The sequence below is a fragment of the Synechococcus sp. B60.1 genome (genome assembly GCF_047462555.1).
In the GTDB taxonomy this organism is placed as follows: Bacteria; Cyanobacteriota; Cyanobacteriia; order Thermostichales; family Thermostichaceae; genus Thermostichus.
In genome coordinates this window covers 1-44,281 of the sequence record NZ_JANSJN010000008.1, presented here as the reverse complement: position 1 = coordinate 44,281, position 44,281 = coordinate 1, and the positions used below count along the sequence as shown (strand labels likewise).

Sequence of the window (44,281 nt, the reverse complement as noted above, 5' to 3'; positions counted from 1 at the left end):
GGCAGAAGAAGAGACAAAAGCTCTGCTGTCAAGCGGGTGAGGAAACCCCACCCGCCTACGCGGTGGGGTAGTTCATTTCTGAGGTGTTGGGCCTTGTGGGGTGGGGCGATGCGCTTGGCCAGAACCGCTAAGGTAGGAATCCCGTTGACGAAGAGATACTGGCCTGCCCTGCTCCCCCTAGGCCGAAACCACCCGTGTCCGGCTCTGGGTAGCCGCGAGCACTATGGGTAATACACTCCTCCTGGCTTTTTTGCTTCTCCTCTCAGGGGCCTGCTCCGGGGCGGAAACCGCCATCACGGCCATGGACAACTTGCGCTTGGAGTCCCTGATCGAAGAACAAGGGGATCCACAAGGCCTCTATCGGCTGGCGCAACAACAGCGATCCCGGCTGATCACCACCTTGCTGCTGGTGAACAACTTCGTCAACATTGGCATCGCCGCCCTGGCCACCACCATCTCTATTGAGCTACTGGGATCCCAGTTTGGAGCTTTGGCCGCCACCGTGCCCACCACGATCCTGGTGCTCCTGTTTGGAGAAGTAGCCCCAAAGTCCCTGGCGGTGAGTCATCCCCTGGGGGTGTTCCGCTGGGTGGTGCGGCCTGTTCATGTCCTCTCGGTGCTGCTGCGCCCTTTTACCGACGCCTTTGAATGGATTGTCAGCAGACTCTTTAACCTGTTAGAGCTCTCGCCGCTGACGGCCACCGCTTCCCTCAAGGATTTGGAGCTGCTGATCGACGTGCTGGGGCAGCGGGGGCTGCTGGATTGGCAAAAGCGGCGCCTGTTCCGAGGCGCCTTGGCTTTGGATTTGCTCCAGGCGGGAGATGTGGCCAAACCTAGGGTAAAAATGGAGACCATCTCCCACGATAAAACCCTGCAGGATGTGGTGAAGCTCTGCCTGGAAACAGGCTACTCCCGCATCCCTGTGCAAGGAGAATCCAAAGACGAGATCGTCGGCGTCATTCACCTCAAGCAGGCTCTGCGCTACCTGGAGCAAAAGGGCAACGCTGAGGTCACCAAGGCCATGTCTCCGCCTTTTTTTGTGCCCGATACCAAGCGTGTCAGCCTGCTGCTCAAGGAAATGCTGCGCTCCCGCCAACACCTGGGGATCGTGGTGGATGAGTTTGGCGGCACCACCGGCTTGATCACGCTGGAGGACATTTTGGAAGAGCTGGTGGGAGATATCTACGACGAAAGTGATCTCTCCCCCCTGCTGCTGCAGCGACAACGGCGACAGCGCCCCTCCTCTTCTGGATCCCCCTAAGGGAGGCTGCTAGCCAGCTTCTGCAGAGTCTTGGTTGGCTTCGGGGGAGGGGCCCGGATCGGCGGGGTAACGGGCAACAAAAAAGATCCAGAAGCTGTGGATCCCTACGCCCAGACCCCACCCGCCCAATAGAGGCAGCAGCCACGGCCAATCGGCTCGGTACAACTGCTGGAAAAACACCAGTCCCGAGGCACTGCAGAGAAAAACCGCCAGATGGGCCGCGTAGGTGTAACGGTCATCCAGCTTGCGAAACTCAGGATCCCGACGGGAGGGCTTGCGGGGCCAGCGAGGTGGCATGGCAAAACTGGGCAGTTAAAACCTTCTTTACTGTAGAACAACCCTGGACAGGGATCCCTGCGGCTCGGGGCCTAACCCCAGTGGGTTGCCCGGCGTCTGCTTTCCAAGTTTAGGAGGTTGGGTGGGGCCGCTCCCGCCAGCGGCAACTGGGGGGATCCGTTTCGCCGGGCTGGGTGGCAAACTCCAGCGGCCCGTTTTCGGTGTATAGGTGCAGGTCGAACCAGAAGGTGGATCCCTGTTCCAGCTTGCTTTCCAGGCAGATGCGGGTGTAGTGCTTCTCCAGAATGTTGCGCACAATGGCCAGGCCCAGGCCGGTGCCCTCCAAAGTGTGGACGCGGTTCTCGACGCGGAAAAAGCGGTCGAAGATCCGCTCTTGATCCTCCGGGGCGATGCCGATGCCCGTATCGGCCACCGCCACCCGCACCGCCTGCGGGGATCCATCCGCCTGCACCACCAGGTGGGCATGCACCGTCACCAGACCTCCCGACGGCGTGAACTTGAGAGCGTTGCCCAAAAGATTGGTCATCACCTGCAGCAGCAGATCGTAGTTGCCCCACACCAGGGGCAGATCCGGATCGACAAACTTGCGCAACTGGATCCCTTTGTCGCGGGCTTGCAGGTGGTGGGTGCGCAGGGTCTGCTCGATCACCGCCGCGATATCGACGGCCTCGAAGTGGTACTGCTTGCCCGACTCCAGACGCGACAAATCCAACACATCGTTGACCAAGCGGGTGAGGCGATCGGTTTCGCGGTTGGCAATTTCCAGATAGTCCAGCCGCTCCTCTGGCGACATCTGCTCGCCGTACTCGTAGAGGGTCTCGATAAAAGACTTAATACTAAAGAGGGGGGTACGCAGCTCGTGGCTGATGTTGCTGATGAACTGGGCCTTGGCCTCGTTGAGCTCCACCTCGCGGGTGATGTCCTGTACCGTCATTACAATCCCCTTGAGGTTTTGCCGCCGCGGGTCGGATACCGGCGACAGCAGGATGCGAACGACGCGCTTGATGGGGCCGCTGAGGTTGACGCGAATTTCCTCTGCCTCTTGATCCCCGCGGGCAATTTGCATCAGGGGGCGGGCCAACTGCTGCCGCAGATCCTCCGGCAACAGCTCCGGCAAAGGCTTGCCCAAGACGGGATCCCCTTCCCAGCCGAACATGCGAGAGGCCGCCGGGTTGAGCAGCAGCACCCGAAACTCGGCATCCAACAAAATGGCGGCATCGACGATAGAGAAAACCAACGTCTCCAACTTGGCTTTGGCGGCGGCCAGTTCTTCGATGTTCTGCTCTTCGTAGCTCTGCAGCCGCTCCGCCATCTCGTTAAAGCTGTCGATGAGCTGGGCCAGCTCTCCCCCAAAGGGCAGGTCGATGCGCTGCTTGAAGTTGCCCTTGGTGATCTCCTGGACGCCCTTGACCAGTTCTTTGATGGGGTAGGTGATGGTGAGGGCATTGACCACGGATCCCAGGATGGCCAGAACCCACACTGCCAAAAACACCCCAATCGAGACCTCCCGCGCCAGTTGCGTGGAGCGCACGAGGGCGGGGTTGGGGTTGATGCCGAGGCCAAGGGTGCCCAAAAAGCGGCCCTGATGATAGATGCCGACAAAAATGTCCGTCACCCGCCCGGCGGGGGTGAGGTGGGTGCGCACCAGCGGCTGGCCCTCGGCAGGCGGGCGGTTGTCCGGCAGTTGGATGCGGCGGGTAAGGCTGAGGGAGGTTTTCACCTCCTGGTTGGAAAACGGGATCCCGTAGTAGATGTTCCCTTCCGGGTCGGCGTAGAGCAAATAGCGGATGCTGCTGGTGCTCTCAAAATATTGCCGCGACAGTTGGGCCACTTCGCCGATGCGATCTTCGGCAATCAGGGGAGCGACATTGGCTGCCAACAGCAATCCCAGATCCCGGCCAAAGCGGGCCTCGTTGAAGCGGGCATCCTGCTGCACAGTGCTGATGGCCCAGAAGGTGAAGCTGCTCACCACCAGCGAGACCACCAGCGTGGCCACAAAGAGCAACTGGGTCTCCAGGCGCAGCTTGTGTTTCCAGCGCGCCCACCAGCGCCGCAGGGATCCCCAAAAGCCCCCTCCCCTTGTCGGCTCCGCAGTCTCCCCAGGTGAGGGCTCTGGAGGAGAAGAAGCTGACTCAGGCGATTGGACGTTGACAAGGGGCTCGACAGTGCTGACAGGAGACATGAACCCGACGTAACAACCCTGGAGAACGCTGTCGCCACCATTTTGACATGGCTGCCGACAGGGTTAAGAAAGGGTTAGATTTTCTGAAAAGATTGTTACAACAGAAGGGACACGCCTAGATCTCCAACTAGGGATCCTAAAGGCGCAAAAGGAAATGCTTCTAGAGGGGTTGCAGGCCTAGCTTCTCAAGCAAAGCCGCATCGGCGGCCGAGCCTGGGTTAGGCGTGGTCAACAACTTTTCGCCGGTGAAGATGGAATTGGCGCCTGCTAAGAAGCACAGCGCCTGGTCGCTCTCGGACAGGTTTTTCCGCCCTGCCGAGAGCCGGATCTGGGCTCTGGGCAGCAGCAGCCGAGCCGTGGCGATGGTGCGCACCAACAGCAGCGGATCGGGAGGGGGAAGCTGGCCCAGGGGCGTGCCAGCCACCGGCACCAGCGCGTTGATAGGTACCGAAGTCGGCGGGGGCGTCAGGTTGGCCAAAACATGCAGTAGGGCGATGCGGTCTTCGTCGGTCTCCCCAAGGCCGACAATGCCGCCACAGCAGATCTGCAGGCCGGCTGCCCCCACATGGGCCAGAGTCTCCAGGCGATCCTGGTAGGTGCGCGTCGTGATGATGCGGGGGTAGAACTCCGGCGAGGTGTCCAGATTGTGGTTGTAGGCCGTCAGCCCAGCCGCCGCCAACTGCTGCGCCTGAGCAGCCGACACCATCCCCAAAGTGACACAGGCTTCCATCCCCAGCTCGCGCACCGTGCGCACCATCTCCAGCACCCGCTCAAACGCCTCCCCTTCCGGGGCTGACCGCCAAGCAGCGCCCATACATAGCCGGGTGGCACCGGCTTTTTGAGCAGCCATGGCCTGCTCGCGCAGCGAATCCAGGGAGATCAAGGGGTAGGTCTCGATCCCTGTCGAGTAGCGGGCGCTTTGGGGGCAATAGGCGCAGTCTTCCGGGCAGCCGCCCGACTTGATGTTGACAAGGGCGCAGAGTTGAACCCGGTTGGGAGGGTGGTGCTGTCGGTGCACCGCTTGCGCCTCGAACACCAACTGCAGCAGCGGCCGATGGTAGATTTCGCGAACGTACTCCAGAGCAATGGCCATGCCGGCAATGTCCAAAACTCCCTAAAAGCTTGCCAGCGCTCTTAGGCTTGGTTAGGATGTAAAATCCGTGCTTTGGGAAGGCGAACCCGTCTCGCTTAGGAACTCAACAATGATAACCCCAGAAGCAGTGGCCAAAGGCCCTATCAGCCAATTTGTTGAGCATCACTTTCGCCACTTTAACGCCGCCGCCCTGGTGGATGCGGCCAAGGGCTACTGTGCTCACCTGGAAAAAGGCGGCAAGATGATGGTGACCTTAGCCGGTGCCATGAGCACGGCAGAGCTGGGGCTCTCCCTGGCCGAGATGATCCGCCAGGACAAGGTGCACGCCATCTCCTGCACCGGCGCCAACCTGGAGGAAGACATCTTCAACCTCATCGCCCACGACTTCTACGAGCGGGTGCCCAACTACCGCGACCTCAGCCCGCAGCAGGAGCAGGAGCTGCTGGAGCGGCACATGAACCGGGTAACGGATACCTGCATCCCGGAAGAAGAGGCAATGCGGCGCCTGGAAAAAGCTCTGCTGGAAGAGTGGATCGCTGCCGACCAGGCCGGGGAGCGCTACTTCCCGCACGAGTTCATCTACCGCATCCTGCGCAGCGGCCGGCTGGAGCCCTACTACCAGATCAATCCGCGGGATTCCTGGGTTTACGCGGCCATGGAGGCCAACTTGCCCATCTACGTGCCGGGCTGGGAGGACTCCACCACCGGCAACATGTACGCTGCCCACTGCATTACTGGTGAGATCCGCCATGTCCACACCGTCCGCACGGGCATTGAGTACATGATCCACCTGGCGGACTGGTACACACGTACCTCGGCAGAGTGCTCCATCGGCTTCTTCCAGATTGGCGGCGGCATTGCTGGCGATTTTCCCATCTGCGTGGTCCCCATGCTGCACCAAGACCTGGGCCGCAAAGGGATCCCCCTGTGGGGCTATTTCTGCCAGATCAGCGACTCCACCACCAGCTACGGCTCCTACTCGGGGGCAGTGCCCAATGAGAAGATCACCTGGGGCAAGCTGGGGGTTGACACACCTAAGTTCGTCATCGAGTCGGATGCTACCATCGTGGCGCCTTTGATTTTTGCCTGGGTGCTGGGGTGGTAGAATCCCGCTTCAGGATAGACGATCAGCGAGGCTGGGGCTGACCTGAGGTAGGACGGGGCCATTGGGAGAGCAGAATCGCAGCTTCCCAGCGCCTCATGTCCTGGGCAATGCGCAGGGGGGTGAGGCCGTAGCCGTCCGGCTCGTCAATCTCGGAGCCATGCTCCAGCAGCAGCCGCACCACCTCGGGGTTGCCCGACCAAGCGGCAAAATGTAGGGGCAGGCCGCCGGCCCCGAAGCGGGCATTGACGTTAGCACCTCCCTCGAGCAAAGCCTTGGTCACTTCAGGATTGCCCAGGCGGGCAGCTTGGTGGAGGGGGCTGGCTCCGCCGCGATCTAACCGGTTGGGATCCGCCCCAGCGGCCAGCAAAAGGCGGGTGTTGAGGCCACTTTCGACGAAGAACAGAGCCGTCTTGCCCCGCTCCTCGACGACATTGGCGTCTTTCCCCAGCCAGAGAGCCAGTTGCAGCCGCAGCGGGTTGGCGGTGGCCAGGACTTGCGGATCTTCTGGCAGGGAGTAGCCGTAGAACCCCAGCCCCCCTACCAGCAGGGATCCCAGCCCGGCACCCACAGCCCACCACCTACGCTCCATGGCCCTACTCCTCAAAGAACAGGATGGCGATCCCTTGGCTGGGCAGGGCCTGGGCCGAAAGCAGCAAGGGATTACTGAGGGCAGGTTGCACAGCAGCAGCGGGAAAGAGGCGCAAAAACGCTGCTAAAGGTTGCAGCTCGCATTGGGACGCCTCGGCGGCGGCGGTGCGATACATAGTCGGGATGACCAACTTGGGCTGCAGCGCTTCGATGGCCGCTTTGGCCGCCTCGGGATCGTAGTTTTTCGGCCCACCCCCCACCGGCACCAGCAAGAGGTCAGGGCGAGCCAGCAGGATGGACTGTTCCCGGCCAATGGGCTGCAGGGCCCCTCCCAAATGAACAATGTCGATCCCGGCCATGCGCCAGCGCCAGCCCACGTTGAGGCCAAAGCGAGGGCCCCGCGGCATGCGCACCCCCTGCACGCGGATCCCATCGATGACGTAGTCCCCGGGCTGAAACAGCACTTTAGGGTTGCCGGGCACCACGTCCAGGGCCCCTTCGTCCAGGAGGCGGCTGCTGAGCAGCACCAGGTCGGCAGCAACCCTGGGCGCAGGATAGCCAGCCGTGCAGCCCCCTGGCCGAAAGGGGTTGACCAGAAAGCGCTTCCCCTCCCCCTCGAACAAAACGCAACTGTGGTGCAGCCAGGTCAGTTGCAAGCTCTGGGAGGTGAACTCCAGGGATCCTCCTGGGGAAGGGGCCGTTTGAGCACCTACTCGCTGACCCCCTACGGCAAGGGATCCCAGCAGGCTAGCGCTGGCTTGCAAAAGCTGGCGACGCTTCATGGGGTGGGGATCCCTGACGCAACCACGGCAGCCGCTGGCTGAGGCGCTCCTAAGGCATGGAGTTGCGCCAAGCGCAGGAAGTTGCTCAACAGGCGCTTGCCCTCAGCGGTCAAGATGCTCTCCGGGTGGAACTGCACGCCCTGCACGTGGAGATAGCGGCGGTGGCGCACCCCCATGATAGTGCCATCGCAGGTTTGGGCCGTCACCTCTAGCTCGTCAGGACAGGTGGAAGCCTCGATGACCAAACTGTGGTAGCGGGTGGCCGCAAACGGCTGGCTCAGCCCCTCAAACACCCCCACCCCCTGGTGGTAGATGAGCGAGGTTTTACCGTGCATCAGCTCAGGGGCGGGCACGATGCGCCCCCCGTAGACCTGGCCAATGCACTGGTGCCCCAGGCAGACGCCCAAGATTGGCAGCTCGGAGCCCAGCTCCCGAATCAGCTCCAGCGAGATGCCGGCATCCTCAGGCCGCCCTGGCCCCGGCGAGATGACCACCGCCTCCGGCTGCATCTGGCGCAGCTCGGCCACTGAGATCTCGTCATTGCGAAAAACCCGTACCTGGGCCCCCAGCTCCCCCAGGTATTGCACCAGGTTATAGGTAAAGCTGTCGTAGTTGTCGATTACAACCAGCACGATGGCACCCGGCGATGGCACCTCATTTTAGCATTGCCGAGGCTTGGCTCTTCCCCAGCGGCAAGACTCGCAACCCAGAGCCAACACCCGGATCAAGCTTGTATCCTGGAGGATATAGCACACAAGCGGCAGCGAGGTGGCTCGCTTTTAGGTTGTTTTCCCATGATTTTTCGGATCCCATGAACCCGCTCCTCTCCCCGGCAACCGATTTGCTGGACGAGTTGCGGCAGCTTTTCCCCTTCGAGCTGGACGAGTTTCAGATCCGGGCCATTCAGGTTCTGGCGGCAGGGGAATCGGTGGTGGTCTGTGCTCCCACCGGATCTGGCAAGACCCTGATCGGAGAATATGCCATCTATCGGGCTTTGTCCCAGGGCAAGCGGGTTTTTTATACAACCCCGCTGAAGGCTCTTTCCAACCAAAAGTTTCGCGATTTCGGCCAGCAATTCGGCCCAGAGCAGGTTGGCCTCCTCACTGGCGACATCTCCCTTAACCGGGAGGCGCCGATCTTGGTGATGACCACTGAGATCTTCCGCAACATGCTCTACGGCACGCCGCTCTCTCTCGCCGTCCAGCAGGGGGCTTACGGCAGCGAGATGGATGCGTGGGAAGCGGCGGAGGCCCTGAGCCGGGATCCCTTGCGGGATGTGCAGGCGGTGATCCTGGACGAATGCCACTACATGAACGACCAGCAGCGGGGCACTGTCTGGGAAGAAGCCATCATCTACTGCCCTGCCCACATCCAGCTGGTTGCCCTCTCGGCCACCCTGGCCAACAGCGACCAGCTCACCGACTGGATGAACCAGGTGCATGGTCCCACCCGACTGATCGACTCCAGCCATCGCCCGGTGCCACTGCAATTTCACTTTGCCAATCGCAAAGGACTGTTCCCCCTGCTGGAGCAAACCGAGTCAGGCCAGTGGGTGTGCAATCGCCGCCTGAAAAGCAAACTCCCCAAGTCCGGCCAGTCCTCCTACGGGGGGGTACCGGATATGGTGCAGGTGGTAGAAAACTTGCGCCAGCGGGACATGTTGCCGGCCATCTATTTCATCTTCAGCCGCAAAGGCTGCGACCTGGCGGTGGCCGGTGTGGGGAACTTGGATTTGATCGCCAGCGAGGCAGAACGGCAGCAGTTGGCCGAGCAGATCGACCGCTTTTGCCGGGAAACGCCGGAAGCCGTGCGTCGGGATCAACTGGATGCCCTCTACCGGGGTATTGCCGCCCACCATGCCGGCATGTTGCCCGCCTGGAAGGGCCTGGTGGAGCATCTGTTTCAGCAGGGGCTGGTGAAGCTGGTTTTTGCCACCGAGACGCTGGCCGCCGGGATCAACATGCCCGCCCGCACGACGGTGATTTCCTCCCTCTCCAAGCGCACCGACAACGGCCATCGTCTCTTGACTGCCTCTGAGTTTATGCAAATGTCGGGCCGGGCCGGACGACGGGGCAAAGATGTGATCGGGCATGTGGTGACGTTGCAATCCCCCTTTGAAGGGGCGCAGGAGGCGGCGCGGCTGGCTACGGCGGGGGCAGATCCCTTGGTGAGCCAGTTTACCCCCACCTATGGCATGGTGCTGAATTTGCTGCAAAAGCACTCTTTGGAGGCGGCGCGGGATCTCATTAACCGTAGCTTTGGCCAGTATTTGCTCTCACTGCAAAAGTTACCCGAACAACAGGAGCTCCAGCGCACGCGCGCCGAGCTGGAAGCGATCGATCGCCTCTTGGGAGATATTTCTGCTGAAGATATTGCCCGCTATGAAAAAATGCAGGCGCAACGGCGGGAAGAACGACGCATCTTGCGCTACCTGCTCAATCAGCGAGAAGCCGAGCCGGATCCCACCCTGCGCCTGTTGGCTTTTCCCCACATCCAAGCCCAAGAGGAAAAGATCCGCGCCCTGGAAGCCCGCATCCGCGAAAACCCTGCCCACAAAGTTGGGAAAAAGCTACTGGGTTTACAGGAAAAGCGCCAGCGCCTGCTCAAGCGTCTGCAGCACCTGGAGCGGCAAAGCGACTCGGTACAAGAGTTGCGCTGGCAGCAGTTTATGGCCCTGGTGGGTGTGTTGCAGGAGTTCGACTGTCTGCAGGGGTACCAACCTACCGCCAGTGGAGAGGTGGTGGCCGCTCTGCGGGGAGATAACGAGCTCTGGTTGGCGCTGGCCCTGCTCTCTGGCGAATGTCTAGGCTGCGCTCCCCATCACTTGGCTGGGGTGATCGCTGCCCTGGTGGCCGAGCCTCCCCGTTCAGGAACCTACAGCCGGCTGCGGACTTCCGGGCTAGTCGAGGATGTGCTGCAGGGCTTGCGAGGCCTGCGGCGGCAACTCTTCCGCAGCCAGCGGCAACACCAAGTGTTTCATGTGCCGATTGGGTTCGAGCCCGGTCTGGCCGGGATCGTGGAACACTGGGCCCAAGGGATCCCCTGGGAAAAGCTAGAGGCCAGCACCAACCTGGATGCTGGAGATATCGTGCGCCTCATCCGCCGCACGCTGGATTTGCTCTCCCAGATTCCCTACCTACCCCATCTGCCGGTGGAGTTGCGGGAAAACGCTCGCGAAGCCCAAAAAATGCTGGATCGCTTCCCGGTCAGCGAGCTTATCTGAGCGTAGACTGAAGGAATCTGCCAGGATTCGGTTGCCCCTGGGGATCTTCTCTTTGAGGAACTGGGAGTGGACAGACAGGTTTTGTCCGTCCAGCCAACTGCCTAGGGCCCACAGTCCGCCGGCGCAAACGCGATGCCGCTAACGGCGGGAAATGCCGCTGGGCCGAAAAGTGTTTCGTTGCCAGTAAAGATCGCTTAATTATCCCACTCGCGCAGCGCTCGCCCTGGAGAAAGTTACCCTTGTGGAGATTTCTCTAGCCGGTTGCGGGCTCTGGAAGCAGGAACAAGCAGCAAGGCTGGACGGTGCTCAGCTATGTTCAGCATTCGGTGCTTGTAGGCCCTTCGGAGTGGGTTATGCTGCCGCCTGCCTACTCAGCCTTGCCCAAGCGAAACCCGCTGAGCCTGCCGAATCAGGCGCGGGTGGCTGTCTATGTGGTGGTCAACATCGAGCACTTCACCTTTGGCAAGTTGGGTACTGCCATCCAGCCCCATCTCACCACCTCGCCCGAGATCGCCAACTATGGCTGGCGGGATTACGGCAATCGGGTGGGGATTTGGCGCCTGTTTGAGTTGTTCGCAGAGCTGGGGATCCCAGGAACTGCTGCCTTGAACGCCGAAATGGTGGAGCTATATCCCCCCATCCTTGAGGGGATCCGCCACCACTCCTGGTCGGTGATGGCTCATGGCTGGAACAACTCCACTGGCCACAGCGGCCTGACCCGCCAGGCAGAAGAGGAGCTGATTGAACGCAGCTTGTCCCTTTTGGAGAAGACAGTGGGATTTCGTCCCTGGGGCTGGCTAACGCCGGGGTTTTCCGTTAGCGAGAATACTTTTGACTTGCTCAGAGCTGCCGGGATCCGCTACACCGCCGACTGGGTGAACGATGATCAGCCCTACTGGCTACAAACTGCCGCTGGCCCTCTCCTGGCGATCCCCTACACCTTGGAAGCCAACGACATCACTCTCTGTCTCAGTGCCCGCCTAGCAGCAGAAGCTTTTGCCCAAGCCCTCATCGCTCAGTTCGATCAACTCTGGCAAGAGGGAGAACGCTTCCCTCGCATTATGGCCATTGGCCTGCACCCTTTCATCGTCGGGCAACCGCTGCCGGTGGGATCCCTGAAAAAAGCGTTCCAGCACATCCGATCCCGTCCCCAAACTTGGCTCACCACGGCAGAGGGTCTCTACGAATGGTATGCCCAAGCCTGCCCTGCCCCCGAGATGACCTGACCCCCCTCCGACTCCCCCTGTCGTTGCCACCGCACGCCCGTGGGGGGAGGCCATAACTCCAGCCCCTGGGCCTAAGCCCAGATACTTGCACTGGATGTTGATGTCGGCTCATAACACAGCAGAGTAGCTTGGTAGCCCTCCGTCCCGCGAGCGCGATTAGTGCGGGGCGGAAAAGCCTTAGAGCGGCTTTAGCTGCTGTTCAATGCCATAACTGCTGCTAAGCAAGCACCTACCCCGGTGAAAGGCCCGGACAGTGCTGTAAGTCAACAAGTCAGCGGAACCTTGAGACTGGGTTCCAGGGAGCCGTCTAGGAGCGTCTTGACAGCGCCTTTGCGAGTCCGTCTGTGGACTGCGTAAGAATCCCCCGACTTTAGTCGGTGGGAGTGTCGATGTTGCTGTTGCACTACTCCAGGCTATGCAGCGCCAGGATTAGGCGACTTATCCCCAGGACTAAAGACCGGGGCCTGCACCGCCTGACCCGCTGGTCAAGACCGGCTGGTGGGGGGCCGAGGCTTTTGTTATCCTGTCGCTTAAGTTCTCCCCTCGGCAGGGGAAAAGCGGCAAGCTAAGTCTGATCCCGGATGCAAGCGCGAGTCCGTAGATTTGCTGGGTCAGAGGGATTTGGCTCCATTGGCAGGCTCGAAGAGAGGATGGAACCTGATGTTTACTTGGCTCTGGACGAAACACTTTTCTCGCCTAAACCAGAGGCTGCAAAACTTGGAGGTGGCCCGCGAGGAAAACCTTCTGTCTCCTGATCTGAGCGCCCAAACTCTGCAGGTGGCCCCTGACTTTTGGGAGCGGCAGCACCAAGCTTTCGTCTACGTGGATAAGCAGATGCGAAAGCTCAGCCGTCGCAGCAAGATTTGGGGCGGGATGGCGCTGCTGGCTGTTTTGGCCGATGCTGCTTTGGTGGTTGCCGGCCTGGCGATGCTCCAGTCTTGGCAACAGATGCAGGCCGACCAAAACCTCACTCGCATTGTCCAACAGGCTGCGGCTGCTGACCCTGTGCAGCAAGCCTTTGACGACCTGGTGGCCCAATTGCCGCATATGAATGAGGCAGAGCGGTATCATGCCCTAGAGGCGTTGCAGGCCCTTTCGGCCATCGCCATGGCAAGCCGAGGCTACTACGGCTACTCTCCTGGCATCTCTGTGTACAGCTCTGTTCCTACAACTGCGACAACCCCTCTTGAGGCCCAACTGCAAACCATCTATCAGTTGGGTCAAATGCGTGCAGTTGAGGCGGTGCCGGCTTTGCTGACCAAGCTTTCTGACGGCGAACCGGCGGTGCGGGAGGCGGCAGCCCGCGCCCTCGGCCAAATCGGGGATCCGCGCGCCCTGGATCCCTTGCACGATCTCCTGGCTCACGAGACCAATGAGTTGGTTCAGGACGCAGCCATTGCTGCGATTGCGCAAATGCTGCGCTGAAGAGCAGGTCAAGTGCGCGCCGATTCGCTAAAAGTTCGTAGTGGGTGTTGAGGCCAGGGGATGAGAAGCGACAAGTTCGGCAGGTGGGCCAAGCTCGTGGGGATCCTGTGCTGGGTATGGGGATCCGCCTTGCCGGTTTGGGCGCAGGATCCGTTTCGCAGCGGGGCCAATGCCCGCCCCATCAGCCCTGAGGTGGCCGCGGCATTTGAGGAGTTTTTCTGCGCAGGTCGCTACACCCAGAGCCGAGAGAAGCTGGAAATAGCCAAGAAAGCTTCCCCCGACGAGCCAATGGTCTATGCCTTGCTGGCGGCGCTGGCCTACCAAGAGGGGGATCTGGATGCTTTTGCCCAGTTGGCCACCCAAACCCGCCAGGTGGCTGCCGAGCTGAAAAAGACGGATCCTCTGCGCGGCAACCTGTATGAGGGCGTGGGCTATGGGCTGGAGGCGGCCAACATCGTGGTGCGGGAGGGGGTGGTGATCGGGCTGCCCAAGGCATTGCCCACCCTCAACCAATTGTTTGCGTCCATCCGGGCTGCCCAGGCCGTGGACAGCAGCGACCCTGAGTTGAATCTTCTCAACGGCTATATGGATTTGCTGCTGACCTACCGGGAGAAGGCTTTGAATCAGTTTCGCCTGGCAGCGCCTGAGTATTTGTCCTACCGCGGCCAAGCCCTGGCCTATCGGGATATGCAACGCTTTGACGAGGCGCTGGAGGCGGTGGATCGGGCTATTGCTGCTTCCTGTAACAACCCTGAGCTTTACTACCTCAAGGCGCAAATTTTGGTTGCCAAGGGTCAAGACCGGGAGGCTGTCCCCCTTTTCGATCAAGCTCTGCAGGCTTCTGCCCAGTTGCCTGAAGCTTTGGTGTCGCAAATCCAGATGGAACGGGATCGCGCCGCCCAGCGCAGCGGGTTGACCGGCCAGTTGCCTGCCACACCTACCCCTTGATAGATGCCTATGGGCTTGCGCATCAGCGGCAAACGAGCGCTGCAGACCCCTGCCGGCCTGGGTACTCGACCCACCCCTGGCCGGGTGAGGCAAGCCCTGTTCAACATCTTGCGAGGGCAGGTGGAAGGCTGTCGCTGGCTGGATCTCTGCTGTGGGGCCGGTACGGTGGGGGCAGAGGCCCTGTGCCAGGGGGCGGCTTTTGTGGCCGGGATCGAAATTGCTGCTTCTGCCTGTCGCCTTATCCAGGCCAACTGGACCAAGGTGGCCCAGCCGGGGCAAGCTTTTCAGGTGATCCAGGGAGATGCCCGCAAGCTGCTCAGCCGAGGACTGGGTTTGGATCCCTTTGATTACGTCTACTTTGCTCCCCCCTACGCGGCGGGTCTGTATGACCCCCTACTGCCGCTGATCCCGCCCCTCCTCAAGCCAGGCGGAACTTTGATCGTCGAGCATCGCAGCGGCCAGAAGCTACCCGACCAGGTGGGATCCCTGCTGCGCTTTGACCAGCGGGCCTATGGGCAAACGGCGCTGGCTTTCTATCGCAAGCTGGAAGAGCAGCGCTAGGGGAAGGGAGTGCTGACAAAGCCAATCTCCAGAAGCTGCTGGTAGGCCTGGGTGCCCAGCTCCCGGGTTGGAGTCTGGCTCTTGATGACCTGGATCAGCCAGCCCACGGCCTCCTCAGGACGTCCGGCAGCCCGATAGACCACGGCCAAATCGTAGGCAGCCTGATCCCGAGCTTGGGCAGCAACGCGGGCCAGCTCCCGCTGCTCTTCGGAGATGCGGTTTTGGATCCCGGCAAAAGCGCGGGAGAGATCCTGGTGGTAGTTGGAGCGCTGGTTGTAGGCGTCGAACACCTGTTGCAGAAGCTGGATAGCCTGGTCGTAGTTTTGCGCCTGGATGGCAGCATCGGCCTCGGCGGCCAGTTGTTCAGCTCGCAACACACTAAGGGCGTTGCTGGGTTGTTCGAGAGCGCGAAACTGCTGCGGGTTGGGAATGAGCTGCTGTCCGGCGGGTAGCTCTTGAGCTGTAGCCCAGAGAGTCGAGCCGACGCCCAGGACAAGGCCAAGCAACACCGCCACAACCAGCCGCGCCCAAGAACGGCGTAGAAAGTTGAACCCTTGGACAGTGGCGTCTTGGCCCCGACCTTGGCCAACAACAGCAGGACGTCGTCCGAACATTGGCAGGCAATCCTTAAAACCTCGTTAACCCGTTCTACTTTATCTCACTCTGGGTACCTCCGCCGCAGCTCAGGGATCCCCTCAGCCAGGGGTTACCGAGGAGGTGGCTGCGCAGCCTTGGCGGGAGTGGAACTAACTGGGCAGGGATGGGGCGGGTTGAGTCTGAGAGGAGGTCTTTTCCGGCAACAGCGGCAAGTTCATAATCAGCTCGTACATGTGCAGGTATTCCAGCGCCGAGCGATGCCAACTGAAATCGGTGGCCATGCCCCGCTTTTGCAGCGCCTGCCAGGTGTCTTTGTGCTGGAAAGCCTCCCAAGCCCGCGCCAAGCAGGTGTAGAAGTCCAGGGCTTCGTAGCGGTCAAAGCAGTAGCCCGTACCGATCCCCTTGCTGGGAATGTGATGGCTGACCGTATCCACCAGCCCTCCTGTGCGGCGGGCAATGGGCACACACCCGTAGCGCATGGCGATCATCTGGCTGATGCCACAGGGTTCAAAGCGGCTGGGCATCAAAAAGGCGTCTGCTCCTCCGTAGATCAACTGGGCCAGTTGCGGCTGGTAACCCTGTTGATAGGCTATTCTGCCCGGGTGCCGCTCGGCCATCTCCCGGAGCCGCCCCTCGTAGTAGGCTTCGCCGCTGCCCAGCAAGACAAATTGTGAATCGCTATAGGCCAAAAAGCGATCCAAGGTTTGGATGAGCAGATCGATCCCTTTCTGTTCCACCAAACGGGCCACCATGCCCATCAGGAACACGTCGGGGTTGACGGTCAAGCCCAGGCGGGCCTGTAACGCGGCTTTGTTCACCGCCCGACCGCTTAGGTCGTCGATACTGAAATTAGCCTCAAGAGCGGGATCGGTGCGGGGATCGAACTTCTCGGTGTCGATCCCATTCAGGATCCCGCGCAGGCGCTCTCCCTTCCAGGCCAGCAGATCCTGTAGGCCCTCTCCATGGAGGCTGGTGCGGATCTCCATGGCGTAGGTGGGCGAAACCGTATTCACCTGGTCGGCATAGAGGATCCCGGCAGCCATGGTGTTGTGGGCGGAAAAATACCAGGGCAGCCAGGTCATGCGTTCCAGTTGCCAACGCCAGGGCCCTTGATAGGCCAGGTTGTGGATGGTAAAGACGGTGCCGATGTCAGGAGCCTGGTGCATCCAGGCCGGGATCATGCCGGTGTGCCAGTCGTGGCAGTGGATGATGTTGGGCCTCCAGGGGTAGTAGGTCCAGGCAAACTCGGCCACGGCATTGGCGAAGAAGGTAAAGCGCCAGAACTCGTCCTCGCCGTAGTAGATGCGATGGGGGGCAAAACAGTAGTGGCTGACCAGGTAAAGGGGCACATCGGTGCCGGGCAAAACGCTTTCGTAAATATCGGCCACCTGGCCCATGACCTGTTTGGACCAGATGGGATCCTTGGAGCGGGGATATTGCTCCGGTTCCGGGCCGAACTTGTCCCAGAGAAACCCGTACAGGGGCATGATGATGCGCACATCCTGACCCAGCTTGCGCAAAACGACGGGCAGGGATCCCACCACATCCGCCATGCCCCCCACCTTTGCCAGGGGTGCTGCTTCCGCCGCTGCAAACAAAATCCTGGCTTGCACCACAATGCCCTCCCTATCGCGATGACCTTTGTTTTGCTGAGGCGGACGGCTCCCGGCCCAGTTCCCTCGGCCAAAACCCTCCCCATCCTAAAACACAAGGGATCCCTATGCCGGCCAAGCTGGGGCAGAGCCCTATCGTAGACCTTGTTGGACTGCTGGCAGAGGTACTCCAGTAGGGCTACTAGCTTTCTGTCCTGAATCAGAACCTGCTGACAGCCGTAGTCTATGGTTGCTGAGTGGTGAGCCAAAGCTATAGTAACGACCCGCATCATTGGTGAGCAGCTAAAGCTGCTCGAAGGCTTTTCTACCCGGCACTACTTGCGCTAGCAGGACGGAGGGCTACTAAGCTACTCTGCCGTGTTGAATTTGATTTTCGTAAGATAGAAGAACAGAGGCGCTTAGAAATACTGTGGGCGCCGCTGCATTGCACTTTATGGGCTTCATGGGTTGCAAGGCGGCTGGGCTCGCAAGCGGGCGCAAATGGCCTGCCAAACCTGTTCGGCTAACTGGGACGGGCTGGTTTCTGACCGGATGGGCACCCGCACATCGGCCTGGGCGTAGAAAGGTTCTCGCTCCTGCATTAGCCTTTGCAAAGCGGCCTGGGGATCGCGGGTTTGCAACAGGGGCCGTTGGCCGGGATCCCGGCTCAGCCGTTGCCAAATGAGCTCAGGGGCCGCATCCAGCCAAACGGTGAGGCCGTGGTGCAAATAGCTCCAATTCTTGGGCCTCAACACGATGCCGCCCCCCGTGGCAACTACCAGGCGGGTGTAGCTGCTCAACTGGGCCAACACCTGGGTTTCCAGCTCCCGGAAGTGGGTCTCCCCCTGCTCGGCAAAGATCTGGGTGATGGAACAACCTGCCACCTGCTCCACCAGCACGTCAGTGTCAAAAAATGGGCAGCGCAGTTGGGCTGCCAGCTCAGCTCCCAGTGTGGACTTGCCGCTGGCCATCATCCCAACTAAGTAGACATTGGCGCCGCGAAGGCGCTTGACTTCTTCTGGGCGGATCATGAGGTGGGAGAGAGGCTAGCAGGATCTAAACATAGCCATGCTCGGCTAGAAACTCCAGGGAGACGTTGCTCTCCGGCGGAGCCAGCCCCAATAATTTTTCCACATACTTGCCCAGTATGTCCGCCTCCACGTTCACCGGATCCCCCACCTGCAGCAAGGAGAGGTTGGTCTCGCGGTAGGTCTGCGGGATTACCGCCACTTTGAACCAGCAGCCTCCCTGCCGCACCTCGGCGATAGTCAGGCTCACCCCGTTCACTGCCACGCTGCCTTTGGGCACGATGTAGCGACCGATCTCCGCCGGCACCTTGAAGCTCAGCTCCCAGGCGTTGCCAGTGGCAGCTTGATCCCACAGTTGTCCCACCCCATCGATATGGCCGCTGACGAAATGCCCCCCTAACTTGTCCCCCACCCGTAGGGACGGCTCGAGGTTAACGGTGCGCGGGCCGGATCCCTGGCCCCAAACCGAGCGGCGCAGCGTTTCCGGCGAGACATCGGCCAAAAAGCCATCGGGCAGGATCTCCACTACCGTCAGGCAGAGGCCATCCACCGCCACACTATCGCCATAGGCCAACTGCGGCTGTAGCTCTGGGCAGGTAACCCGTACCTGTGAAGAGGAGATCAACTGAGCTGTACCCAAACTGCGCACCAGACCTGTAAACATGGCTTTGGCCTCCTTGGCTCTCCTTCTAGGCCTTGGCCTGATCCCCAAAGGGGAAAAGGTATCCCAGCCCTGGGCTGGGCGGATTGGTTTTGGCTCCTCGGGGAGAGCGGGGGGAGGGGTGATCTTGCTGCTGGGCCAAGAGTCGCTCCACCTCGGCATTGAGCTGGCTTTCGCTAAAAGGCTTGGTCAGGTAGCCGGTTGCTCCCGACCACTTGCCGCGGATGCGATCCAGCAAACTATCCCGCGAGGTAACCATCAGGATAGGAAGGGACTTGAACTCTTCCAGGCTGCGCACAACGCGGCAGAGTTCTATGCCGTCGATCCCGGGCATGGCGATGTCCATTAGTAGCAGGTGAGGCCGGTGCTGAAACAAGAGGGGGAGCACCTCGGCAGGGTTGCCCGTTGTAATCACGTGATATTTGGAGAGGGACTGCCGCAGGATTTCTTGCATCACGACACTGTCGTCCACCGCCAAGAGGGTTGTGGAAGCGTGGCGCTTGGCCTGCAACAGTTCTGGGGGCGTTTGCAGGCTCACCAGACCTTTTTTGGCCCAGGCAGCGAAGAGGCTGGCCACCTCCAGCCGATCCCGACACAGCTTCTTGGCAATGGCCTCCAGTGACTGGCCATCCTTGGTGAGGGCGTGCAGCTTTTGCCGCTGTTCGTCGGTGAGGCGATAGCGGTTGACCCGATCCCAGTTGACCACTGGCACCGCCAGCAGCGTGGGGATCACCGCCTTCAACTCCGCCCAGCGGTCGTGGCGGCGAGCCGCTTCTTGCAGCAGCGGTTCCAACTCAAACCCGCCAATGGGGGCTTCTTGGGCAACCCGTCCCTCCACTTCAAAGGAACAGGTGCCTGCCCGCTCAAAGAGATAGCGATCGAAATCGGTGAGCAGGTTAAGCCAGAGAGCGTCTTCCAGCTCACCTGGCTTGATCAGGCCCAACTGGGCGATGGCCTCTAGCAGTTCCGGCAGGGAGTTGTCTTTTATCAGCCGCTCCTGTAGCACTCGGATAGCCCGCTGTGACCATTCCAAGTTGAGGCGGGGAATAAAGCGGGATAGGCGCTTTAGCAGGATCTGGGGGTTGAGGGGTTGATCGGCGGAAAAGAGCAGCCTGCCGTAGTAGTAGGTCAGCACCCAAGGCTCCGTGCCCTCGGCGGGATCTCCCCCTTTGAGGTGGAGGTGCAGATAGCCGGTGGTAAACCGTCGCGCTTGCTGCCTGAGCAGGGGCGCCAGTTCCGCCGATGCAAACACAAAATGGGACATGTGCTGTCCTCCGGGCCCACCTCTCGAGGCCAAATGAGTATGAATTCACCTCGGCCACACACCCAAGCTTGCAGAGGAAGCCGTGATTCAGGGCTGCTTCATCTCATTATGGTTTCTTCACCAAAGAGAAACACAAGCAGAATAAGCAGAACTCTGGGAACCCTTTTCTTCTCTCGAGGCCAGCAGCCACCCGACCGGAACCGCTTCAAGGCTCAGGCTGGGCTCCCGGCTGCAACAAGGCCCGTCGGCTACGAGTTTAGAGTCTCTCGCTGGGCCTGGAGCAATTCCTGGATGCCGGCCTGGGCCATATCCAACATCTGCAACAGTTGCGAGCGGTCGAAGCAGCCGGCTTCGGCGGTGCCCTGAATCTCGATCAAGGCTCCCTGCTCGTTCATGACAATGGTCATGTCCACTTCTGCTTGGCTGTCCTCCTCGTAGCACAAATCCACCAGCACCTCGCCTCGCACGATCCCCACCGAAAGGGCCGCCACCTGCTGCCGCAAGGGGGATCCCTGCGCCGGATCCAGCAGCCCCTGTTTGTAAAGCCAAGTGATGGCGTCGTGCAGGGCCACATAGCCACCGGTGATCGCGGCGGTGCGCGTGCTGCCATCGGCTTGCAGGACGTCTGCATCGACGGTGATGGTGCGGGATCCCAGCCTGTGGAAATCCAAGGCGGCGCGCAGGCTACGCCCGATAAGCCGTTGGATCTCGGCGGTGCGGCCTGAGACTTTTAGCGTCTCTCGCGGCTGGCGCTGTTGGGTGGCGGTGGGCAGCATGCGGTACTCCGCCGTCAGCCAGCCTTGGCCGGTGTTCTGCAAAAAGGGGGGAACCTCTTCGGCCACACTGGCGGTGCAGAGGACATGGGTATCGCCAAACTTCACCAGCACTGAGCCCGGAGCGTAGCGGGTGAAGTGACGCTGAAAGGAAATCGGGCGCAATTGGGCAGCCGTGCGACCATCGGGGCGTTGCCAGCTCATGAGCAGTTCAAAATAAGGATCCCTCGCATTGTCAGTCATGTCTACCAGAGGCAGCTCACGGCTTGGAATCTCTACAGAAGTGCCGCCGGCGCCTTGACAGGCGGGGGTTTGGAGGATCGCAGCCGTGGGCCGGTTGGGCAGGTTCCAGTTGAGCAGGTTACAGTGTAAAGAAGTTCTTAACTCTCACCTCCTGCTGTTGCTATTGTTGCGGCAAGACGATGCTGCAAGAGCAGTCCTGCGGGACAACGGCAGAGACAGGAAGCGACAAGGACAAGATTGCCCATGCTCCACCCCCTGCTGCAACAGCTGCGCCGATCCACTCTGGAGCCCCTGCAGGACATCCACTGGACGCCGGAACTGTTCGGGATCCTGCTGGTGTACTTTGTGCAAGGGGCGGTGGGGCTGGCGCGGCTGGCTACCAGTTTTTACTTGAAGGATAGCCTGGGCCTCGGCCCAGCGCAGGTGGCGGCGTTGATGGGCTTTGCTGTGATCCCCTGGACCCTCAAGCCGCTCTATGGGCTCCTGTCGGATATGCTGCCGCTGGCAGGCTACCGCCGCCGTTCCTACCTCTTGCTCTCTGGGCTGCTGGGATGTGGGGCTTGGCTGGGGATGGCCCTGTGGGCGCCAACGGCTGAGTGGGCGATGCTGTGGATGGTTTTGGGATCCCTGGCGGTGGCGGTGGGGGATGTGATCGTGGATTCGCTGGTGGTGGAGCGGGTTCACGGCAGCGACTGGGCGGGGACAGGCACGCTGCAGTCTTTGTCTTGGGGGGCGACGGCTTTCGGATCCCTGCTCACTGCCTATACCGGGGGGGCGCTCCTGGCCCACTACCCGCCGCAGGTGGTGTTCGGGCTGACGGCCTTGTTGCCGCTGCTGATTGCCCTGGCGGCTTGGGTAATTGTGGATCAGCCGGTGGCCTGCTCCTTTGGCTGGGATCCCTTGCGGCAGCAGGTGGGACAGGTGTGGCGGGCGCTGCGGCAACCCAGCATTCTCTTGCCGGTGTTGTTTGTCTTTCTCTGGCAGGCAACCCCCAGCGCCGATGTAGCCCTATTTTACTTTGTAACCACCGATCTCGGCTTTGGGCCGGAGTTTTTGGGACAGGTGCGGTTGGTTACCAGCATCGCCAGCTTGGTGGGGGTGGCAATCTTTCAGGTGTATCTGCGGCGGATCCCGCTGCGGCCTCTATTTGGGTGGATGACGGTTCTTTCGGCCGGGCTGGGCCTAACCAGCCTCATCTTGGTCTATCACCTCAATCGGGCTTGGGGCATCGACGATCACTGGTTTAGTCTGGGGGATAGCTTGGTGCTGACGGTGGCAGGGCAGATTGCCTTTATGCCCGTGCTGGTCTTGGCTGCCCGCCTCTGCCCGCCAGGGATCGAAGCTACCCTCTTCGCCTTGCTGATGTCGGCTTTTAACCTGGCGGGGTTTCTCTCTCAAGAGTTGGGATCCCTGCTCATGCACGCGCTGGGGGTAACCGAGAGCGATTTCAGCCATCTGGGGCTGCTGCTGCTGCTAACTAACCTTTCCACCCTCTTGCCGCTGCCGCTTTTGGGCTGGCTGCCGGAGGGGGGCACAACCCTTGCGGGAGCAGATCTGGAGGCGGAGGCCCACGCTTCTCTCGAAGCCTTTTTACGGGAGGTGCGCGCGGAAGAGGACGAGGCAGGGATGGAGGCAATCCCTTTGGGAGAGACGGACATAACCTATTCCTGAGGGGCTGGCTGCCAATCAGACGCATTCCTAAAAGCACCCCTCACCCCCAGCCCTTCTCCTAGAGGGAGAGGGGAGCTAGGGATGGAGGCAGCCTTCGGCATGCTTAAGTGCGAGCCATCAGGTGTACTGGCTGATGTCTTCCCCGGCCTCTGCCAGGAAGGAGAGGGCGCGGCAGCGCAAGGCCACCACCTGGTCGTAGAGGGGGTTGAGCTTGCACAGGGGGGGGATGTGTATCACCTTGCGGCCAAACAGCACCACCTCCCGCTCAAAGGGGCACTGGCCGGGGATCATACGGCACAAGAAGCGGGCTACCTTCGCGTCGCGGACTTGGATGCCGTCCAGCCACTTGCGCAAGGGAGCCAAAAGGTCGGTATAGCCGCTCTCGGCCTGAGCCTCTGCCGGCAATGGCGAGGTGGCGCCCTTATTGACCAGCGTGGCCCGGAGCAGGTGGAGCTGGGGAAGCTCCAGTCCAAAGGCAGCGACCAACTGGTGCAACAGGCGGTCTTCTGGCTCGGAATATACCCCGTCGGCAACGGCTGTCATCACCGCCGTGCGCAGGAAATCTTGCCGCAACTCCGGCTGTAGCTGGGCCGCCAGCTCCTCAGGAGAGAGGGGAGCGAGATCTTTCCCCTGGTCTTCTGGCCAGTCGGAGCGGATGAGATCTTCGATAAGTCGCTGCTCTTCGGGGCTATATTCTCCATCGGCCCAAGCAATGCTGAGCAGCCCTCGTAACCAAAGCTGCGCCTGTTGCGGCGAGCACTCCCTGGCAGAAGCAGGCGTGGCACCGATAGACATAGGGATCCCCCGATCTGGCTTACCACCATTTTAGGGGGCTGCAAGGCGGATCCCGAGGGCTGAAAACCCGCCTCGCGCGGGGATCCCCGACCAAACCCTGGGAGGCTGCGGCAAAAGCTAGCGAATGTACTGGGCCAAAGCCCGCGAAGGATGGCCTAGACGCAGCTTGCGCAGAGCATCCCGCTCAATCTGGCGAATCCGCTCCCGCGTCAAGTTAAAGTGATCCCCCACTTCTCGCAGGGTTCTCGCCTTTTGCCCATCCAGCCCATAGCGCAGTTCCAACACCTTCCTCTCAATTGGCTTTAGGGCTTGCATGGCAGAACGCACATCTTGCCGCAGGGATTGCACCAGGATCCCTTCGAAGGGTTGCTCCTGCCGCTCATCTGGCAGCAAATCGCCAAGGCGGCTTTCCCCCTCCTGGCCGACTGGCACATCCAGCGACAGGGGCAAAGCAGCAGCCTGCTGGATCATGCGCAACTTTTTAACCTTGATACCCAGCGCCTCGGCCAGCTCAGCTTCTGTGGGCCGTCGCCCTCGGGCTTTCATCAGCTCGCGGTTGGTGCGCTTGAGCAGACGCACTTTGTCCACCATATGCACCGGCAGGCGAATCGTCCGGGCTTGGTTGGCAATGCAGCGGGTAATGCCCTGGCGAATCCACCAGTGGGCATAGGTGCTGAAGCGAAAACCTCGCTCGGCATTGAATTTCTCAGTGGCCCGAATGAGACCCATGTTGCCCTCTTGGATCAAGTCCAAAAAGGGCACCCCTCGGTTGAGGTACTTCTTGGCCACACTGACCACCAGGCGCAGGTTGGCGTTGATCAGCTTACGCTGAGCCTGCTCCCCCTGGCGGATGCGGGAGCGCAGGGTAGCCACAGGGATCTGCAGGGCTGCCGCCAGTTCCTCATCGCTGGGATCCTGCCCCCGCTGTTGCCGCCATTCCCTGCGGGCCTGATCGATGAGCAGCTTCTGCTGAATTTTGCGCGACAGCTCGATCTCCTCCGCGTGATCGATGCGGGGCACCCGACCAATTGTATTCAAGTAGTGATCGACGGCGTCTTCATTCAGCCGCAACCCGCTGGCGCTCGGCTCTAGGTCGGCCTCTGTAGCTGGATCCTGAGAGGCAGACTCAGCATCAAGCCACAGATCGTCGAGCTCCTGACGGGATGAGGCAATGTCTTCTTCAGGATGAGGACGAGAGAAAACCACGGCCCAGTGAGGAGAAAACGTCACCTCCTAGTCTAGAAAAGTTTCTCCCCCTGCCGAGAGCGAAAATCGATCATGGCCCTCTTTTTTGCCCGGAAATTTTTCCGGCTGGGTGCGGGAGTGGTAGGGATCCCATCTGCCAAGTTCTCGCCAGCAGAGCATCCTGCGCGAAAACATCCATAAGCGATTTTCGATCTAGACCTTGTGTAAGATATCCAGGGGACAGCTAGCTTGCCTGCTGCCGAGCAGGATCCCACAGGTTCTATAACAGGTTCTATAAAGTAGTAAAGAAGGGAAGGGGTAGCCTTGCCAGCATAGGCTACCATGGGCCGCCGGGGGAGCCATCGGGTTCCTCAGCCTGGACAAGAATATTCACAATCTCTTGCTCCTATGGAGTCTAACCTCAACCAGCACCCTCCATCGGCCAACTTGATCGGAGAGCGGGTGCGCTGGGTAAGGGAGAAGCTGCAACTGACCCAAGATCAACTGGCGGGTCGTCTGGCCAAATACGGTGTGCAGTTGGACTACGTCAAGATCGGCCAGGTGGAAAAGGGCAAACGGCGCGTCATCGACAAAGAGCTGGTGGCTTTTGCCAAGGCGCTGGGGGTCTCGGTTACCTGGCTGCTGAGCGGCGACGAATCTCACCTGTAGCGCCTCCGGGGAAGCACCATGTACCGTTATTCAAGATCCCTGTCGTTATGCGTGAAAGCACGCAAGCCTTTTTGCGCTTTGCCCCTGTCTTCGTCCAAGTATCCATGTAAATACTGAAGCATAGCTATAAGTCCGCCTGTCCAGGCCAAGCCCTGTCTCTGCCTCAGCTCTCCTGTGACCCAGGAGAAGTCCAGTCCTCGCCCTGGAGAAGGTGCAGGTTCTCCCAAAAGGGATCCAGATCACGGGCGGCTTCACAGCTTCATCTAAACTTGATATTGTTAATTTGGTGTAAGACAACCTCCTTCTCTCTGCTTGTGGGAGGTTAAGGGATGCTCTCTTTCTTTTTCGACCGTTTCAACGGCGCCAGCAGTCGGCAAAGCGGAGCCCATCGGGTTCTCCCTAGCAAAGCCACCAGCGCGCAGCGGATCCCGAATCGCATGTCTGCTCCCCACGAGGTGCTCAAGCGGGAAAAGCAAGTGCAGCGGGAGCGGGAGTTCGCCGAGATGGAGCAAAACATCAGCCGCATCCACTACTTTTACCGGAAGGCAGACATGCCCCTGGAGATGCGGCAGCTCCTCACCTACCGCAAGCTGATGGCGCTGGACTACTTTACTCCCCAGGCAGCGAAAGAGCTGATCAGGCAGTGGCAGCAACAAGAAGAGCGAGAACAAGAACGCCGCAAGGTCTAGAGGCCGTTTCCGCGCCAGACCCGTCGCAGGGGTAGCAATTGCTACAGGTATAGTTCGTCCAGAAGCTGCAGCAGGACAAAGCAGAGCCCGGCGCTGCCCAAAGGCACGGTCAGGTTATCCAGCCCCCACCAAGAGAAGACCTCTAGGCCCATGGCTATGCCTCCCGCCAAAAGGCTGATGGCGAGCAAGGAGGGAGAAAAGCCGAAGTACCCCAGCAGTAGCGCCGCAATCACCAAGCTGCTCACTGCCCACATGGTCAGGGATCCCTCCCAACTTTTTTGAATGGATCCCAGTTGATAGGGGTGCTTGCCCCAAGTTTTGCCCACCAAGCCCGCTAGCGCGTCGGCCCAGGTCATCACCAAAATGCCGATCACCGCAAATACCTGTCGCTGCGGCAGCCAAAACCAATACAGCAACAGGCCAATGCTGACAGCATAGAAAAAAGTGCCGAAGCTACGCCGCCCGACCCCATTCAAGCTAGGCAAAATAGCCACCCGGTAGGAGAGCAGCGCCAAGCCAGCAAACACCAAGGAAAATCCCACCCCGAGCCAGCGGGGCACCTGCAAAGCCCAGGCCAGCAGAATGATGTTGCCCACACCGATATGGATGACTTTGCGCACCCATTCCCCATCCACCTGTCGGGAGCGCAGCCATTCCGCCAAGGCAAATACAGAGGCCAGCCAGAGAGTGTAGTAAGCAAGCTGCTGGGTCAGACCCATGAGCTGGCCTCAGAGGGTTTTCAAGTAGCTGAGCAAATCTGCCATCTCCTGGGGATCCGGCTGAAACTGGGGCATGGGCGGAGTTTTGCCACTGGTTACCTGATGAATGATAAACCGGTCAGAGCGGCGGCTGCTAACTCCCCGCAGGCTGGGGCCCACTCGGCCATCGGCTTCTTCTCCATGACAGGCAGCACAGTTGAGGGCAAACAACGAAGCACCATGGCTGGGCTGACCCTCTAGGCTGAGGACGGCTTCAGTGTAAGGATCCAGCCCAGCTCCTGCAGCCAGCCAAATCCAGGTGAGGATTGTCAGACCCACAACAGCCAAGCCCAATCCAAGCTTTGTCGCCCAGCGCCCTGCCAGCAGCGCTTGCAAAGCGTGGAGGAACGGTTGTGGACGCTGCGGGGAGGGAGAGCGAAGCGAGGTTCGCTCAAGCCCACACTCACCGTCACCAGAGGGGCGAGAACTGTCCGATCCAGCGATGTCTGAGAGGAAGGAAGGCACAGACAACCCTGAGAGAAACCGTTTCAATAGTTTACATTTCCATCAATACGATAGCTCAGGGGCCTCTTTCTGCCAACAATCTGTAACGGTATTTACTTTTTCTTAATTATTTGCTGAAGCTGTCTGAGGTTTAGGTTTCTCTGGGATGAGCCGGTGGGGAAACAGGCGCTGCATGGCTTCTGCCTGGGCCCAGGGATCGGTGTTGAGGCTGTGGATGACGTTGGCCCCTTGCAAGTAACTGCGGAGGCGATAGCCAACCTGCAGGTTTCCATAAATAACAACGGCTGCTACCTGCTCCCGCCGCCGCCCTAGCCAATCCACCACATAGTTGGGCAGAGGATCGCGAACAAAGGCTTGGAAAATCCACTGGCCGCTGCTGTTGTTTAGAGCTGCCTCCAGCAAGCCCAAGGGGGTAAGGGAATGGCTAAGCAGAGGAGGAAGACCCAAGCTGGCGGGAATGCTCAGGGCAGGAGATTCGGCTAAAAGCACTGCTTCAGGACCCAGGGAGAGATCCTGCCAGATCCAGTTCCAACTGCCGGGCGGCAAGGGCAAAGGCAGGGGTTGGCCGCCTGTCACTCCACCGCGGGCCATGGCCGCCTGACAGGGGGCAATGTCGCTCTCGGCTAGAAGGGATCCCAACTGGGCGACTCTGGGCAGATGCGGACGTGTGCCGAACAGCTTGGCCAAAGGCGAGTCCTTGGCCAGGGGATCCCCCAGCAGCAGGGGCTTTAGTTGCTCGTCGGAAAAGCCGCGGTTGAGGGCCGGGTCAGTGGGATCCTTAGCCCCCATCCAGCCGGGTACCAGGCTGAAATCTGTTTCCGCCAGGGCCGGCCACACTTGCTTGAGCAGGGCGGAGGTGGAGGGAAAAAGCCGCTGTTTGGCCCGCAGCACCCGCGTCACCGATTGGGCAATGGCCTGGGCGTCTAGGGATCCCTGCTGCACGGCTTCCACAATGGTCGCCACAGCCGCCACCGGCTCAGGAGGGGCCAAAAGGAGGTCAGCCCCGGCCTGGAGGGCCCGCACTGCTAGTGGGCAGGGAGAGGACTCCGTCTCACTGACGCGAACAGCCAGCTCGGCCAAGAAGCCCTGATCGAGGCCCTCGACCACAATCAGCCCACTGAACCCCCATTCTTGGCGCAGCAGTTGCGTTAGCCGCCCCGGCAAAAAAGAGATTGGCCAGCGCTCATCCCACTCTGGCAGCACCACTGGCGCAACCGAGATGGCCCCCACCTGCTCCACCAAGCCGCGGAAGGGCAGCCAAGGCCCCTCCTGCAGCTCACTCAGGGCCAGCCTCAGGCGAGGACACCAGGGGACATCGGTTGACTTTGGCTGCAGCGCTGCGCCTGCTGGTAGAGACTCCACCCAATCCCGGCCGGGGAAGGATCTGGCAGTGGTCAGGATCCCGCCGGGGACGGCTTGCTCACATCCGCGCACAAAGGCCCGCGCCAGTTGCAACGCCAGGTGCGGCTCCTCCGCCAGCGCCAGCTCTGCTGGGCCTTGCCCCAGGGGCTCAGCCACCGGGCCAAGCAGCCAGTTAATGCCGATGGCCGCCGCCTCCCGCGCCGTGATCCTTCCCCACTGTTCTGCCCAGCGCTCGGCTTCGGATCCCAGGCGGCTTAGGCCCAGGGGGTGGGGGAAAGAAGTAGCCCCCGCCAGCGCCAGGCCGCGACTGGCCTCGGCTGCCACCAAAAGGGGCAGGGCAGCCCAAGACTGCGCCTCCTCGATCAGCAGCAGGGCCTCTGCCACATGGCCCTCAGTAATCCAGAGGCCCCCGATCCCCACCTCTTGGATCAGTCGCTTGAGGACCTCTCGGGGAGGAGACTGGGATCCCAGGCGGGCCGAAACCGGCACCACCAGCAGTTGGGCCACCTGCCGTGCTAAGGACAAGGGCTGCTCAAGGGCAGCGACCGGGGATCCCGAACCACTCATGGACACCATCAGCAAGGGGAAAGCGAGGGGATCCTATCCTTTGCGAAAACGCCGGGCAAGCGCAAAGATCCTAACCCCTCTGCCGGCTGCCGAAACCCTCAACGCCTTTGGGAAGCCCGGCAGCGGTCGCAGGTGCCGCAGGGCAGGCCGGACTGGTTCTCAGGGTAGCCAAAATGTTGCAAAATTGCCTGCCAGCGACAGCCGCGGCTGTGGATGAAGTCCTCCATCCCCCGCCAGGGATCCTCCCGCCGTGGCGGTTGCCAGCGGCGGTGCAGCACCTGGAAGTGAAAGGGATCTGGCCAGTGCAGACAGCCCATTTCCTGTAACAGGCCCAGGGCCACCCGCGTCTCCCCTGGGGGCAAGTCGGCATAGGATCCCTGGGAGGGCAGAGTTTGGAGCAAACGCCGTGCTTGGGCCAGCAGGCGCTCCTGCTGGGAATAGAAATAGGCTTGGCGCTGGCGATCGGTGGGATCCAGCAGGCCCGTCGGCTCCGAGACAAGCATGAGGGCCCGGCAAGGGCCACCATCCCGCCCGCCCCGCCCCACCTCCTGCAGATAGTCCATCAAGTTAGGGGGCGGGTGAAAGTGCAGCACCCAACGCACGTCCGGCTTGTTGATGCCCATGCCAAAGGCGTTGGTACAGACCAAAAAGCGCAGCTTGCCCTCTAGCCAAGCCCGTTCCAGCTGGCGGCGGGATCCCGCTTCCAGCCCGCCGTGGTAGGTGGCGGTTTTCTGGTTTTGTCGGCCCAGCCACTCGGCCAGCTCCTCCCCATCCCGCCGGGTGCGCACATACACCAGGCCCGAGCCGGGGTTTTCGGCCAGGAAGCGCAGCAGGCGGCGACGGCGATCCGCTGGGCTCCAGGCCACCTCCACATGGAGGGAGATATTGGCCCGCAGGGGATCGGCGCGGATGCACTCCGGCTGCTGTAGCCCTAGGATGTGGCGCAGGCGGTTGAGGGTATCGGGATCGGCGGTGGCAGTAAAGGCAGCGATGGGAAAGGCAGGCTGGCCCAAGGCAGGACGCACCAACCCCAGGCGGCGGTAGTCGGGCCGGAAGGATCCTCCCCAGTGCACCAAGGTGTGCGCCTCGTCCACCATGAGGCCGTTGATAGGCACCTGTTGCAGCCGCTCCCAGACCGGCGGGCTAAAGAGGGTTTCCGGCCCTAGATAGAGTAGACGCAGCCGATTCTCCGCCAACGCCCGCAACACTCGCTTGCGCAGAGCCGGTTCTAGCTCGCTGTGCAGACAGGCTGCCGGCAGACGGCGCCTCCAGAGATCCTGAACTTGGTCCTCCATCAGGGCAATCAGGGGTGAGACCACCAAGGTCAGGCCTGTCTGCAGCAAAGCCGGCAGTTGAAAACACAAGGACTTGCCAAAGCCCGTCGGCAGCACCACGAGGGCATCCCGCTTCTCCAGCAAGGCGCGGATTACCCGATCCTGGGGCGGCCGCAGCGCCTCGTAGCCCCAGTACCGCTTGAGGGCAGAGTAAACCTGCTGCCAATCCTGCAAACGGCAATCCCCTTTGCCGCGATCTCTCTACCTACAGCAATCTACAGCGACTTCCTCGAGGGAAGTTCCAGGCCACTTCAGATCCTCCCAAAGGAAGAGGGGGCAGGGGTGAGGGAAACCCCCTGCCAGATCCACTCCCTAGGCTGGACGGCTGGGATCGGGGCTAGCGGGGAAGCGATGATGCCTGCTCAGGCTGGCAAGGTGGGGTTGCAGTAGCCATAGGGCAGCAGGCTTGTGCGATGCTAGAGGTGGGGTGTTCCTGCTGCTTTGGTTCCCATGACTGCCCTAGATTCCACGTGCTCGCTCCAGCCCAGAGTGGCTTTTGTTCACCGTCGCACAGCAGAGACGGACGTGCAGGTTCGCCTCAACCTCGATGGCAAGGGGCAGCACGAGATCGACACGGGGATCCCCTTTTTGGACCACATGCTGGCCCAGCTCAGCACCCATGGGCTGATTGATCTCCAGATCAAAGCGGTGGGGGATCTGCACATCGACGATCACCACACCAACGAAGATGTGGGCATCGCGTTGGGACAAGCCCTAGCCCAGGCGCTGCAGGATCGGCGCGGCATTTACCGTTTTGGCCACTTCTGGGCGCCTTTGGATGAGGCCTTGGTGCAGGTGGTACTGGATGTTTCCGGACGCCCCCACCTCAGCTACGGCCTGGAGCTAACTGTGGAGCGCATTGGCCGCTACGAAACCCAGTTGGTGCGGGAGTTTTACCAGGCAGTGGTCAACCACGCCCAGCTGACCCTGCACATCCGCCAGGCAGCCGGCCTCAATGCCCACCACATTGTTGAAGCCAGTTTCAAAGCCTTTGCCCGCGCTCTGCGCATGGCCGTAGAGCGGGATCCGCGCCGACAGGATGGGATCCCCAGCTCAAAAGGGGTGCTGTAAACTTAGCTCCCGCTTCAGCTGGGGACGGCGTGGCTGGCCAAAACAACACTGCCGCAGGCGGGCCAACTCCGCCTCACTGAGATCCTGCCACTGGCCGGGAGCTAGTCCCTCCAGCGAGAGAGGGCCCAGCCGCACTCGCACCAATCGCAGAGTTGGGATGCCGACAGCGGCGGTCATGCGGCGCACCTGGCGATTGCGACCTTCCTGCAGCGTCAGCTCCAGCCAAGTGGTGGGGATGGAGCGGCGAAAGCGAATGGGCGGATCCCGCGGTGGCAAGGGTGGCTCTTCGGTGAGAACCCTCACCTGGGCAGGGCGGGTTTTCCGCCCCTGGATGATCACCCCTTTTTCCAACTGTTGCAGAGCCTGCGGCGTGGGGATCCCTTCCACCTGCACCCAGTAGGTGCGCTCGTGGCCAAACTTGGGATCGATGAGGCAGGCGTTGAGGCGGCCATCGTCGGTCAGCAGAAGCAGACCTTCGCTATCTCGATCCAACCGCCCCACCGGATAGACCCTGGGCACCGGGATGAAAGACTTGAGAGTTGGCCGCCCCTGCCGGTCGGTAAATTGGGTGAGCACGCCGTAGGGTTTGTAAAACTTGAGGTAGCGCATGGCAAAAGGGTGGATCCCGTCTTTTAAGGTTGGGCAGAGCAGCTTCAACGGTAAGATCAAGCCTTGAGGGCAGCGTTTCCCCCTGGCGGCAGAGTTTGACGGATCTCACCTCATGACGATAGACAACAATCTACTCTGGGTTTTAATTGGAACGGCAGGGCTCTCCCTTCTCAGTCTGGTGTACGTGTGGGTGGATGAGGGGATCAAACGGCGCCGCTACGAGCGGCAAAAGCAGGAAGAGGCTGCCCAAGCTGCTGCTGCTGCCCCCGAGCCCACCGCCACAGAGCCAAAAGCCGAGCTCGAACCCTCCGCCTCTCTCCAGGAGGCAGAGGTAGCGCCTAATACACCCAATGCCCCAGCCGCTACCTCCGAGCCGCTTGCCGATACCGCCGCTAGAACAGAGGAGACGCCGGAGGCCACCCCTTGAAGCTGCTCTTCCCCCGTTCTGCCTAAGTCGGCAGGTGGGCTAACCTGAGACAGGACGGCCAACGGGATCCCTATGTTGCGCCTGTTGCGGATCGAGAACTTCGCCCTCATCGAGCACTTGGAGATCCCCTTTCGGGCGGGGCTGAATGTACTCACGGGAGAAACAGGGGCAGGCAAATCTATCATTCTCGAGGCTCTCGATGCCGCGCTAGGGGGGCCAGCTCGCACTCTGCGCAGCGGCAGCGAGCGAGGCCTAGTGGAAGCCGTTTTCCAGCCCACGGCCGCCCTGGAGGCCTGGCTAGAGCAGGAGCAAATTGAGCCTTTGGAAGAAGGCCTGGTCTGCAGCCGCGAGCTGGGGGTGCGCAACGGCAAGCTCAGCAGCCGCCTGCGAGTCAACGGGGTGCTGGTGAACAAGGCTCAGATGCTCAGCCTGCGCTCCCACCTGATGGAGATCACCGCCCAGGGTCAGACAATCCAGCTCCAGTTGCCCCAAACTCAGCGCCGCTGGCTGGATGCCTTTGGCGGCGAAGAGCTGTTGCGCCTGCGCCTAGAGGTGGCAGCTTGCTACCAAACCTGGAGCCAGCTCAAAGCAGAGATAGCATCCCGCCAACAAAACCAACAACTGCGGCTGCAGCGGCTGGATCTCCTGGAGTTGCAAGCCCAAGAACTGGCTGCCCTGCGCCTAGAGGATCCCGACGAGCTGACCAAATTGGAGCGGGAGCGGGAGCGCCTAGCCCACTGCGTGGAACTGCAGCAGCAGAGCTATGCCGTCCACCAACTGCTCTACCAAAACGACAGCGGCTCGCCGGCTATTGCTGACTTGTTGGCCCAAGCCGAGCGGTTGCTGCAGAGCATGGCTCAACGGGATCCCGACCTAACTCCCCTCCTCGAACTGGTTAGCAGCGCCCTCGTTCAGGTGGAGGAGGCCGGACGGGAGCTGCTGCGCTACGGCGAGACCCTGGAAGCAGATCCCAGTCGGCTAAACAAAGTTGAACGGCGCCTTGCCCAACTGCGCCAGGCCTGCCGCAAATACGGCCCCACCCTGGCCGAGGTGATGGCCCACGCGCAGCGGGTGCAGGCAGAGTTGGCCCAACTGCGGCACGAGAACACCGACTTGGAGGAACTAGAGGCGCGGCTAGACCAGGCAGCCCAGGAGCTGGAGCGCCACTGCCAGGCGCTTTCCCACCTGCGGCAGCAGGCGGCCCGGAAACTGGAAAAGGCCCTCATTGAGGAGCTCAGGCCCCTGGGGATGAGCGGCGTGCAATTCCAGGTGCAAATCCAGCCAGGATCCCCCACCGCCGAAGGGGTGGATCAGGTGAGCTTTTGGTTTAGCCCCAACCCCGGCGAGCCCCTGCAACCCCTGGCGGAGATTGCCTCCGGCGGCGAGATGAGCCGTTTTCTACTGGCCTTAAAGGCGGTGTTCAGCCGCGTCGATCCGGTGGCTACCCTGGTTTTTGACGAGATCGACGTTGGCGTATCCGGCAAGGTGGCGCAGGCCATCGCCGCCAAATTGCACCAGCTTGCCCGGAACCACCAAGTTCTCTGCGTTACCCACCAACCCCTGATTGCTGCCCTAGCCGATCACCACCTGCGGGTTTACAAAGTGGTGCAAGAAGGGCGGACCTGCGTGGGGGTGGATCCTCTGGGAGAGAGGGAGCGCCGGGAAGAATTGGCCCAACTGGCCGCTGGCCACTCCGCCCAGGAGGCAATGGGCTTTGTGGAAGCCCTTCTCAGGCAGGCAGTCCAACTGGCCAGCTCCGCCTAGCTCCCCTCCCCCTCGAAAGAGGGGCTGGGGGTGAGGGCCTCAACCTCCCAAAAACAGCTCCAGCACTTGGGGATTGCGCAACAGGTTGGGGCCAGTATCCTCAAAGCGGTTTTCTCCCATGGACAAGACGTAGCCCCAGTCCGCTATAGCCAGAGCCTGCTTGGCATTTTGCTCCACCATCAGGATGCTGACGCCAAGGCGGTTGATCTCCTGCAGGAGAGCAAAGGTCTGCTCAACGTACAGGGGCGACAGGCCAGCAGTGGGCTCGTCCAGTAACAACAGCCGGGGCTCTGTCATCAACGCCCGCCCCATGGCCAGCATCTGCCGCTGCCCACCGGAGAGGGATCCCGCCGCTTGCTTTCGCTTCTCTTTTAGGGGCGGAAACAGCTCATAAACCCGCTCCAGTTGAGCAGTGTAGTTATCGCGCCGGATAAAGGCCCCCATCTCCAGGTTTTCCTCCACCGTGAGGGAGGGAAAGACATTGTTGGTTTGGGGCACAAAGCCAATCCCCCGCCGCACCAGTTGCTCGGCAGGGAGATGGGTGATGTCAGAGCCTTGGAACAGCACCCGGCCAGAGTGGATGGTGGCCAGCCCAAAGAGGGACTTGAGCACCGTGGATTTGCCCGCGCCGTTGGGGCCGATGATGACCACAATTTGGCCCGGATTGACCTTGAGGCGGATCCCTTTGAGGATGTCCACGCCGCGGTAGCCGCTGTAGAGATCTTGAATCTCTAGCAAAGGGGTCATGGGGGGGATCCCTCCGGCGAGACGGTGGAGGCCGGCCCGGAGCTGAGAGCATCCGCCAGGGCAATGGATCCGAGATAGGCCTCACGCACGGCTGGGTTTTGCTTGATTTCCTGCATGGATCCCTGCGTCAGCACCCTCCCCCCCGCCATGACCACCACATGGTGGCAAAGGCGAGTCACCAGATCCAGGTCGTGTTCGATGATGCAGAAGGTGCAGCCGCGCTCACGGTTGAGGTACTCGATAAAGCACATCAAGTCCGCCAGCAGCGTGCGGTTGACACCAGCCCCTGGCTCGTCCAAGAGGATGACCCGCGCGTTCGCCATTAGAGTACGTCCCAGTTCCAGCAGCTTCTTTTGTCCGCCGGAAAGGTTGACCGCCAGTTGATCGCGTAGGTGGATGAGGTTGAGCCGTTCCAAAACTTCTTCAGCCCGAGCCTGAAGCTGGCGCTCTTGCCGTTGCACGCGTCGCCAGCGGAACCAGGTGTTGAACAGGTTCTCCCCCGCCTGCTCAGGAGGGACGACCATCAAGTTTTCTAGAACGGTCATGCGGCCAAACTCCCGCGGGATCTGGAAGGTGCGCACCAGCCCGCGGTGGAACAAGCGGTGGGGAGGCAGGCCGGTGACATCTTCCCCATCCAGCCAAATGCGGCCGCTGCTGGGTCGAATAAACCCGGCAATGATGTTAAAAAGAGTTGTTTTCCCCGCCCCGTTGGGGCCGATCAAGCCCGTGATCCGGCCAGCTTCGATGCGGAAGGAACAGCGATCCAGGGCATTGACGCCGCCAAACTGTTTGGAGATGTTGTCGATAACAATCACGCTGCTGCTCTGGGAAAACTCGATTACCCAATGGATCCGCCATTGTATGAACTTTTATCGTAGGATAGCGAGCCCTATTTAACCAAACTCGGGAATAGGTTTGCCAAAAAGCTACTCCTTGGGGGTTGGGCTGACTCTAGGAGGGAACTCTCCGAGGTAAGCCAACGTCTGCTTCTGTACCATCAACTTTTGGGAATCGCAGTTTTATTCCCTCATTGGAGGTTCTTGGTTATGTCCTCTGTGCACAAACTGACCCGGCGGGCCTTCGCAACGGCGGCAGCTCTGACGGCAGCGGCGCTGGCCACCACCCTGCTGCCGAGCACAGCTCAGCAAGCAGCCCAAACCCCGATCAAAATTGGAGCGCTGCTGTCTTTGACAGGCGACCTGCAAGCCTATGGGGAAAACTGCCTCAAGGGCATCAAGCTGGCCCTGGATCAGATCAACGCTGCTGGCGGCGTCCTCGGATCCCAAATCCAAGTGGTGGAGGCGGATGACCAAACCTCAGCCCAGCCGGCTATCGATGCTGCCCAGCGGCTCGTGAATGTGGAGAAGGTGGCCGCCATTATTGGTGCTTTGGGCAGTGGCGTTACCATCCCAGTGGCCACAACAGTAACAGTTCCCAGCAAGATTCCGCAGATTTCGCCCGCTTCTACTGCTCCCAGCATCACCACCTTGGACGACAATGACTTTCTGTTCCGCACCGTTCCTTCCGATGCTTTCCAAGGGGTAGCCCTGGCGCAAATTACCCGCGAAGAGAAGCTGGATCGCCTGGCGGTTATCTACATCAACAACGACTACGGCCAAGGGCTGGCCGACAGCTTCAAGGCAGCCTTTGAGAAGCAGGGAGGCAAGATCACCAAGGCCGTCCCCTACGAGCCCGGCAAAGCCTCCTACCGCGGCGAGCTGGATCAGCTCAAGGAAGGGGATCCCCAGGCCCTAGTGGTTATTGGCTATCCAGAAAATGGTGCGGTTATCCTGCGGCAGGCTTTGGAAGGGGGGCTATTTGACCGCTTTGTCTTCACAGACGGCATGCGCTCTCCCGATCTGGCCACCCAGGTGGGGGCGGACAAGCTTGAGGGATCCATCGGCACTTCGCCCCAGGCCCTCACCGATAGCAAGGCTTACCAGAGCTTTGCCGAAGCCTACAAAACTACCTACGGGGAGCTGCCCCCCACGCCTTACATTGACACCGCCTACGACGCCGCCTTCCTCTTAGCTCTGGCCATTCAAAAGGCCGGCAGCACCGATGGCACCGCCATCCGCGATGCTCTGCGGCAAGTGGCCAATCCCCCCGGCACCGAGATCCTGCCAGGAGAGTGGGCCAAGGCGGTGGAGCTACTCAAGAAAGGGGAGGACATTGACTACACCGGTGCTTCCGGCTCGCTGAACTTCGACGAGAAGGGAGACGTGGCTGGAACCTTTGCCCACTGGACTTTTAAAGAAGGAAAGATCGTGGATTTGCAGGTGTTTGAGCCGGAAGGCTAAGAGTCTTTAGGCCGGTGGTGCTCGGCTTGGCCGGGCCAGTTCCCGCCTAAGCTCAAAAGCGGGGGTCTGCAGAGGAGACTTTTGCAGGCCCCTGTTTTTTGGGGAAGATCAACAGGAGGGGAGCAAGTCTTTGCTGTGAACCTGTACCGAGATGTGCTGCGGCCCTTGCTTTTTTCGGGCCTGAGGGCTGACCCGGAAGCGGTCAAGGTGGGGCTCTTGCGCGCCCTGGAGTGGCTGGACGCCACCCAGGCTACCGGGATCCTGGCTCTTTTGGAGCGCCTGTTCTGCTATCGGGATCCCCGGCTAGAAGTACGGCTCTGGGGCCTCACTTTCCCCAATCCCATCGGCCTGGCCGCGGGCTTTGACAAGGATGGTCACGCTTTGGCCGTCTGGCCCAGCTTGGGCTTTGGCTTTGTGGAGGTGGGCACCGTCACTCCTCAGCCCCAGCCGGGCAACCCCAAGCCGCGCCTGTTCCAGTTGCCCCAGGATCGGGCTGCTCTCAACCACATGGGCTTCAACAACCAGGGGGCGGCAGCTCTGGCCGAACGGCTGCGCCGGCTGCGCCAACGTCTCATTCCCATTGGCATCAACCTGGGCAAAGGGAAGGCCACCCCCCTGGAGGCGGCGGCTGCCGACTACCTGGCCAGCTTTCGTCTGTTGCGGGAGCTGGGAGACTATTTTGTGGTCAACGTCAGCTCCCCCAACACGGCGGGATTGCGATCCCTGCAGGCTGCCGAGCAGTTGGCGCCCATCCTAGCGACGTTGCAGGGGGAAAATCGCGGACAGAAGCCCCTTTTGGTGAAGATTGCCCCTGACTTGGATTGGCCAGCAATTGACGCCATCCTGGAGCTGGCCCAAGCCTACGGACTGGCGGGGATTGTAGCCACCAACACTACCCTGCGCCGCGACAACCTGAAAACCCGCTTCCTGCCCGGCCTGGGGCCCCTCGCTACGGCAGCCGGCGGCATCAGCGGCGCCCCCCTGCGACAGCGCTCCACCCAGGTGATCCGCTACATTCACCAAGCCACCCAGGGGCAATTGCCGATTATTGGAGTGGGGGGCATTTTCACTCTGGCCGACGCCCTGGAGAAACTGGAGGCCGGGGCCAGCCTGCTCCAGGTCTATACCGGCTGGGCCTATGAAGGGCCAAGCCTAGTTCCCCGCCTGTTGCGCGGCCTGGCCGCTGCCAGGAATCCCGCCCCTTTCTCCTCGGAGAGAATGCCGCCAGGGATCCAATCCGGGCGTAAGATTGTTATGGATCCCTGAGGGAACTTGCCGGTGAACCTGCTGCAACACCTGTTCAAAACCCCCCATCCAGTTATTGGGGTGGTTCATCTGTTGCCGCTTCCCACCTCCCCCCGTTGGGGCGGCGACCTGGAGTGGGTGATCGCTCAGGCGGAGCAGGCTGCCACGGCCTTGGCAGCAGGAGGAGTAGATGGGATCCTCGTCGAGAACTTTTACGATGCGCCCTTTGCCAAGGAGCAGGTGGATGCGGCGGTGGTGAGCGCCATGACCGCAGTTGTCCAGCGACTGAAAATGCTGGTCTCCCTGCCCATCGGGATCAACGTCCTGCGCAACGATGGCTACAGCGCCCTAGCCATTGCCGCCTGTGTGGGGGCCCAGTTTATCCGGGTCAATGTCCTCTGCGGGGCGATGGTGACCGACCAGGGCATCATTGAGGGAAATGCCCACCGCCTGCTGCGCTACCGCCGCGAGCTGGGGGCCGACATCAAGATCTTTGCCGATGTGCTGGTGAAGCACGCTCAGCCCCTAAGTCCCATTAGCCTGGAGGCGGCTATCGCCGACACGGTGGAGCGCGGCCTAGCCGATGCCATTGTTCTCTCCGGCTGGGCCACCGGAAAACCGCCTCTTCTGGAAGATTTGAAGCTGGCCCGCCAAGTTGCCCCTCAGGTACCTCTGTTGATTGGCTCAGGGGCCACCGCCGAAAACATCGGCACCCTCATCCGCCACGCGGATGGCGTGATTGTGGCCAGTTCTCTGAAACGGCCGGCCCGTTCCGCCGGCATGCCGGTGGGCTGTGCGGATCCCTTTCCCCTCATCGACCCCATCCGGGTGCGGCAGTTTGTGGAAGCATTGCACCTTGGCCTGGGCGAACAGCCCGCCAATCCGGCTTGCCTGGCCACTCCCAGCTCTAGCTGCAGCTAGACCTCAGGGATAGAATTGGCATTACTTCGTCGTATCAGGGTTTCTCCTCATGTTGTCGGCTGAACTCGAAGGCTGGCAGCCTTCCCCCAGCTTGGTTTCCGCTCCCGTTGGTGGGACGGAGCCCTTGCCCTTGGAGGAAGTTTCGTGGAGCCACGTGCCGGCTCAGGTTCCCTGCATTTGGGTCATCGACGATGACCCGGTGAACGGTCGTTACATCGGCGAAGTCCTCAAAAGCTCCAACTACCGGGTGGAAAGCTGGGAAAGCGGCCAGTTGGCCTGGGAGCACCTGCAGACCCTGGATGAAAGCGAATGGCCGGATTTGATCATCTGCGACTGGGTCATGCCGGGTTTGTCTGGAGTAGAGCTCTGTCGCCGTCTGAAGCACTCCGCTGCCGGCCAGTTTGTCTACTTCCTTTTGCTCACCGCCCGCTCCGAAGTTGAGGATCGGGTGCAGGGGCTGGATGCAGGGGCGGACGAGTTTATCGTTAAGCCGGTCGAGGCTGAGGAGCTGCGGGCCCGGGTACGGGCGGGACTGCGCCTGCAGCGGCTCACCCGAGCTCTGGCCCAGGCCAACCGGCAACTGCGGGCCCGCAACGAGCTGTTGGAGTCTCTGTCTTTGACGGATCCCTTGACTGGAGCCTTGAACCGCCGCGCTCTCGACCAGGCGTTGCCCCATTTACTCAAGCAGGTGGGGCCCCGTGGGCAAGCCCGCTATCGCTATCTCTGCCTGCTGATGATGGATGTGGATTACTTCAAGCAGGTCAACGACACCTACGGCCACTTCATCGGCGACTGCGTGTTGCAGGCCCTTGTTGGGCGGCTGCACAATCAACTGCGTCCCTCCAGCCTGCTCTACCGCTACGGCGGCGAAGAATTTGTCTGCGTCACCCCTGGGCTCAACCCCGCCCACTGCCACCGCTACGCCGAGTCTCTGCGCCGGGCCATCGCCAGCCGGCCAATTGACGTTTCGCCCAAACGCAGCGTGCCTGTCACCATTAGCATTGGCGGGATCGTTATCAGCGAAGATGCCCCCTTAGATCCAGAAACTGCTCTCCAGCGAGCGGACGAGGCCCTCTACCAGGCCAAGCAAGCCGGGCGAAACTGTGTACGCCTCTTCCTGCCATCGCTACTGGAGAACTACTGTCCTCCGCCGGGCTCGAGAGGGTAGCCGGAAGCTGCCGCCAAGGCTTCCAGCGAGCGCAGCCCCACGTAGGTGCGGCCGTTGATGATCCAGGTGGGATAGCTGGTGATCCCTGCTTCTGTGCATGCCTGGGCTTGGGGCGTACCGGGACCGTTGGGGGAGCACTCCACGTAAGGCACTTGGGCAAAGGCCGACCCAAACAGCTCTTTCTGCTCCTGACAATGGGGGCACCAGTAGGCCCCGTACATGGTGCCGCCGATCTGCCGCAGGTGGGCCGCCAACCCTGCCGCCAGGGGGCTGGGGGGAGGAACTTGGTTGGCATACACCCCAATGGTGGTCACCAAGGTGAGAAAGCTCACGAGAATGTAGCTAAAGGCCAGCTTGCCCCAATCCAGCCAGCGGTGGCCCAGCAGGGTTACCGCCCACAGGCCGGCCACCAAGACTATGGCGGTGGTGCAATACAGACAAAATTGCCGCAGCACCCCCACCATCAGGTAGAGCATGTACATTTCAAAGGCGGTCATGGCGGAAACCAGACCAAACAGGGCCGGCCAGCGCCACCGCTTCACCAGCGGGATCCCATCCGGCAGCACCGCCAGCGCCAAGACCCCCAAAAACCCCAGCAGGCCAACTGTTGCCGTCGGGATCCCCAAAAACTCTGCCCAACGGCTGGAGAGCACCAGGTCGCACCCCCCATCCCCCGTGCAGAAAGCGGCAGGCTGATCGGTCAGCTTGGTGTAGGTGAGGTAGGCCGTCAACAGGGATCCCAAGCTGGCCAAGGTTGCCAAGATGGGACGAGCATGGCGCTGCAGCCAGGTCTCTTCTTGGGTTCTGAGTTTGAGGTAGAAGGCCATGGGGTTCTAGAGCGTTCCAGCAGATGGACACCCCCGATTATAGTGGGGCAGCGTTGGCCTCGTCCGTGGGATCCGAGGCAGAAGAGCCGGCTGAGCGCCGCACTTGGGCAGCAAACCTATCCCCCAGTGGCTCCAGCTCCAAAATAGATCCCATCTTGGAGTTGGAAATAGGCCGGTCGCAGATCCCCCAGCGGCGACGAAAGTAGCGGGCCAGATCTTTTTCGGCCAGAGCCAGATACACTGGCCGGCCATGGGGACAAGTGTGGGGATTGGCGGTGCGCTGCCAGGCCTCCAGCAACTGTTGCATCTGCTCCAGGGTAAGGGGGATCCCATTGCGCAGGGCGCCACGACAGGCCACCGCCACTTGAGCTGATTCGAGGTCAGCACAGCGGCTCAGCTCCAGGAGGGATCCCTGAATCTCCTTGGGATCTTCCGACCACAGGGCCAGAGGCAGGCGGCGCACCAGATAGGTGTTGGGGCCAAAGGGTTCCGGCTCCAGCCCTAATTGCTCCAACTGCTCCACGGCTTGGGGGGATAGTCCCTGCAGCATTACAGGTGTCTCCAGCTCCACCGGCTGCCAATGGCGTTGGATGTACTCGTAGCGCACCCGCTCGTGGGCCAGGTGCTGTTCCACCAGCCATAGCCCCTGAGGGTGCTCCGCCAGGATGTAGATTCGGTGCAGTTGGGCCAGGGCCCTAAGAGGGGGCAGGGAGGGAGCCGAGCAAGCGGGAGCAGCAGGAGCTGGGTTGAAGGGAAGATGGGGCTGCCGGCTGGCCTCATAAACCGACTTGGCCTCGCTGGCCCGGATGAGATGCACCGAGCGGCGGCTGGCTTGGCCAGATCCCGATTGGAGAAGAGCGTGCAAGTGCTGGCGCAATTGCTCCTGTCGGATCTCCGGATCCTGGAGATAGAGCTCGCTCTTGGCAGGATGGCGATTCCAGTCCACCTGCTCTGGCGGCAAGCGCAGGTGCACCACCACCAGCGGGTAGCGGTGGCGGGGCAAGGCGTGCTGAAAGACTGACTGGATTAGCCGTTGCCACTCCGGCATCTGCACAAAGCGCCCGTTGACGGCCACGCGGATCCAATCGGGGCGGGGGCGATGCAGACGATCCGGTAGGCCCAGCACCATTTCCCAATCGCTGTCCCCCTCTCGGATCCGTCGGTAGCGCAGATCCGAGGGATCCACCTGCGGTAACACTTGTAGCAGCAGATCTTGCAAAGACTGGCCCGGCCACAGGCTGAGCAACAGTTGCCCCTCCTGGCGCACCTGCCAACTCACCCAAGGATGGGCCAAGGCTGCATTCTGCACCAGTGTCAAGAGCGGGCGAGTCTGGGGCAGGGAGCGGCGGCGCAAGGGCCAATCGGCAAACAAATCCGCCACCGTGACCACCGTTCCCAAGGCCATGGCTGCTGGTTGCCTGTGGGTCAGCTCCCCTTGGCGGTCGTAGGCGGCCAGCCAGCCGTGGGCATCCGCAGCATGGCGGGTCTGAATCGTCAGGGATCCCAGGCGGGCCAGGCTGTGCAGGGCTTCGCCCCGAAACCCCAGGCTACGCCCATCTAACTTGCTGGTGGTGTGGCGGCGAGCCACCTGCTCCAACTCCGAACCTGGGATCCCTTGCCCATTATCGGCCACCCGCACCTGCCAGCGACTGGGCCAAATCTCTACCTGAATGCGGGTGGCCTGAGCATCGAGGGCATTTTCCAGCAACTCCCGTAGGGCCGCCTCCAGCGAGTCAATCACCTCTCCCGCGGCCATCTGGGCGATCCGCTCTGGGTTCAGGGGCTGGATTTTGGACATGGAGTGAGTTGAGAAAGCAGACCCTCTTCCTGCCAGCCTGTCGCCGAAAGGCCAACAGCGTCGAGCTTTAGCTTAGCTCTCTCTCTGTTGCCGGTGGACAGCGCCTTGCTAATAATTTTCATTAACTTCAAGGGCCCTCTCAGGCAAAGTGAAGGATTGCTGCTCTGCCCCCCTACCCGTTGGCAACCGCCAAGAGCTCCGAGAAAAAGAGAGCTGAGTGGGTGGACAGTTAAAGGAAGCCTTAAAATCCCAACCCCAGTCATCAGCCTCTACTAGGATTTAAATAATAAAATTTCTCATTAAGGGGGAGATTATGGTAGCACAGCAAGCTCGGGCCAAAGAGCTGTTTAGAGAGGCCTTTGAGAATCGCTACACCTGGGATAAGGACTTTCCTGGCTACCAAGCTGAGATAGCCTACTTTCCCAAAGAAGATGACAGCAGCCTCTCCTTCTCAGGAGTTGTGAGTATTGACCGCAACATGAAGATTGATATTGCCGGCGTCGAGGACGAGGAGATCCGCCAGAAAATAAGGGAACAGATGTGGGAAATCATGGTGCATCGCGTTCGTCATTCCTTCGACGAAGAACACGGTGGCCACACCTTTGTCTATGGAGAGCCACAAAATTCAGACATCACTGAAGTTCTTGTTTCGGGCTTATCTTCTACTGATAGGTACTGGGTTCAGGACAAGCACATTCAAAGGGTGCATCGCCATCTTGCCAATCGGACAATTACAGTCTCAGTTCAAGAGTTTTACGATACAGGTGAGGGCTACCTACCCACTCACTACACTGCTGAGTATGGTAGCCCAGGAACCGAAGAAAAAACTCAAGCAAAGATGATCTATGAAGATCGTTATCAAAAAATAGGTCGGTATTGGATTCCAATTGAGAGAAGAATTTGGCAAGAGCAGGATGGCAAAAAAAGTGCATCGCCTCAGCTTTTCCTCTTCTCAAATATTCGATTTTTCGAATAGCTGGGAAAATACAGCCTGTTAATTTAAAATAGGGTACAGGTTTTAAGAGGAAGGAGAGAAGGGAATGCCAACCCATTCTTTGGA

At 60.8% G+C, this 44,281-nt stretch carries 41 protein-coding genes; 18 read left to right on the top strand and 23 right to left on the bottom strand.

Features of this window, described 5'->3' with window-relative positions:
- Positions 1-223: 223 nt before the first annotated feature.
- On the top strand, positions 224-1,261 hold the full coding sequence (locus tag NW863_RS01800) for a hemolysin family protein (RefSeq protein WP_414364050.1): 1,038 nt from the start codon (positions 224-226) through the stop codon (positions 1,259-1,261).
- A gap of 9 nt (positions 1,262-1,270) precedes the next feature.
- On the opposite strand, the gene NW863_RS01795 is transcribed toward NW863_RS01800, so the two are convergent.
- The 3 genes from NW863_RS01795 to bioB form a co-directional block, all read right to left on the bottom strand.
- Positions 1,271-1,558 carry a 2TM domain-containing protein gene (locus NW863_RS01795; protein ID WP_414364049.1) on the bottom strand — a complete coding sequence of 96 codons (288 nt, stop codon included), beginning with the start codon at positions 1,556-1,558 and terminating at the stop codon, positions 1,271-1,273.
- A gap of 109 nt (positions 1,559-1,667) precedes the next feature.
- Complete coding sequence (locus NW863_RS01790; protein ID WP_414364048.1) at positions 1,668-3,740, bottom strand: ATP-binding protein; 2,073 nt, start codon at positions 3,738-3,740, stop codon at positions 1,668-1,670.
- A 160-nt stretch (positions 3,741-3,900) separates the two neighbouring features.
- Positions 3,901-4,833, bottom strand: coding sequence for a biotin synthase BioB (gene bioB / locus NW863_RS01785; RefSeq protein ID WP_414364056.1), 933 nt, complete (start codon positions 4,831-4,833; stop codon positions 3,901-3,903).
- A gap of 109 nt (positions 4,834-4,942) precedes the next feature.
- On the opposite strand from bioB, the gene NW863_RS01780 reads away from it, so the two are divergent.
- Positions 4,943-5,938: a deoxyhypusine synthase family protein gene (locus NW863_RS01780; protein WP_414364047.1), complete on the top strand. Its 996-nt coding sequence runs from the start codon at positions 4,943-4,945 to the stop codon at positions 5,936-5,938.
- A 22-nt stretch (positions 5,939-5,960) separates the two neighbouring features.
- Here NW863_RS01780 and NW863_RS01775 read toward each other — a convergent pair whose 3' ends face one another.
- From NW863_RS01775 to NW863_RS01765, 3 genes are read right to left on the bottom strand one after another with little or no spacing between them, the layout of a single operon-like run.
- Complete coding sequence (locus tag NW863_RS01775) at positions 5,961-6,527, bottom strand: ankyrin repeat domain-containing protein (protein ID WP_414364046.1); 567 nt, start codon at positions 6,525-6,527, stop codon at positions 5,961-5,963.
- A 4-nt stretch (positions 6,528-6,531) separates the two neighbouring features.
- Positions 6,532-7,308 (bottom strand): MBL fold metallo-hydrolase, encoded by a 777-nt coding sequence (locus NW863_RS01770; RefSeq protein WP_414364045.1) that lies wholly within the window; start codon positions 7,306-7,308, stop codon positions 6,532-6,534.
- Entirely contained in the window at positions 7,305-7,940 is a 636-nt protein-coding gene (locus tag NW863_RS01765) for an anthranilate synthase component II (protein WP_414364055.1), read from the bottom strand. Before NW863_RS01765 ends, NW863_RS01770 begins: the two co-directional genes overlap by 4 nt.
- Positions 7,941-8,119: 179 nt before the next feature.
- On the opposite strand from NW863_RS01765, the gene NW863_RS01760 reads away from it, so the two are divergent.
- The 5 genes from NW863_RS01760 to rsmD all read left to right on the top strand — a co-directional run bounded on the left by NW863_RS01760 (position 8,120) and on the right by rsmD (position 14,691).
- A complete protein-coding gene (locus NW863_RS01760; protein WP_414364043.1) occupies positions 8,120-10,531 on the top strand; it encodes a DEAD/DEAH box helicase in 2,412 nt (803 codons plus the stop codon).
- 353 nt (positions 10,532-10,884) lie between these two features.
- Positions 10,885-11,757 (top strand): polysaccharide deacetylase family protein, encoded by an 873-nt coding sequence (locus NW863_RS01755; RefSeq protein ID WP_414364042.1) that lies wholly within the window; start codon positions 10,885-10,887, stop codon positions 11,755-11,757.
- A 660-nt stretch (positions 11,758-12,417) separates the two neighbouring features.
- Positions 12,418-13,182, top strand: a complete 765-nt coding sequence (locus tag NW863_RS01750) for a HEAT repeat domain-containing protein (protein ID WP_414364041.1) — start codon at positions 12,418-12,420, stop codon at positions 13,180-13,182.
- A 60-nt stretch (positions 13,183-13,242) separates the two neighbouring features.
- Positions 13,243-14,130 carry a Sll0314/Alr1548 family TPR repeat-containing protein gene (locus NW863_RS01745; protein ID WP_414364040.1) on the top strand — a complete coding sequence of 296 codons (888 nt, stop codon included), beginning with the start codon at positions 13,243-13,245 and terminating at the stop codon, positions 14,128-14,130.
- A 9-nt stretch (positions 14,131-14,139) separates the two neighbouring features.
- Positions 14,140-14,691 carry a 16S rRNA (guanine(966)-N(2))-methyltransferase RsmD gene (gene rsmD / locus NW863_RS01740; protein ID WP_414364038.1) on the top strand — a complete coding sequence of 184 codons (552 nt, stop codon included), beginning with the start codon at positions 14,140-14,142 and terminating at the stop codon, positions 14,689-14,691.
- Here rsmD and NW863_RS01735 read toward each other — a convergent pair.
- The 6 genes from NW863_RS01735 to rph form a co-directional block, all read right to left on the bottom strand.
- The gene (locus NW863_RS01735) at positions 14,688-15,305 is read right to left on the bottom strand and encodes a hypothetical protein (protein ID WP_414364037.1); all 618 of its coding nucleotides are present in this window, start codon (positions 15,303-15,305) and stop codon (positions 14,688-14,690) included. The two genes, rsmD and NW863_RS01735, sit on opposite strands and share 4 nt — an antisense overlap.
- A 132-nt stretch (positions 15,306-15,437) precedes the next feature.
- On the bottom strand, positions 15,438-16,841 hold the full coding sequence (glgA, locus tag NW863_RS01730) for a glycogen synthase GlgA (RefSeq protein ID WP_414364053.1): 1,404 nt from the start codon (positions 16,839-16,841) through the stop codon (positions 15,438-15,440).
- 500 nt (positions 16,842-17,341) lie between these two features.
- Positions 17,342-17,911, bottom strand: a complete 570-nt coding sequence (locus NW863_RS01725; protein ID WP_414364036.1) for a shikimate kinase — start codon at positions 17,909-17,911, stop codon at positions 17,342-17,344.
- A 25-nt stretch (positions 17,912-17,936) separates the two neighbouring features.
- Positions 17,937-18,572, bottom strand: coding sequence for a riboflavin synthase (locus NW863_RS01720; protein WP_414364035.1), 636 nt, complete (start codon positions 18,570-18,572; stop codon positions 17,937-17,939).
- 25 nt (positions 18,573-18,597) lie between these two features.
- Entirely contained in the window at positions 18,598-19,833 is a 1,236-nt protein-coding gene (locus NW863_RS01715; protein WP_414364034.1) for a response regulator, read from the bottom strand.
- A gap of 248 nt (positions 19,834-20,081) precedes the next feature.
- Positions 20,082-20,810 carry a ribonuclease PH gene (rph, locus tag NW863_RS01710; RefSeq protein ID WP_414364052.1) on the bottom strand — a complete coding sequence of 243 codons (729 nt, stop codon included), beginning with the start codon at positions 20,808-20,810 and terminating at the stop codon, positions 20,082-20,084.
- Between the two features lie 282 nt (positions 20,811-21,092).
- Between rph and NW863_RS01705 the strand changes: the two genes are divergently transcribed.
- Positions 21,093-22,520, top strand: coding sequence for a folate/biopterin family MFS transporter (locus NW863_RS01705; protein WP_414364033.1), 1,428 nt, complete (start codon positions 21,093-21,095; stop codon positions 22,518-22,520).
- Positions 22,521-22,637: 117 nt separating this feature from the next.
- On the opposite strand, the gene NW863_RS01700 is transcribed toward NW863_RS01705, so the two are convergent.
- The gene (locus NW863_RS01700) at positions 22,638-23,315 is read right to left on the bottom strand and encodes a Mo-dependent nitrogenase C-terminal domain-containing protein (RefSeq protein ID WP_414364032.1); all 678 of its coding nucleotides are present in this window, start codon (positions 23,313-23,315) and stop codon (positions 22,638-22,640) included.
- A 117-nt stretch (positions 23,316-23,432) separates the two neighbouring features.
- Entirely contained in the window at positions 23,433-24,545 is a 1,113-nt protein-coding gene (locus NW863_RS01695) for an RpoD/SigA family RNA polymerase sigma factor (protein ID WP_414364031.1), read from the bottom strand.
- A 363-nt stretch (positions 24,546-24,908) separates the two neighbouring features.
- Between NW863_RS01695 and NW863_RS01690 the strand changes: the two genes are divergently transcribed.
- Complete coding sequence (locus NW863_RS01690; protein WP_041438621.1) at positions 24,909-25,169, top strand: helix-turn-helix domain-containing protein; 261 nt, start codon at positions 24,909-24,911, stop codon at positions 25,167-25,169.
- Between the two features lie 329 nt (positions 25,170-25,498).
- On the top strand, positions 25,499-25,858 hold the full coding sequence (locus NW863_RS01685; RefSeq protein WP_414364030.1) for a hypothetical protein: 360 nt from the start codon (positions 25,499-25,501) through the stop codon (positions 25,856-25,858).
- A 41-nt stretch (positions 25,859-25,899) separates the two neighbouring features.
- Here NW863_RS01685 and NW863_RS01680 read toward each other — a convergent pair whose 3' ends face one another.
- From NW863_RS01680 to NW863_RS01665, 4 genes are all read right to left on the bottom strand, one after another.
- Positions 25,900-26,577, bottom strand: coding sequence for a diacylglycerol/polyprenol kinase family protein (locus tag NW863_RS01680; protein ID WP_414364029.1), 678 nt, complete (start codon positions 26,575-26,577; stop codon positions 25,900-25,902).
- Between the two features lie 9 nt (positions 26,578-26,586).
- Positions 26,587-26,904, bottom strand: coding sequence for a c-type cytochrome (locus NW863_RS01675; RefSeq protein WP_414364028.1), 318 nt, complete (start codon positions 26,902-26,904; stop codon positions 26,587-26,589).
- A gap of 279 nt (positions 26,905-27,183) precedes the next feature.
- Positions 27,184-29,019 carry a glycoside hydrolase family 3 N-terminal domain-containing protein gene (locus NW863_RS01670; protein WP_414364051.1) on the bottom strand — a complete coding sequence of 612 codons (1,836 nt, stop codon included), beginning with the start codon at positions 29,017-29,019 and terminating at the stop codon, positions 27,184-27,186.
- Positions 29,020-29,108: 89 nt separating this feature from the next.
- Positions 29,109-30,518, bottom strand: coding sequence for a RecQ family ATP-dependent DNA helicase (locus NW863_RS01665; protein ID WP_414364027.1), 1,410 nt, complete (start codon positions 30,516-30,518; stop codon positions 29,109-29,111).
- Positions 30,519-30,794: 276 nt separating this feature from the next.
- On the opposite strand from NW863_RS01665, the gene hisB reads away from it, so the two are divergent.
- A complete protein-coding gene (gene hisB, locus NW863_RS01660) occupies positions 30,795-31,415 on the top strand; it encodes an imidazoleglycerol-phosphate dehydratase HisB (protein WP_414359343.1) in 621 nt (206 codons plus the stop codon).
- On the opposite strand, the gene NW863_RS01655 is transcribed toward hisB, so the two are convergent.
- On the bottom strand, positions 31,398-32,024 hold the full coding sequence (locus NW863_RS01655) for a pseudouridine synthase (protein ID WP_414364026.1): 627 nt from the start codon (positions 32,022-32,024) through the stop codon (positions 31,398-31,400). The genes hisB and NW863_RS01655 overlap by 18 nt on opposite strands.
- Positions 32,025-32,136: 112 nt before the next feature.
- Between NW863_RS01655 and NW863_RS01650 the strand changes: the two genes are divergently transcribed.
- Both NW863_RS01650 and recN read left to right on the top strand, forming a co-directional pair.
- A complete protein-coding gene (locus NW863_RS01650) occupies positions 32,137-32,451 on the top strand; it encodes a hypothetical protein (protein ID WP_414364025.1) in 315 nt (104 codons plus the stop codon).
- 72 nt (positions 32,452-32,523) lie between these two features.
- On the top strand, positions 32,524-34,215 hold the full coding sequence (gene recN / locus NW863_RS01645) for a DNA repair protein RecN (RefSeq protein WP_414364024.1): 1,692 nt from the start codon (positions 32,524-32,526) through the stop codon (positions 34,213-34,215).
- A 39-nt stretch (positions 34,216-34,254) separates the two neighbouring features.
- On the opposite strand, the gene NW863_RS01640 is transcribed toward recN, so the two are convergent.
- Positions 34,255-34,962: an ABC transporter ATP-binding protein gene (locus NW863_RS01640; RefSeq protein WP_414364023.1), complete on the bottom strand. Its 708-nt coding sequence runs from the start codon at positions 34,960-34,962 to the stop codon at positions 34,255-34,257.
- Positions 34,959-35,777, bottom strand: coding sequence for an ABC transporter ATP-binding protein (locus tag NW863_RS01635; RefSeq protein WP_414364022.1), 819 nt, complete (start codon positions 35,775-35,777; stop codon positions 34,959-34,961). The genes NW863_RS01640 and NW863_RS01635 overlap by 4 nt, the downstream gene beginning before the upstream one ends.
- Positions 35,778-36,008: 231 nt before the next feature.
- Here NW863_RS01635 and NW863_RS01630 point away from each other — a divergent pair, with 231 nt between their 5' ends.
- The 4 genes from NW863_RS01630 to NW863_RS01615 all read left to right on the top strand — a co-directional run bounded on the left by NW863_RS01630 (position 36,009) and on the right by NW863_RS01615 (position 40,596).
- Positions 36,009-37,262: an ABC transporter substrate-binding protein gene (locus tag NW863_RS01630; protein WP_414364021.1), complete on the top strand. Its 1,254-nt coding sequence runs from the start codon at positions 36,009-36,011 to the stop codon at positions 37,260-37,262.
- A gap of 135 nt (positions 37,263-37,397) precedes the next feature.
- Positions 37,398-38,528 (top strand): quinone-dependent dihydroorotate dehydrogenase, encoded by a 1,131-nt coding sequence (locus NW863_RS01625; RefSeq protein ID WP_414364020.1) that lies wholly within the window; start codon positions 37,398-37,400, stop codon positions 38,526-38,528.
- A gap of 12 nt (positions 38,529-38,540) precedes the next feature.
- On the top strand, positions 38,541-39,428 hold the full coding sequence (gene btpA, locus NW863_RS01620) for a photosystem I biogenesis protein BtpA (RefSeq protein ID WP_414364019.1): 888 nt from the start codon (positions 38,541-38,543) through the stop codon (positions 39,426-39,428).
- Positions 39,429-39,477: 49 nt separating this feature from the next.
- Positions 39,478-40,596, top strand: a complete 1,119-nt coding sequence (locus NW863_RS01615; protein ID WP_414364018.1) for a diguanylate cyclase — start codon at positions 39,478-39,480, stop codon at positions 40,594-40,596.
- Here the strand turns inward: NW863_RS01615 and NW863_RS01610 are convergent.
- Together NW863_RS01610 and mutL are read right to left on the bottom strand one after the other, a co-directional pair.
- Complete coding sequence (locus NW863_RS01610) at positions 40,566-41,423, bottom strand: vitamin K epoxide reductase family protein (protein ID WP_414364017.1); 858 nt, start codon at positions 41,421-41,423, stop codon at positions 40,566-40,568. The genes NW863_RS01615 and NW863_RS01610 overlap by 31 nt on opposite strands.
- 37 nt (positions 41,424-41,460) lie before the next feature.
- Positions 41,461-43,221 carry a DNA mismatch repair endonuclease MutL gene (gene mutL / locus NW863_RS01605; RefSeq protein WP_414364016.1) on the bottom strand — a complete coding sequence of 587 codons (1,761 nt, stop codon included), beginning with the start codon at positions 43,219-43,221 and terminating at the stop codon, positions 41,461-41,463.
- 313 nt (positions 43,222-43,534) lie between these two features.
- Here mutL and NW863_RS01600 point away from each other — a divergent pair, with 313 nt between their 5' ends.
- Complete coding sequence (locus NW863_RS01600) at positions 43,535-44,197, top strand: DUF3386 domain-containing protein (protein WP_414364015.1); 663 nt, start codon at positions 43,535-43,537, stop codon at positions 44,195-44,197.
- Positions 44,198-44,281 lie beyond the last annotated feature (84 nt).

What these genes read in the sequence shown, in the direction of transcription:
- recN (WP_414364024.1), top strand. Translation starts at nt 32,524, where the DNA reads ATGTTGCGCCTGTTGCGGATCGAGAACTTCGCCCTCATCGAGCACTTG.
- NW863_RS01650 (WP_414364025.1), top strand. Translation starts at nt 32,137, where the DNA reads ATGACGATAGACAACAATCTACTCTGGGTTTTAATTGGAACGGCAGGG.
- NW863_RS01690 (WP_041438621.1), top strand. Translation starts at nt 24,909, where the DNA reads ATGGAGTCTAACCTCAACCAGCACCCTCCATCGGCCAACTTGATCGGA.
- NW863_RS01610 (WP_414364017.1), bottom strand. Translation starts at nt 41,423, where the DNA reads ATGGCCTTCTACCTCAAACTCAGAACCCAAGAAGAGACCTGGCTGCAG.
- NW863_RS01780 (WP_414364047.1), top strand. Translation starts at nt 4,943, where the DNA reads ATGATAACCCCAGAAGCAGTGGCCAAAGGCCCTATCAGCCAATTTGTT.
- NW863_RS01755 (WP_414364042.1), top strand. Translation starts at nt 10,885, where the DNA reads ATGCTGCCGCCTGCCTACTCAGCCTTGCCCAAGCGAAACCCGCTGAGC.
- NW863_RS01725 (WP_414364036.1), bottom strand. Translation starts at nt 17,911, where the DNA reads ATGATCCGCCCAGAAGAAGTCAAGCGCCTTCGCGGCGCCAATGTCTAC.
- NW863_RS01800 (WP_414364050.1), top strand. Translation starts at nt 224, where the DNA reads ATGGGTAATACACTCCTCCTGGCTTTTTTGCTTCTCCTCTCAGGGGCC.
- glgA (WP_414364053.1), bottom strand. Translation starts at nt 16,841, where the DNA reads ATGGCGGATGTGGTGGGATCCCTGCCCGTCGTTTTGCGCAAGCTGGGT.
- NW863_RS01750 (WP_414364041.1), top strand. Translation starts at nt 12,418, where the DNA reads ATGTTTACTTGGCTCTGGACGAAACACTTTTCTCGCCTAAACCAGAGG.
- NW863_RS01720 (WP_414364035.1), bottom strand. Translation starts at nt 18,572, where the DNA reads ATGTTTACAGGTCTGGTGCGCAGTTTGGGTACAGCTCAGTTGATCTCC.
- NW863_RS01655 (WP_414364026.1), bottom strand. Translation starts at nt 32,024, where the DNA reads ATGCGCTACCTCAAGTTTTACAAACCCTACGGCGTGCTCACCCAATTT.
- NW863_RS01705 (WP_414364033.1), top strand. Translation starts at nt 21,093, where the DNA reads ATGCTCCACCCCCTGCTGCAACAGCTGCGCCGATCCACTCTGGAGCCC.
- NW863_RS01600 (WP_414364015.1), top strand. Translation starts at nt 43,535, where the DNA reads ATGGTAGCACAGCAAGCTCGGGCCAAAGAGCTGTTTAGAGAGGCCTTT.
- NW863_RS01640 (WP_414364023.1), bottom strand. Translation starts at nt 34,962, where the DNA reads ATGACCCCTTTGCTAGAGATTCAAGATCTCTACAGCGGCTACCGCGGC.
- NW863_RS01760 (WP_414364043.1), top strand. Translation starts at nt 8,120, where the DNA reads ATGAACCCGCTCCTCTCCCCGGCAACCGATTTGCTGGACGAGTTGCGG.
- rsmD (WP_414364038.1), top strand. Translation starts at nt 14,140, where the DNA reads ATGGGCTTGCGCATCAGCGGCAAACGAGCGCTGCAGACCCCTGCCGGC.
- NW863_RS01735 (WP_414364037.1), bottom strand. Translation starts at nt 15,305, where the DNA reads ATGTTCGGACGACGTCCTGCTGTTGTTGGCCAAGGTCGGGGCCAAGAC.
- rph (WP_414364052.1), bottom strand. Translation starts at nt 20,810, where the DNA reads ATGAGCTGGCAACGCCCCGATGGTCGCACGGCTGCCCAATTGCGCCCG.
- hisB (WP_414359343.1), top strand. Translation starts at nt 30,795, where the DNA reads ATGACTGCCCTAGATTCCACGTGCTCGCTCCAGCCCAGAGTGGCTTTT.
- NW863_RS01790 (WP_414364048.1), bottom strand. Translation starts at nt 3,740, where the DNA reads ATGTCTCCTGTCAGCACTGTCGAGCCCCTTGTCAACGTCCAATCGCCT.
- NW863_RS01670 (WP_414364051.1), bottom strand. Translation starts at nt 29,019, where the DNA reads ATGGTGTCCATGAGTGGTTCGGGATCCCCGGTCGCTGCCCTTGAGCAG.
- NW863_RS01615 (WP_414364018.1), top strand. Translation starts at nt 39,478, where the DNA reads ATGTTGTCGGCTGAACTCGAAGGCTGGCAGCCTTCCCCCAGCTTGGTT.
- NW863_RS01630 (WP_414364021.1), top strand. Translation starts at nt 36,009, where the DNA reads ATGTCCTCTGTGCACAAACTGACCCGGCGGGCCTTCGCAACGGCGGCA.
- NW863_RS01745 (WP_414364040.1), top strand. Translation starts at nt 13,243, where the DNA reads ATGAGAAGCGACAAGTTCGGCAGGTGGGCCAAGCTCGTGGGGATCCTG.
- NW863_RS01795 (WP_414364049.1), bottom strand. Translation starts at nt 1,558, where the DNA reads ATGCCACCTCGCTGGCCCCGCAAGCCCTCCCGTCGGGATCCTGAGTTT.
- NW863_RS01680 (WP_414364029.1), bottom strand. Translation starts at nt 26,577, where the DNA reads ATGGGTCTGACCCAGCAGCTTGCTTACTACACTCTCTGGCTGGCCTCT.
- NW863_RS01715 (WP_414364034.1), bottom strand. Translation starts at nt 19,833, where the DNA reads ATGTCCCATTTTGTGTTTGCATCGGCGGAACTGGCGCCCCTGCTCAGG.
- NW863_RS01770 (WP_414364045.1), bottom strand. Translation starts at nt 7,308, where the DNA reads ATGAAGCGTCGCCAGCTTTTGCAAGCCAGCGCTAGCCTGCTGGGATCC.
- NW863_RS01685 (WP_414364030.1), top strand. Translation starts at nt 25,499, where the DNA reads ATGCTCTCTTTCTTTTTCGACCGTTTCAACGGCGCCAGCAGTCGGCAA.
- NW863_RS01775 (WP_414364046.1), bottom strand. Translation starts at nt 6,527, where the DNA reads ATGGAGCGTAGGTGGTGGGCTGTGGGTGCCGGGCTGGGATCCCTGCTG.
- NW863_RS01700 (WP_414364032.1), bottom strand. Translation starts at nt 23,315, where the DNA reads ATGTCTATCGGTGCCACGCCTGCTTCTGCCAGGGAGTGCTCGCCGCAA.
- bioB (WP_414364056.1), bottom strand. Translation starts at nt 4,833, where the DNA reads ATGGCCATTGCTCTGGAGTACGTTCGCGAAATCTACCATCGGCCGCTG.
- mutL (WP_414364016.1), bottom strand. Translation starts at nt 43,221, where the DNA reads ATGTCCAAAATCCAGCCCCTGAACCCAGAGCGGATCGCCCAGATGGCC.